The following is a 54,897-nucleotide window of genomic DNA, read 5'->3' on the forward strand; positions in this document are numbered from 1 at the left end:
GGCTTCCTGCCCGGCACCGCGCAGGAATATGGCGGCCTGATCAAGCACGGCGCAAAGCTGCTGTTCGCCTATTCGCAGTGCACGGTGCCGCTCGTCACCATCATCACTCGCAAGGCCTATGGCGGCGCCTTCGACGTCATGGCCTCGAAGGAGATCGGCGCCGACATGAACTACGCCTGGCCGACTGCGCAGATCGCGGTGATGGGCGCCAAGGGCGCCGTCGAGATCATCTTCCGCTCCGACATCGGCGACCCCGACAAGATCGCCGCGCGCACCAAGGAATACGAAGATCGCTTCCTCTCCCCGTTCATCGCCGCCGAGCGCGGCTACATCGACGACGTCATCATGCCGCATTCGACAAGGCGACGCATCGCGCGGGCGCTCGCGATGCTGAAGGACAAGAAGGTCGAGATCCCCGTGAAGAAGCACGACAATCTGCCGTTGTAGGGATGCCGTAGGGCATTCCAAAATCACGTGGCATCGATAGGCCGATTCGGCTATATTCCGACTATGATCGAAAATCTCAAAAAGCTTCTTGAAGCGGCCAAGACGGCCAATCCGACTCCCGCGCATCGGGAGGAGCAGCGGCGTAGCTTTGTTTACGGCAATACTCATTTTGAGAATGAGCTGATTACGCGCGAGATGGTTGATCGCGAAGCTGAGAAGTTGGCCAAGGACGAGAGATGACGGGTGAAGAGCGCGATCGGCGGGATAGTCGCGCGCTCGAGCCCGAACTAATCAGCGATCCCCTGGAAAAGGCGACTGCGGAAGCGAGAAATGGCTTCCGCCAGTATGACGCGGCGATTGCCGCAATACAGACTGCCCTCGAACGCGGGTCGTTCAGGCTGCGGCCTTCGCTCATTCTGGGTTTGCACCGTGAGGCGCTAACAGGAATTAGCTCCTATGCAGGCAACTATCGTCCCGGCGGAGTAGCAATAGAAGGCAGCAAGCACGAACCCGTCGGTGCACATCTGGTCCCCGAACTGGTCGAGGACATGTGCGATTATGTCAATGATCACTGGAACGAGAACTCGCCCATTCACTTGGCGTCCTATGTCATGTGGCGGCTGAATTGGATCCATCCCTTTGCGGACGGCAACGGGCGAACGTCGCGCATCGTGTCGTATGCCGTGCTTTCCGTTCGCGCCGGTTCGATCCTGCCTGGCACCCCCACGATTCCCGACCAGATTGTGGACAATCGTAAGCCGTATTTTGATGCCCTCGATGCGGCAGATGTGGCTTTTCGTGAGGGGAGGATCGACGTCTCTAAGATGGAAGATCTGCTAGCTGCGTTGCTCGCATACCAGCTAACCCAGTTTTATAAAGCGATGGGTGGAAAGCTTCCCGGCTAGCTCGCTCACAACGAACTGCAGGAGAGGATCACATGCCCACCGCCCTTTTCATCGTCCGTGCCACCGTCACCGACCCCGCGAAACGCGCCGCCTTCGACGCCTGGTATTCGCGCGCGCATTTGCCGGATGCGCTGAGATCGTTCCGTGCGCAGAAGGCGTGGCGGCACTGGAGCGCGACCGATCCGTCGCAACATCTGGCGACTTATCAGTTTGCGGACCAGGCCTCGCTCGAGCGTGCGGTTGGTGGCGAGGAGATGAAGCGGTTGATTGCCGACTTCAACCGCGATTGGCCTGACGTCACGCGGACGCGTGAGGTGCTGGTGTTGGCGGAGGAGATTGCGGCCTGATCGCCGCGTCGCGCCTACGCCGCCTTGCCCTGGTTCTTGAACATCTCCGCCGCGCGCTTCTTCAGTTCGTCGGGTGCGACGTCCTCGATGTGCGTGCCGAAGAACCAGCTATTGCCGGCGACATCCTTCACCCCGCCGGTGCGGTCACCGTAGAATTGGTCCGCCGGCTCCATGATCGAGGTCGCGCCGGCCTCGATGGCGCAGCGGTAGGCCGTGTCGACGTCGGGCACGTAGAGATAGAGCATGGCGGGCATGGCCTTGGCGTGCTCGGAGGCATCGGCAATCATCACCATGGAATCGCCGATCCTGAGTGTCGCATGCATGATCGTGCCGTCGGGCCGCAGCGTCGGCTCGTGATGTTTCCGCGCGCCCAGCGCCTGCTCCAGGAAGCTGATGATCTTCTCGGCACCCTCCACGATAAGATAAGGCGTCACGGTGTGAAACCCGTCTGGAGTCGGTCGTGCCTTTGCCGCCATGGCATTCTCCTTCGGAATTGGAGCTAACCCCGTTAACGCCGAGCGTCCATTTTGGTCGCATCGTGTCGGCAAAAAAACATCGTGGGCGAGTCCGCGGATGCAGAGGCGCGCGCGTTTGCCGCGGCGCTTTTTGTCGCGCCCAGCGCACGCGCAAAGTTCAGCGGGCATTCATCTCACGGCGGCAACACTGTTCGGGCATCACATGCTGAGCAAGAAAAGGACAATGTTCATGGAACGCCGCCACTTTTTGAAGATTGCATTGGGCGCTGCCGCAGGTGTGGCAACCTTTGCTGCAACCGCGCAAGCCGCGCCGATGATGCCACTAAGCGAAGACGCGCGGCGGCCTTCCAGCCCGGATGCCCATCCTGCGGTTTCCACCGGCGATGAAGTTGAAAAGCTCAAGCCCGAACAGGTGCAATGGCATGGCGGTCACGGGCATCGCGGTCATGGGCATGGAGGTCATGGACATCGTCGCCACTGGCATCCTCACCGGGGCTGGCGCCATCGCCATCGCCACTGGCACCGGCGGCACTGGCGTCGCTGGTGAGGCCAATCTAGTCTAGCAGGCTCACTGATCGAAAAAGGGCAGGGACCGCGTCCCTGCCCATTATTGTTTTGGCCACTAAAGTTTAGCGCGCTCTGCTCGGCCATCTGATTGGCCGAGCTTTGTTCGACTAGAGCTTCGGTTCTGATGGAATCAGATCCGAAGCTCTAGATTCTAGTTTTTGACGCGTTTTCTGCGCAGATAAGTCTACGCAATCTGCGTAAACTTGATTGCTATGCGAACCGGAGTCCACTTCGCTCGAAAACGCTCTACGCTTTAACGAAAAGTTTAGAAAGGCCGGCAGCGGCCATGGCGCCAAATGAAGCCGCGGGGGCAGACGCGAGGCGCCACCACCATTCTCGGTGCAGGCCGCACGTAGACGGCGCGGTTGGGTCGGCAACCGCCATACGGACCACGGTGAAAGCCGGGGCCGCAACCGCCCGCCGCGTTTGCGGAGCTGAAGCTCGCGACCATGCCAGCCGCAACGACAGCCGCCGCCAGAACATACTTCATTCTTGTTCTCCCATTGAGTTCTCGCCGCACGCGAATGCGACACAGTGATTCGCCGCGCTGGAGTGTCGCAGACGCCGCATCACTTGTCGCGGAGCATAGTTTCCAGGGCTGAACGCGATGTGAACGGAGCGGTTACTTCTTACCGTGGAGCAAAGAAACCTGCTACCAAGTTAGCGTTCTGCAACATTTGCCGGTGCAAATGACGAAGCAATGACGACGCCAGTTCTTCGCTGCGCTCGCGTGCTGCTATTCGCCAGTCCCGAATAGCGCAGCAAATCGCTTTTCGCCGTTCCGCGAAAAATTCACCACGCGGCTGCCCGGCGTCGTGTCGCGCGCCGCCCATTTCAACTCGGTGAAGCGCTCCATGATCGCAGCGCCCAGCGTGCCTGCCAGATGATGCCGCCGCTCGCTCCAGTCGAGGCACGCCTTGCACACGGGGCGGCGAGGATGGAGTAGCGCGTCGGCGTCGATCTGCAGCGCCTTCGCGATGAAGCGCTTGCCTTCGCCGGTCAGCTCCATCGCGTCCTTGCTCTGCCGGATCAGCCGCTGCTTCTTCATGCTGTCGAGCATCTGAACGCCGAGGTCGCCCGCGAGGTGATCGTAGCAGATCCGCGCGCGGCGGAGCGCGGGGTCCTTCGGCCCGGTGCGCACGCGCATGTGGCCGGCGCGCGCGGCAAGCCCCGCAAGCCCCTCCAGCACGCCTGCGACGTCGGTGCCGGTGAGGCGGTAATAGCGGTGGCGGCCCTGCTTTTCCGGCTCGATCAGCCCGCCGGTTTCGAGCTTTGAGAGATGCGAGCTCGCGGTCTGCGGCGTAATGCCAGCTTCCTGCGCAAGCTCGCTCGCGGTAAGTGCTCGGCCGCTCAACAGCGCGGTGAGCATGTTGGCGCGCGCGGGGTCGCCGACCAGCGACGCGACCATGGCGATGTCAGGACCAGCTTTCATACTTCGATCTTAGCCGAAGCATTAGCGTCGAGCAAGGCGTTATCATTCGCGCAACCTGATCGAAGTGTCGCACCGGTGCGAGGTGTCGCACCGGTGGCGACGAGGCGGTCCATCATTCCGCGTGCGCGGACGGATGCTTCCGCCGTCGCCCGCAACGACGCAAGCTGTGGGAGCAACCCATGACCATCACCGTGTTCATCCGCTACCAACTCGATCCCTTCAAACGCGCGCAGTTCGAGGAATATTCCAGGCGCTGGCTCACCATCATTCCCAAATGCGGGGGCGATCTGATCGGCTACTTCATGCCGCACGAGGGCACCAACAACATCGCCTTTGCGCTGATCTCGTTCGAAAGCCTTGCCGCCTACGAGGCCTATCGCGCACGGCTGCGCGCGGACGCCGAAGGCATGGCCAATTTCAACTTCGCCGAGGAAGAGAAATTCATCCTGGCCGAAGAGCGGACTTTTTTGCGCCCGGTTACGTTGTAGACTGTCGCCTTCCGGAACGAGGGAGGTGCCGATGATTGCCGTGATCTTCGAGGTCTGGCCGAAGCCCGAACTTCGGCAGCAATATTTCGATCTTGCCGCCGAGTTGCGGCCGATCCTGGAGAGCATTGACGGCTTCATTTCCGTGGAGCGCTTCGAGAGCCTGACCGAGAAGGGAAAGTTCCTGTCGATATCGTTCTTCCGCAATGAAGCCGCCGTCGAGGCCTGGCGCAATGTGGTGGAACATCGCAGGTCTCAGGCGAAGGGCCGCGCGGTCATATTTGAGGACTACCGGATCCGGATCGCCAGTGTGATCCGCGACTACGGCATGAACGATCGCGCGCAGGCGCCCAGGGACAGCCGTGCCGTTCATGAGCCGTACTAGCTCGCAATACCAATCATCGAAAGGAGAGCAAACATGCCGGTCACGATTGCCGAGAAGCGCGCTGCGTTCAGGAAGCTGCATGAGAGCGGCTGCTTCATCCTGCCCAACCCCTTTGACGTCGGCAGCGCCCGCGCACTGCAGCAACTCGGCTTCAAGGCGCTCGCCTCTACCAGCGCCGGCTTTGCCTGGACCATCGGCAAGGCCGACAACCGCGTCACGGTCGATGATGTCGTGGGCCATCTGACGGCGCTCTGCGCCGCCGTCGATCTGCCCGTCAACGCCGATTTCGAAGGCGGCTTTGCCGTCGAGCCGGATAGCGTTGCAACCAACGTTGCCCGCGGCGTCAGGACAGGGGTTGCGGGACTCTCGATCGAGGACTCGACCGGCGATGCGGCAAAGCCGCTGTACGATTCCAGCCTGGCGGTCGAACGCATCAAGGCCGCGCGCAAGGCGATCGACGCCGAGGATAGCGGCGTCCTGCTCACCGGCCGCTGCGAAGCCTTCCTGTGGGGACGGAACGATCTCAATCTCGTCATTGAGCGGCTGCAAGCCTATTCCGCCGGCGGCGCCGATTGTCTCTATGCGCCCGGCATCAAGACGCGGGAAGAGATCGCTGCAGTCGTAAAGGCGGTGCATCCCAAACCCGTCAATCTCCTGATCGGCGCCTCCGGCCTGTCGCTGCCGGAAGCCACCGATCTCGGCGTGCGCCGCATCAGCGTCGGCGGCTCGCTGGCACGCAACGCCTGGGCCGGCTTCATGAAAGCCGCACGCGAGATGGCGGAGCAGGGGACCTTCACCGAACTCGCCCACGGCTATCCCGGCGGCGAGCTCAACAAGATGTTCAAGTAGCGGTTCTCACAAGAAACACGGCGGGCAGATTGAGCCCGCCGTGCCTGCGAGAGTGTCGATACCTCTTACTTATTGCTGTCCGGCTTGGCCGAACGGTCGATCTCCTGGCCGGTCGGATTCGACTGCGGTGGTGTCGGGCGGTTGGTCGCCGCGCCCGTCGTCGTGCCGGGTTCGGTGTTGGCCTTCGGCGTGGTCGATGGAGATGCGGGGTTGGCCGGCTGGTTCTGCGCGCTCTGCGATGGCGGCGTCGTGCCGGCATTGTTAACGGACGTGTTGTTCAGGCCATAGAACACTGCGCCAAGCACCACCGCGATCGCAATCGCGAACATCGCGATCTTCGCACCACTGGCCGGGCCCTCGGCAAGCTCCGGATCAGGCTGCAACTCATTGTCCAGATTGTTGAGACGCGCCTGATGGCGGATCTCGTCCTCGGTCATATTGCTGCGGTCAGGGTCATTCGGTTGGTATGCCATTGGGGTTCCTCCGTTAGCCTAAGTTACAACTCGCGAGCGCTCCCTGACGTTCCCGGTCCCTGCGTGCTGCACGTCTTCGTCGAAGAAGAATGCACTGCACAAAAACACTCGAGCGAGAATCGCGCCTGCCGTTTGACGCCATGCCTGCATCCGCCCACCTGCTGCCGGCCTTCCGGGCACCTCACGGCGTTTCGCGCAACACCCCTCCGACGCACGAAGCGAAAACAAACCCGATCATTCCAGGCACGAAATTGCGAACTTCGAAAGCGAGGTGTCTCAGCACAGAATTGTGCTGCGCGGCCTTTGAAAACCGACATAGACTGGTTCTAAGGCGCTTGGATGACTAGCTAAAATCAGTTGCTGCGACCAAGGATTACGAGGGCTTAGATGGGAATCAACCAGGGTCCGATCAGTCTCGACCAGAAGTATACTCAGGGCACCGGCCATATCTTTCTGACCGGCATCCAGGCCCTGGTCCGTCTGCCGATGGCGCAGATCCGCCGCGACCGCGCAGCCGGCCTCAACACCGCGGGCTTCATCTCCGGCTATCGCGGCTCGCCGCTTGGCGGTTACGACCAGCAGCTCTTTGCGGCGAAGCACCATCTCGAGCAGTACAACATCAAGTTCCAACCGGGCGTGAACGAGGACTTGGCTGCCACGGCGGTCTGGGGCTCGCAGCAGCTCCACCTCTCGCCCGGCGCCAACTACGACGGCGTGGTTGGCATCTGGTACGGCAAGGGCCCCGGCGTCGACCGCTGCGGCGACGTGTTCCGCCACGGCAATGCGGCGGGCTCCGCCAAGCATGGCGGCGTGCTGTGTCTGGCCGGCGACGACCATGGCGCCAAATCCTCCACCGTGCCACATCAGTCCGACCATGCCTTCATCTCGGCGCTGATGCCCTATCTCTATCCGTCCAGCATCCACGAGATGATCGAGATGGGTCTGCTCGGCATCGCGATGTCGCGCTACTCCGGCTGCTGGGTCGGCATGAAGGTGATCACGGAGACAGTCGAGACCACGGCCGAGATCGACCTCAGCGACGAGATGACGCCGTTCGTGATCCCGACCGATTTCGAACTGCCGCCTGATGGCCTGAACATCCGCTGGCCCGACGACCGCTTCGAGCAGGACCGGCGCCTGCAGGACTACAAGGGCTATGCGGCGATCGCTTTTGCCCGCGCCAACAAGGTCAACCGCATCACCATGGATTCGCCGAACGCGCGCTACGGCATCATGGCCTCAGGCAAGAGCTATGAGGACATCCGTCAGGCGCTGCGCGAACTCGGCATCACGGAGGAGATCGCCGCCAAGATCGGCATCCGGCTCTACAAGATCGGCATGCCCTGGCCGCTGGAGCCGGAAGGCGTGCGCAACTTTGCCGTCGGCCTGGAGGAGATCTTCATCGTCGAGGAACGGCGCGAGATCGTCGAGAACCAGGTCAAGCAGGAACTCTTCAACTGGCGCGACGACGTCCGCCCGCGCATCGTCGGCAAGATGGACGAACACGAGAAGCGCTTCCTTACTTTCGCTGCCGAGCTCAGCGTCGCCTCGCTCGCGAGCTCGCTGACCGAGCGCCTGCTCCGACTCAATCTCAACCCTGAGATCGCCGAGATGCTGCGCGCCAAGGCCGATTGGTTCAACGGCCGCCAGGCGACGCAAATGCAGGCGACATCCCCGATCGCCCGCGTCCCGTATTTCTGCTCGGGCTGCCCGCACAACACCTCGACCAAAGTGCCGGAAGGCAGCCGCGCGATGGCCGGCATCGGCTGCCACTTCATGGCGCTGTGGATGAACCGCAACACCGAGACCTTCACCCATATGGGCGGGGAGGGCGTGCCGTGGGTCGGCATCGCGCCGTTCACCAACGAGAACCACATCTTCGCCAATCTCGGCGACGGCACCTATTTCCATTCCGGCATTCTGGCGATCCGGCAGGCGGTCGCTTCCAAGGCCAACATCACCTACAAGATCCTCTACAACGACGCGGTCGCGATGACCGGCGGCCAGCGTCACGACGGCGATCTGTCGCCGCAGCAGATCACCTTCCAGCTCCACGCCGAAGGCATCCGCGAGATCTACCTCGTCTCTGAAAATCCCGACGCCTATCCGGCCAGCACCATCGCGCCCGGCGTGAAGCTCGCCCATCGCGACGAGCTTGAGAACGTCATGAAGGCGTGCCGCGAGTTCAAGGGCACGTCCGCGATCGTGTTCGTGCAGACCTGCGCCGCCGAGAAGCGCCGCCGCCGCAAGCGCGGCCTGATGGAGGACCCGCAGCGCCGCGTGCTGATCAACCCCGCCGTCTGCGAGGGCTGCGGCGACTGCTCGGTGCAGTCGAACTGCATCTCGGTCGAGCCGCTGGAGACCGAGTTCGGCCGCAAGCGCACCATCAACCAGTCGACCTGCAACAAGGACTATTCGTGCGTGAAGGGCTTTTGCCCGTCCTTCGTCACCGTCGATGGCGGCAAGCTGCGCCGCCGCGCGCCGCCGGATCTCGGCGCCATCGGTGAGTTGCCGGAGCCGGCGACGCGGCCGTCGCTGGAGCGTCCCTACAACATCGCGGTTGGCGGTGTCGGAGGCACCGGCGTGCTGACGATCGGCGCGCTGCTCGGCATGGCCGCTCATATCGAAGGCAAGGCCAGCATGATCCTGGACATGTCGGGCCTTGCACAGAAGGGCGGGGCGGTGCTGAGCCACGTCCGCTTGTCCGATCACCCGGCCGACGTCACCTGTTCGCGCATCGTCACCGGCACCGCCGATCTCGTGCTGGCCGCGGACGAGGTGGTCGCGGCGTCCAAGGAGACGATCACGCTGTGCGAATCCGGCCGCACCGCCGGCATCATCAACAGCCATGTGATCCCGACCGCGGACTTCATCCTCAACCGCGACTTCAACTTCCAGGTTCGCAAGGTCAACTCGGTGCTGGAGAACGCACTGCGCCAGGACTCTGCGTTCTTCGATTTCACCAGGCCGGCCGAAGCCCTGCTTGGCGACAGCATCGCCACCAACATCATGATGATGGGCTACGCCTATCAGAAGGGCCTGTTGCCGCTGTCGGCGGCGTCGATCGAGCAGGCGATCGAGGTCAACGGCGTCTCGATCAAGATGAACAAGGAAGCCTTCCAGCTCGGCCGCCTTGCCGCCGCCGATCCGGCGCGGCTGGCCGCGATGATGAAGGACCAGGACGAGCCGGTCGCGCCGAAGACGCTGGATGCCATGACGCTGGACGAGATCATCGCCCACCGCAGCGCCCATCTCACGGCGTATCAGAGTAGCAGGTTGGCAAAACGCTATCGCAAGCTGGTCGACCAGGTGCGCGATGCCGCCACCAAGGGCGGCCACGGCGAAGCGCTGCCGCGCGCGGTTGCGATCAACTATGCCAAGCTGCTCGCCTACAAGGACGAGTACGAGGTGGCGCGGCTCTACACCGACGGCCGGTTCGAGCACCAGCTCCGCGAGCAGTTCGAAGGCGATTTCAAGTTCAACTTCAACCTCGCGCCGCCGATCCTGGCGCGCGGCGTTGACGCCCAGGGCCGCCCGAAGAAGCGCGCCTTCGGTCCGTGGATGCTGAATGCCTTCCGCGTGCTGGCCAGGCTGCGTTTCCTGCGCGGCACGCCGCTCGACCTCTTCGGCTATAGCGCCGATCGCAAGCTCGAGCGCGATTTGATCGCAGGCTACGAGAAGGACGTCGCGACCGTGCTCGGCCTGTTGTCGCCGGTCACGGTCGACACCGCTGTCGAGTTGCTCTCGCTGCCCGATCGCATCCGCGGCTACGGCCCGGTGAAGGAAAAGGCGGTGCAGGACGCAAAAACCCGCTACGCTCAGCTCGCCGCCGACCTGGCCAACCCGCCGCCGGCCCCGCGTCAGATGGCAGCTGAGTAGACGGTCGTCACCATCATCGTCGTCCCGGCCTTGGGGCGGGACCCATAACCACAGGCGTTTGTAGGCTGCTCCGCTACAACCGCTTGTCCCTGCCCACAACGCCATCCTGTGGTTATGGGTCCCCGCTTTCGCGGGGACGACGGAGAGATATCTGCCTCTCGCCGCACGGAATATTTCCGCGCTTGCCAAGGCCTGCCTGACGGTCCAGAAAAACGCTCGCACCAGAAACGCCAGCGGAGAACGAGTTGACCATCAAAGGCAAGGCTTACATTGCCGGCATCTATGAGCATCCCACCCGGCATGCTCCCGACAAATCCACCGCGCAGCTCCATGCCGAGGTTGCCAAGGGCGCGATCGAGGATGCGGGGCTCACCAAGGACGATATCGACGGCTATTTCCTCGCCGGCGATGCGCCCGGAGGGCTCTGGCCGATGGTCGATTATCTCGGCTTCAACACCAAGAAGTTGCGGCACGTCGATTCCACCGAGACCGGCGGCTGTTCCTACCTGATCCACCTGGGTCACGCAGCCGAAGCGATTGCTGCCGGCAAATGCTCGATCGCGCTGGTGACGCTCGCCGGCAAGCCGCGCACCGGCGTGATGCCGCCGCGCGCCGCCGGCGCCGAGGCCGATTTCGAATCCGCCTACGGGGCTACCACGCATAACGCCTACGGCATGTGTGCCATGCGCCATATGCACGATTACGGCACCACCAGCGAGCAGCTCGCCTGGATCAAGGTCGCCGCATCCCATCACGCGCAATACAACCCGCACGCGATGCTGAAGGAGGTCGTCACAGTCGAGGACGTCCTGAACTCACCGATGATTTCAGATCCGCTGCACCGCATGGATTGCTGCGTCGTCACCGACGGCGGTGGCGCGATGATCGTCACCACGAAGGAAATCGCGAAGAGCCTGAAGAAGCCGCTGGTGCGCCTGATCGGCCATGGCGAAGCGATGAAGGGCCCGCGTGGCGGCAAGGATCTCGATCTGACGTATTCCGCCGGCGTGTGGTCCGGCCCGCGCGCCTTCGAGGAAGCGGGCGTGACGCCGAAGGATATCAAATACGCCTCGATCTACGACAGCTTCACCATCACCGTGCTGATGCAGCTCGAAGACCTCGGCTTCTGCAAGAAAGGTGAGGGCGGCAAGTTCGTCGCCGACGGCAACCTGATTTCCGGCGTCGGCAAATTGCCGTTCAACACCGATGGCGGCGGGCTCTGCAGCAACCATCCCGTCAACCGCGGCGGCATGACCAAGATCCTCGAGGCCGTCCGGCAACTCCGCGGCGAAGCGCATCCGAAGGTGCAGGTGCCCAATTGCGATCTCGCGATCGCGCATGGCACCGGCGGCCTGCTCGGCGTCCGCCACGCCGCCTCGACCTGCATTCTGGAGCGCGTGTGATGACTGAAGCGAAGAAATACAATGCGCCGGTGACCAACCCGGAAACCGCGCCGTTCTGGGAAGCGGCCAAGCAGGGCAAGTTCCTGATCAAGCGCTGCACCGCCTGCGGCGAGCCGCATTACTTTCCGCGGTCGATCTGCCCGTTCTGCTTCTCCGACAAGACGGTGTGGGAAGAGAGCTCCGGCGAGGCCACCGTCCATACCTACAGCCTGATGCGGAAGTCGCCGACCGGCCCGTATGCGATCGCCTATGTCACGCTGAAGGAAGGCCCGTCACTGCAGACAAATATCGTCGACTGCGACCTGGACAAGATCAGGATCGGCCAGAAGGTGAAGGTGGTGTGGAAGCCGACCGATGGCGCGCCACTGCCGTTCTTCACGGCGGCCTAGCCTTAACCTTCTCCCCTTGTGGGAGAAGGTGGCGCGCATGCAATGCGCGCCGGATGAGGGGTTCTCTCCGCGAGTTCGGTGCTTGTGGAGGCGACCCCTCACCCGAACGAGTTTGAGGCCGGCCGCGGAGCTGCCCTCTCCCACAAGGGGAGAGGGCGCTGTAACGGGTGCCGGTGAAGAATCCGGGAGGAGTGAAAAAATGCCGATCAACTACGAGCAACTGATGGCCCTAAAAAATCTCGGCCAGAAGTACAGCTACAGCGATCGCGAGGTGATGCTCTACGCCTATGGCATCGGCATGGGCGCCGATCCCATGGACGAGCGCGAACTCGCTTTCGTCAATGAAGCGACGCTGACGCCGCGTCCGCTGAAGGTGGTGCCGACCTTCGCGTCCGTTGCGGCCTGGGGTGCCGGCCCCGGCGAAATGAACCTCAATCGCGTGCTGGTGGTCGATGGCGAGCGCGACATCAGCTTCCACAAGCCGCTCGCAACGGCCGCAAACATCACCGCCGATTCCAGCGTGCTCGACGTGTTCGACAAGGGCAAGGACAAGGGCGCGGTGATCCGCCACCAGACCATCCTGAGGGATGAGAAGGGCGAGAAGCTCGTCACGCTGGTCGCCTCGCGCTTCGCCCGCGGCGACGGCGGCTTTGGCGGACCGTCCGAGGGCCAGCCCGAGCCGCACAAGGTGCCCGAGCGCGCGCCCGACCGGACCGTCGACATCGCAACGCGCCCGGACCAGGCGCTGATCTACCGCCTCTGCGGCGACCGCAACCCGCTGCATTCCGATCCGGAGTTCGCGAAGAAAGCGGGCTTCCCGCGCCCGATCCTGCACGGCATGTGCACCTACGGCATCACCTGCCGCGGCGTGCTGCAAACCTACGCCGATTACGATCCGTCCGCCTTCAAGCAGCACGTCGCGCGCTTCTCTTCGCCGGTCTATCCCGGCGAGACCGTGACGATCGATCTCTGGAAGGACGGCAACGTGATCTCGTTCGAAGCCAAGGTGAAATCGCGCGGCGTCACCGTGATCCGCAACGGCAAGACGGTGCTGGGCTAGTCGGCCGTGGTTGAGGCGCTCTGAGTTTATTTCGTCATGCCTGGGCAAAAGCGCGAAGCGCGTCTTCGCGCTAGATGACCCGGGCATCCACGTTCTTTGTTGCAAATGGCGCCTAAGGCGTGGATGGCCGGGACGAGCCCGGCCATGACGGAGAGGAAGAAAAAACAAAACGGGAGAAGCAACCATGGGATTACTCGACGGCAAGGTGGCGCTGATCACCGGCGCGGGCGGCGGGCTCGGTGAGGCCTACGCAAGACTATTCGCACGCGAGGGGGCGGCGGTGGTGGTCAACGATCTCGGCGGCCCGCGCGATGGCTCGGGCGCCGACAAGTCGATGGCGCAGCAGGTGGTGGATGCGATCAAGGCCGAGGGCGGCCGCGCGGTCGCCAATGGGGCCGACATCTCGACGCTGGAAGGCGGCCAGTCGGTGTTCGACGATGCCATCAAGAATTTCGGCCGCGCCGACATCCTCGTCAACAATGCCGGTATCCTGCGCGACCAGACCTTCGCCAAATCGAGCGAGGCCGACTGGGACAGGGTGATCAAGGTGCATCTCAAAGGCACCTTCTGCTGCACGCTGCCGGTTTTCCGCTGGATGCGCGAGAACGGCGGCGGCGTCATCGTCAACACCTCCTCAACCTCGGGGCTGATCGGCAATTTCGGCCAGAGCAATTATGGCGCGGCCAAGGGCGGCATCTGGGGCTTCTCCAACGTGCTGGCGATCGAGGGCCGCAAATACAACATCCGGGTCTGGACGCTGGCGCCGGGCGCGCTGACCCGCATGACAGCAGACCTGCCCCGCTATAAAGAAAACCCCGGTGCCGCGCTCGGCCCGGACGGCATCGCGCCGGCCGTGCTATACATGGTCAGCGATTTGTCAGGCGACCAGACCGGCAAGGTGCTCGGCGTCTCCGGCCCGCGTGGGGTGCGGGAGATGCGGATGATGGAAATGGAAGGTTGGAAGCCGCCGTTCACGGGCTGGAAGGCCGAGGATATCGCCACCCACGCCAGCGAGATCTTCTTCTCCGAGGAGCAGATCAAGATGGGTGCGCGGCGGTTTTGATGGTTAACACGTCGTTCCGGGGCGCTCGAAGCACGAGCCCGGAATGACGAAAAGAGGATAGACGCACGAATGACAAAGCTCACCGCCCAGGCCGCCGGCACCTTTGCGATCGCGCCGACGCCGTTCCATGATGACGGCCGCATCGACGAGCGTTCGATCGACCGGCTCAGCGACTTCTACACCGAGGTCGGCTGCGACGGCGTCACCGTGCTCGGCATCCTGGGCGAAGCGCCAAAATTGGATGCAACCGAAGCGGAGCAGGTCGCACTTCGCTTCGTCAAGCGCGCCAAGGATCTGCAGGTGATCGTCGGCGTGTCCGCGCCGGGCTTCGCCTCGATGCGTTCGCTGGCCAAGGCATCGATGGATGCGGGGGCCGCCGGCGTCATGATCGCGCCGCCGCCGCATTTGCGCACCGACGACCAGATCACCTCCTATTTCAAGCAGGCGCAGGAAGCGATCGGTGACGATATTCCGTGGGTGCTGCAGGATTACCCGCTGACGCTCACGGTGGTGTTCACGCCGGCGGTGATCCGCAAGATCGTGATGGACAGTCCGTCCTGCGTGATGCTCAAGCACGAGGATTGGCCGGGCCTGGAGAAGATCACGACGCTGCGCAATTTCCAGAAGGACGGCTCGCTGCGGCCGCTGTCGATCCTGGTCGGCAATGGCGGCCTGTTCCTCGATTTCGAGATGGAGCGCGGCGCCGACGGCGCGATGACCGGCTACGCATTCCCCGAGCTCCTGATCGACGTGGTCAAGCTCTCAAAGGCCGGCAAACGCGACGCCGCGCATGATCTGTTCGACGCCCATCTGCCGCTGATCCGCTACGAGCAGCAGCCGGGCGTCGGGCTCACCGTGCGCAAATATGTGCTGCAGAAGCGCGGCATCATCGCCTCCAGCGCGCAGCGCAAGCCGGGCGCCGTCATCACGCCGCAGGCGAGGGCGGAGGTCGATTACCTGCTGTCGCGCGTGGCCCGCGTCGACCGCCGCGCCAACCTGCAGCCGCAGTCCAGCGCCGCAGGCTGAATTCTTACACCTCATGGTGAGGAGGCGCATAGCGCCGTCTCGAACCATGAGGCCCGGATGTTTCCGCATCATCCTTCGAGACGCGGCCGATGGCCGCTCCTCAGGATGAGGTCCTGAGGAGTGAGCCGCCATGGCCGAGATCGTCACGCCGCGCCCTGCCTCCACCATCCTACTGCTGCGGGATGCCGCCGCGCGGCGCGAAATCGAAATCTTCATGATGGTGCGCCATTACGAGATCGATTTCTCCTCCGGCGCGCTGGTGTTTCCCGGCGGCAGTGTCGACAAGGGCGACAAGGAGATCATCGCCAACCACGCGCTCTATTCCGCGGGCGAGGGGCTCGACGAGAGCGCGCTCAGCTTCCGCATCGGCGCGATCCGCGAGACGTTCGAGGAGAGCGGCATCCTGCTGGCGCGGCCGAAGGGATCGAGCGAGCTGGTGGATGCCGGACGGGCCCACGAGATCGAGCTCGCGCATCGGAGCCGGCTCTGCGAAGGCAAGACCAGCTTCCTGAACGTGCTGGCCGAGACCGGCATGGTGCTGGCGCTGGACGAACTCGTGCCTTACGCGCACTGGATCACGCCGGAAGGCATGTCCAAGCGGTTCGACACCTGGTTCTTCCTTGCCGCGGCGCCCCCGGAGCAGCTCGGCGCCCATGACGGCAGGGAATCCACAGATTCGATCTGGGTTTCCCCTCGGGAGGCGCTGGAGGGCGGGGAGAGTGGCCGCTTCAAGCTGCCGTTCCCGACCACCCGCAACCTGATCAGGCTCGGCAAGCAGGCCAGCGTCGGAGAGGCGCTGCAGGACAGCCGCGGCAAATCCATCGTCACGGTGATGCCTATCATGACCAAGACCGCCACCGGCCGCCAGCTCCGTATCCCGCTCGAGGCCGGCTATGACGGCGAGGTCTTCGAGGTCGGCTCCGCCGGCTAGAGCATGATCCGGAAAAGTGGAAACCGGTTTTCCGAAAAAGATCATGCTCAACAAAGAGATTAGATCATGATCCGATTTCGTCTAATCGGATCATGATCTAATCGCCAGCGGCGCGCCTGCTCAGCCCGGACGGACTATGTGGGCCTCTTAATGGAGAAGTCTCCGCAGACGTAATTCCAGTTCGTCAGCACCTTGTTGATCCATGCCCGGTCCGAAGAAACGATCAATCCAGTGATGTTTTTCGAGTCCGCGCCGAACATGGGCTTCATTGCGAGCACGTTTTCAAACGATACGGTGGTGTCATCATTCTTGGCCTTGAAGACAAGAAAAATAGATGACGCTCCGTCGATGAACAGTCCTGTCGTGTCTTTCGCTTCTTCGTAACAGCCGAAACGGATGTATCGTCGCTCGGGAGGAGGCTGAGTATTTTCGTCGGTGAGCTTATTGATAAAATCGAAACGTTTGTAAGAACCGTTGCTACCGGCGACCAGATCCGAGGTCTTGTCGACGACTGCAATATCTTCGGCAAGAAGAGTGGTGAGATGGTCGGTCGCTTGCTTTGGATGCGGATTGTTGCGTGCGTATTGGGCGAGAGAAGTGACGAGATCGTCGACCTTGGCAGCTATCACCCTGAATTTCGGTTGAGTGCTGCTTAGATCGACGGGTGGAATAATTCGGTCAACGTCCTCCTGGCTGAATTTTTGCTCGGCCTGGAAATCCTTCCAGATTAGACTGTCCTGATCTCTGCGGGCCGTAATCGCCATCGCGTAAGGGCGCAAAAGGCATTGCACTGTCTGGTCTTTGTCGAGGCCGGCTTTGCCGGCAAGCGACATCATCCCATAGGCAATATCGAGTGTGTTGCGGAAACCAAGGTCGAAGATCCCAAAACTGGCAACTCGGCAGCTTTGCTCGAGCTTGGTTGCGTCAATCTTGTCTGGCGCAGCCTTCACCTGAGCGCGAAGATCGTCGCGGAAGCTTGGATTTCTGTCCAGCACGATCGATTCGATTGATCGGATCGTCACGTTAATGGCAGCGTAGTCGGTGACGTAGCGGTAGGTCCCGGTCCGCAAGATATCGACCGGTCTCGTCTGGGTACTTCCCGATTTCAGCGCGCCGAGCAACTTGCTGAAAGGGTCGGCCGCGGACTGCAAGTTGGTGATCTTCGAGGCGACCGCAGTCGGCAACGCTTGCCCTGTGAAGAACGAGAACAGCGGCGATACGATGCCGAGCAGACCGGATACAAACTGTCCAATCGGGCCGCTGGCTGGATCGTCGCTTTCGTTCTTCACTGCGACCAAAGCGAGTTTCGAGCCTGGGACGAGGAAATCTTTCTTGCAGTCCCGATAATCGTACGACGTCCAGTCCTTGCTGCTCGCGCTATAGGCCTGAACAGCTCCGATCGCATCGCTCGGGAGCTTGTCCACGGCGGGAGTGCCTGTGCCGACAGATTTTGTAATCAACACGAGAAGGCTGCGTGTCTTGCCGGTCCATGCGTTCGTCACGCCCTCAAGCGATCCGCCGCGTGGAGTGCATCGGACCTCGACGGCGTAAAGGCCGAGACTTTGAACCTTCGAATTTCTCGATGGAGGCCTGGTCCAATCAACTTGATCTTTCCAAGCGGCACTGACAGGCGTGGCGACGGTAAGAAAACTCAAGAACGATAGCAACTTCGCAAAACGATGCCCCATAAAAGCCCCCACTATCAAAGATTGCACGACTAGCAGGCGCAATAGTTGGATGCAAGCTGCCGCCCTGACCAACGATCGTTTCGTCTGTTCTGTCGTTTGGTCTACGCGTGGTCTGTGCGGACGAGCAATGTAAGGTTGTGTCGTGCGCCGATGGAATCGCTGTGTTCGATTTCGCGGCGGCCCCGTCTCCTCGGCACACGGCCTTCGCCTTCCAGGCTGCGCCGTTGAAGGGCGGTATCCTGTGGCCAGCTTTCTCAACGTGCCTATCGATGGGCCCCCGCGCGGCACTGGAGGGGCACAAAGCCCGCTTTGGGGGTCGGGCCCGGTTTCCACGGAGCCGAATTACGTCGTATATTGGGGTCGATTTCAGCCTGGCCCCCCTTCGCATGACCTCCGAGTTGCCGCCGAATCCGCCCCAGAAGCGACCGTTCGCGCTGTCGATCGGTCAGCTTACTTTCGGCAGCTTCCTCCTGGTGCTGGCGGTGATCATCATCACCTCGACCGCCAGCGTGATCGCGATCCGTCACATCGACGCCACGTTCGGCGAGCTGCAGCGGCTGCAGAGCGTCGGCGACCTGGCGGAGGATATCGATCGCAGGATGAACGAGCTGCGGCTTGCGGCACGCGACTTCGTCACTGATCCCGGCACGCAGACGATCCAGGTCGGCGAGGCCGCCAGCGCGCTCGGCGAGGCGCTGAAGAAGACCAGGATCGAGCTTGCCCCCGAGCAGCAGGACATGATCGACGGCGTGACCGAGCGCCTCGCCACCTACCGCGGCGGTATCGAGCGCATCTCGGCGCTGATCAACCGCCGCGCCGAGCTGATCATCGGTCTGCCGCCATTGCGCGAGGCCTTCGAAAAGGCGGTAGCCGAAACGTCCGATTCCGCGACTGCGTCCACCCTGCTGCAGGCCCAGGGCCGCATCGCCACCGCGCTGCTTGCCCACAACCCGTCCGCGGCCGAGCAGGCGGCGCAGAGCATGCGGTCGATGACCATCACTGAGCCGGCGCTGCGCACGGCCGTGAACAATTACGCCGACGCGGTCGTCGCAATATCGATCCGGGAACGCCAGATCGCCGATATCGACCGTGAGGTGCTGGGCACCGAGGGACGGCTGATCCAGCGCGTGACCGAGCTGTTGCGCGAACTCAGCTCCCGCCGCGGTCACATCCTGTCGCGGGATTTCGCGCGCACGCTTACCGAGGCGAAATGGCAGAGCATCGTGCTTGGCTCGGCCGGCGTGCTGATCGGGATCTTCGCCGCGCTGCTCGTGGTCCGCCGCACCGTGCGGCCGCTCGCCTCAATCACCAAGTCGATCCGCGCGGTCGCAGCCGGCGAGAAGAGCGCGTCGATCCCGGCGACCGACGTCGACAACGAGATCGGCGAGATCGCCCGCGCCGCCGAGGTATTCCGGAAGACGCTGGTCGATGCGGATACCGCGCGCGAAGCAGCGGTGCGCGCGCTCGCCGAGCAGCGGCTTGCAGAAGAGAGCTATCGCAAGCTGTTCGAATCTTCCATCGACGGAATTTATGTGACGACGCCGGGCGGCGCGCTGCTCAATGCCAATCCGGCGCTGGCGTGGATGATGGGCTATGCCACGCCGCAGGACCTGATCAACGGCATCGACGACGTCGCCTCCAATGTCTATGTCGATCCGGCCGCGCGCACCGAATACCAGCGGCTGATGGACCGCGACGGCATGGTGCGCGACTACGAATATCAGGTCCGTTCCCGCAGCGGCGCGGTGCTGTGGCTGTCCGACAGCGCGAGCGCGGTGCGCGACGAGAAAGGCGAGGTGATCCGCTACGAAGGCACGGTGCGCGACATCACCGACCAGAAGCGGGCCGAAGACGCGATCGCCGAAGGCCGGCAGTTGCTGCAGATGGTGATCGACACCGTTCCGGCCGTGATCAACGTCAAGGATCGCAATCTGCGCTACGTCCTGATGAACCGCTACATGGCCGGCATTTTCGGCATCGAGGCGCACGAGGCGCTCGGCCATACCACCGGTGAGCTGATGGCACGCTATGGTGCTGCAAAGACCGACGAGAACGATAAACGGGTGTTGTCGGGGCGAACGGAGCTCGGCTTCTACGAGGAGGAGTACAAGGACGTCGCCGGCAACATGCGGCAATGGCTGGTCAACAAATTGCCGATCCTCGACGTCAACGGCGAGATCGAGAACATCGTTACGGTGGCGCTCGACATCGGCGAGCGCAAGCGCAGCGAGCATGAGATGCGGAAAGCGCGCGACGCTGCGGAAGCGGCGCTACGCAATTTGCGCGAGACGCAGAACTCGCTGATCGAGGCGGAAAAGCTCGCGGCCCTCGGGCGGCTGGTCGCGGGCGTCGCGCATGAGGTCAACAATCCCGTCGGTATCAGCCTCACCGTCGCCTCCGCGCTCGAGCGCAAGGCGGCGACCTTTGCCGCGCAGGTCGAGCGCGGCGAGTTGCGGCGTTCGAGCCTGAACGATTTCCTTGCCACGACGAGCGATGCGTCCTCGCAGCTCGTCGCCAATCTCAACCGTGCCGCGGAACTGATCCAGTCGTTCAAGCAGGTCGCCGCCGACCGCAATTATTCCGATCAGCGCAACTTCGACCTCGGCGACCTCACCGAGCAGGTGGTGATGAGTCTGAGGCCGGGTCTGCGCAAGCACAATCTGACGCTGAATGTCGATTGCCAGCCGAGCCTAATCATGAATTCCTATCCCGGCCCTTATGGCCAGGTGCTAACCAATCTCTTCCTCAATTCGGTCGCGCACGCCTTTCCCGACGGCAAGCCGGGTATCGTCGACATCCAGGTTCGCGCTTCCGGCAGGGACAATGTCGAGGTCATCTTCTCCGACAATGGCTGCGGCATGTCGCTCGACGTGCGCCGCCGCGCCTTCGATCCGTTCTTCACGACGCGCCGCGACCAGGGCGGCACCGGCCTCGGGCTTCACATCGTCTACAGCATCGTCACCACGCGCTTAGGGGGCCGTCTCGATCTCGACTCCGAGCCCGGCGGCGGCACCCGCATCCAGATCATCCTGCCGCGCGTCGCGCCCGTGGAGCAGGCCGCGGAGTAGTTATCGTTGCGGCCGGCGCTGGGTCCGCAAACTCGGATCGCCTCGCCCCGCTTGCGGGGAGAGGCCGGAATTCAAGCACAGCTTGAATTCCGGGTGAGGGGCTCTCTCCACGAACTCATCTCTTACTGTGCTCGTGGAGACAGCCCGTCACCCCAACCCTCTCCCCGTAAGAACGGGAAGAGGGCTAAGCTCTGCAGCTAATCGATATCCACGAGCTTGCGCAGCGTGGCGCCGAAGATCTGGCTGGCTTTGCCGACCAGCGCGGTTCCGCTCATCGTCGCCTGCGTGGCGGTGAAAGTTCCGGTGACGCCGATGCCGACCGGCGCAGGTCCGCCGAATAGCGGGTTGTCGCTGTCGCGCGGCGTGGTGTGTCGCTGCACCAGCACCTCGCCTTTGAAGGTGTTGCCTTTCACGGTGTAGGTGCCGGTGTAATAGAGATAGGCATCGCCGCCGACAATCTGGCCGTCGCGGAACACGATCACCCCGCTGCCCTTGCCGACGCGTCCGTCGAGCAGGGTGACGTGAATAGAATACAGGCCGTTTCTCATAGTGCCCCGCGGCCGGCCCCCTTCGCCCAAGGGCTGCCGGTTCAGAATTTATGCCAAAGCGGCATGGCCGGCGCAACGTGGCAGGTTGCCCATGCGTCGCTCGATGCCGTGCGAACCCGAAATGATTCCATTGGTGAACGACGTCTCGATGACGACGTTGTCGCTGACGCTTGGCGAATCAACTTGGCCCGCGAAATGCATAACATTTGTTGGCACCGGCCGGTGGGTGCAGGAGCGAGAGACAGGTGACGAACTGGATCGATTCCGGCCGCATTTTCGCGCGCCTACGCGCAGAGCCCACAGGTTCTATCCGTGAAATTACGGACCATCGTCGAAGGGTCCGCCTCAGAGTCCCACTCACATTGAGTCTTGTCGCGTTGTTGTCGGTCGCCGCCGCAAGTCTTGTGCATGCGCGCGATCCCGATGGCCGTTACGCCAATTCGCCGCTCAAGCAATGGTTCGACAGTTTGAGGAGCGGGAAGGGGCCGTGCTGCTCCGACGCTGACGGCACCGCGGTGAGCGACGTCGATTGGGAATCCAAGGACGGACATTATCGCGTGCGTATCGACGGCGAATGGATCGACGTGCCCGATGATGCCGTGATCACCGAGCCGAACCGCTACGGCCGCACGATGGTGTGGCCGATCCGCGGCTATCTCGGACTGCAGATCCGCTGCTTCATGCCCGGCAGCATGACCTGACCGTTAGAGCGTTTTCGAGCGAGGCATGCCCTCGGACTTGATCCGAGGGTGGACACCGGTTCGCGTGAAGAAAACGCGTCAAAACAAGAATCTGGAGCTTCGGTTCTGATTCAATCAGAACCGAAAATGCTCCACGCGCACGTCGCACGGTCAGGCATATTTCTTGTCACGCTCCAGGAGCTCGATCGAGATGCCCTGCGGGCCGCGGATGAAGCAGATGCGCACGCCGGGACGGATCGTGGTCGGCTCCGTCGTGAACTCGACGCCCTTTGCCTTGATCTCGGCGGCGACCGCGTCGATGTCCTTCACCGCCAGTCCGAAATGGTCGAGGCCCTGATAGGGCGTCACCGGTGGCGCATTGACGCCGTCGCCCGGTGTGACCGGCGCGATGAACACCTTGGCGCCGCCGAGCTGCACGTCGATGCGTCCGGGATTGCGGATGATCTCGCCGCCCAGCACGTCCCGGAGCCATGCCGCGGTTGCTTCGGGATCGGGGGTGCGCAGGTGGATATGGTCCCAGGTAACCTCTATCGGCATTTCATCTCCCATCTTGCTCGATGATTTGTTTGAGCATGATCTTCCCACGCAAATGCTGCGCGTTTGTCGCGAGGAAAACCGGTTTCCATATTCGGATCATGCTCTAACCGCGCGATCCGCTGGTGCGGCAATCTACCGGCTCGGAATCCACAAGGCCATCCTGTCGCAGGTACTGCCGCAATTTTGCCGGGAGAGCTTGGAACCGTAGTTTCGGCGGATGGTTAATTGACTGGCGGTGGTTTCCGTACAGCAGCGCGTCCCTTTCAAGCCGTGCGGTGATCCGCCGGAGCGGCTTTGCGTGCAGGCAGGAAGCGCTGTCACGCGGGTGAGGACATGGCCATGGGCATCGGCAGGTGGTCGTTTCGAGGCTTTGGCGCCAAACTGGTTCTGCTCGCCGTCCTCGCCATCGTCGGATCTGCCGGATGGCTGATGCTCCCCGATCCCAGCGATGCCAATAACAAATCAGTTGCCGTGGCGTCGCCGCCCTCGACTTCTCAGCAGGAGGTCGTTTGGCTCGATAAGGCGACTGCGCCGACCGAGCAGGCGGCTGCGCCAGTCGAGCAAGCGATCGCGCCGGCGGAGGATGTCGTCGACGATGAGGCGCCGGCTGCCAGCACCAACGAGCCCTTCACGGTCGAGCGGGCGCCGATCGATGGGCTGAAGATCTCCCGCCAGTTCTGGCGCCGCGGCGGCCTCGGCTCGAAAGCGCTGGTCTGGCTGACGCTGCGCAATGCCAACCACTATCCGGTCAAGGATATCGAGATCGCCTGCGCCTTTGCTCGCGCCGACGGCACGCATCTCACCGACCGCCGGCGCGTGATCAGCGACACCATCAACATGAAGAGCCGCAAGACCTACGCCGGCATTCTGGTCGGGTTCGTGAACGTCAATGCAAATAAGGCAAAGTGTTCCCTGGTCACGGCAAGCCGAGCCTAGAGCTTCGGTTCGGATTGGATCAGAACCGAAGCGCTAGATTCTCGTTTTGACGGGTTTTCTTGACGCGAACCGGTGTCCACCCTCGGATCAAGTCCGAGGGCATGCCTCGCTCGAAATCGCTCTAGCTCAAGCGTCCCGAAAAAGTGAACGTTTCGGTTGAACCCGTAGCGTGTGGCCAGGAACTAACTCCCTATATCGCCATTAGGCGATTAAACCGCGTCATCGCGCGGGGGAGCTGTTTGTGATGTTGGTGACGCGTTATTTCCTTTATGTCGGCGGAGCCTTGCTCGCGGCCTTATACGCAGTCGACGCTCTGGTGCCGCAGGACGCGGCCACGGCAAGCCACAGCGCGCCTGGCATCGACAAGTCCACCGTCCGCATCCAGTCTGCCCAGAAGCTGCCGGAACGGGTGGTTTTCGACACCAGCCTCCCGACCATCGTGCCGCCGGCTCCCGCCACCCAGATGGCTGCCGCGCCGCTTCCGCCAGCGCCCGGTGCCGAGTCCTCGGTTGCCCAGGCTCGCGAGCGCGAGACCTTCGCCCAATACGTCCCGGCCGACGCCAAGAAGCACGAGCCGCAGGCGCCGAAGAGGCATAAGGTCGCCAGGGCGCGGGCCTACCAGCCGATGTACGCGGGTCAGCCGATGTATATGGGTCAGCAGCCGATGTTCATGGGCCAGCGGCCGATGCGGGTGGCGCAGCAGTCGCGCTTCGGCTTCTTCGGCGGCTGGGGCACCTGGTAACCGGATTGCGGCCGGATTACTGCGGCAGCTTCGGGATCTTGTCGGCAAAGCCGTTGTAGCAGGTCAGGCGCTCGTCCTCTTCCTTCACGAACCGGCACTCGCTGACGGCCTTGGCCGCGGCCGGCTTCGGTTTGGGTTGCGGCGCGAAGACCTCGTCATAGCAGGTCAGCCGCTCCTTGGTGCCGTCATCGATCTCCTGGCATGCCTGGAGCTTCTGCGCGACGGATGGCTGCTTGCCCTTCTCGCCTTTCTTCGCCGCAGACTTCTTGGCGCCGACTTGCATCAGGGGCTTGTCGCCGACCATGGGCGGACTGGCGGGGGCGGCCGGCGGGGTCGTACCTTGGGCGAGCGCGGCGGCCGGATACAGAAGCGCCAGCGCCAGGATGATCTTTCTCATATCGAATTGTCCGAAATGGCGGGACCGGAGAGGGCGCCCGAACGGATCGAACCGGACCGCTGGAATCGCCCCAAAACCCAACGTTGTTTACTCGCGCTTGCGCGCCCGTCCAAGCGGGCGCAACGCCGCTCCGACAGGCCATGTTTCTTTACGGATTTTCCGGTTCCTGTCCAGCGGGACGGAGCCTCCGGCCGGCCCCCGGCCCCCCAGCCCCCCAAAAGGACGGCCTAGAGCAGTTTCGGTTCTGATGGAATCAGAACCGAAACTCTAGATTCTTGTTTTGACGCGTTTTCTTCACGCGAACCGGTGTCCACCCTCGGATCAAGTCCGAGGGCATGCCTCGCTCGAAAACGCTCTAAGCCGCCTTTCGGCGCTCCAGCACCTTGTCGAGGGTGATCGGCAGGTCACGCACCCGCACGCCGGTCGCGTGGTAGACGGCATTGGCGACGGCTGCCGCGACGCCGACGATGCCGATCTCGCCGAGCCCTTTGATCCCGAGCGGGTTGATCAGGCTGTCCGGCTCGTCGACGAAGATCACCTCGATGTCGTGGATATCGGCGTTAACGGGCACATGGTACTCGGCGATGTCATGGTTGACGATACGGCCGAGGCCGTGGTCGTAGACCGTCTCCTCATGCAGCGCCATGCCGATGCCGCCGACGACGGCGCCCATCACCTGGCTGCGTCCGGTCTTCAGGTTCAATATGCGGCCAGCCGCGACCGCGCTGACGACGCGGGTGACCCTGATGACGCCGAGCTGTTCATCGACCTTGACCTCGGCGAATACGGCCGAATGCGTGTTCCTGGCGTGCGCCTTGTCGTCGGCGACCCGGTTGGTCTTTTCCTTCTCGATCCGCTCCAGCGCGCCATGCCGCATGATGTCGGAGATCGAAACCCCGCGGTCGGTCTGCGTCCGGCTGACGAGCTTGCCGTCGGAAAGGGCGACGTCTTCCTCGACCGTGTCGGCGAGGGGCGAGCCCTTCATCAGCTTAGCCAGCCGCAACAGCTCGCTCCGAATCTCGCTCGCGGTCGCGATCACGGCGTGGCAGGCGGAGGCCGCTATCCATGACCCGCCCTCGACCGGTGCCTTGGGCAGCGTGGAATCGGCGAGCTTGACGCTGATATTTTCAATCGGAAGACCGAGGCTGTCGGCCGCGACCTGGGCCATGATCGTATAGGTGCCGGTACCGATATCGGAGGCCGCGCAGGAGACTTCAGCGTGGCCGTTGGCGGTCATTACGATACGCACCGCGGTCGGCATCTGCAGCGCCTCCCAAACGCCGGAGGCCATCCCCCAGCCCACGAGAGTCTTGCCATCGCGCATCGAGCGCGGTTCCGCCTTGCGCTTGTCCCAGCCAAAGGCCGCGGCGCCCTCGCGATAGCATTCGCGCAGGCGTTTGCTGGTGTAGGGCAGGTCCTCGTTCTGGTCGCGGTCCGAATAGCAGCGCAGCCGCAACTCCACGGGATCCATCTTCAGCGCGACCGCGAGTTCGTCCATCGCGCTCTCCAGCGCGTAGACACCGGTCGCAGCACCAGGGGCGCGCATGTCGCAGGACGTCGGCACGTCCAGCGGCGCCACGCGATGTTCATATCGCGCGTTCGGCGAGGTGTAGAGCAGGGCCGACCAGCCGGTGTCGTTGCGCGAGAATTCCTCGAACTGCGAGGTCGTGCCAACAGCCTCATGCGTGATCGTATCGAGCGTGCCATCGCGCCGCGCGCCGAGCGCAAGCCGCTCGATGGTGGCCGGACGATAGCCCAGCCCATACATCTGCTGGCGCGTCAGCACCAGCCGCACCGAGCGCTGAAGCTTCAGCGCCGCCATCACCGCCAGCACCACCTGATATTGCGGCCGCAAGCCCGAACCGAAGGCACCACCGACATAGGGCGAGACCACGCGGATCTCTTCCGGCTTCTTCTCGAACACGCTGCAGAGATACTGCTGCACGTTCTGCACGCCCTGGGTCTTGTCGTAGACCGTCAGCGGGCCGCCGGCTTCCCACATCGCCGTGGTCGCAAACAATTCCATCGGGTTGTGATGCTCGGTCGGGATGAAATAATCCGCTTCGTGGCGGACATCGGCCGCCGCAAATGCCTTCGCAGCGTCGCCGCGCGGCTTGTCGGGCTTCTCGACGACGATGGCATCGTCGCGCTTGCGATAGACGTCAGTGATGAACGCCTGCTTTTCATAGTCGACGCGGACGAGCGATGCCGCATACCGTGCGATTTCCCATTCTTCCGCCACGACCAGCGCGATCGGCTGCTGGTTGAACTTGATCGCGTCGTCATAGAGCGGGCGGAACGGCGAACCTTCCTCCGGGGCGACGTCGTCCTTCCAGGCTTTATCGCTGTCGGCGACCCGCGGCCTGTTCTCGTGGGTGATGACGTCGATCACACCGGGTACGCTCCGCGCCTCGCTGGCGTCGATCCGCGTGATCCGGCCCCTGGCGATGGTCGCCTCCACGACCGCGCCATAGGCTAGGCCGCCTTCGTTGAAATCGCCGGCATATTTGGCGGCGCCGGTGACCTTGGCGCGGCCGTCGACGCGCGAAGTGGCGGTGCCGGTATAGGTTTTCGCGGTGTTGTTGGCCATGCTCATTGGATTGTCTTGTTCGATTGCGATTGCGGCGTACCGTGCGCAGCCTGCGTCAGCGTGCGGATGATCGCCCGCCGGGCGAGATCGACCTTGAAGCCGTTATGCGCCTGCGGCCTGGCGTCACGAAGCAGCAGATCAGCGGCGCGGGCAAAGCTCGCTTCCTCAGCGGCTTGTCCGCGTAGCGCCGCCTCGGCCGCCGGATCGCGCCACGGCTTGTGGGCGACACCGCCAAGCGCGAGCCGCGCCTCCTGGATCGTGCCGTCCTTGAGCTCGAGCGCGGCCGCGACCGAGACCAGCGCGAAGGCGTAGGACATCCGGTCACGGATCTTCAGGTAGGAGTAGTTGGTCGCAAAGCCCTTTGCCGGCACCTCGACCGCGGTGATGATCTCGTCCGGCCCGAGATTGGTGTCGATATGCGGGGTATCGCCGGGCAAGCGGTGGAAGTCCGCGAACGGAATGGCGCGCGCGCCGTTGGGGCCCGTCACGTGCACGGTGGCATCGAGTGCGGCGAGCGCTACACACATGTCGGACGGATGCGTCGCGATGCAGGAGGTGCTCGCTCCGAGGATGGCGTGCCCGCGATTGATGCCATTGACGGCCGAGCAGCCCGAGCCCGGCTGCCGCTTGTTGCAGGCCGTGGCCGTGTCATAGAAATAGGCGCATCGCGTCCGCTGCACCAGGTTGCCGCCGGTGGAGGCCATGTTGCGCAATTGCTGCGAGGCGCCGGCAAGAATTGCGCTTGCCACCAGCGGATAGCGCTTTTCGATCAGCGGATGCCAGGCAAGGTCGGAGTTCGGCACCAGCGCGCCGATCCGCAAGCCTCCCGATGCTGTCTCTTCGACCGAGCTGAGCGGCAGGCGGGAGATGTCGATCAGCGTCGTCGGCCGCTCGACATTGTCTTTCATGAGATCGAGCAGATTGGTGCCGCCGGCGATGAACTTTGCGCCGCTAGTGGCCGCAATCAGCCGCACGGCGTCGGCGACGTTATTTGCTTTCGTATATTGGAATGGGATCATGGCCTGGTCCCCATCGCCTGCTGGATCGCGGCGACGATGTTGGGATAGGCGCCGCAGCGGCAGATGTTGCCGCTCATGAATTCCCTGATCTCGTCAGGGGTCTTGGCCCGTCCCTCGGCGATCAACCCGACGCCGGAGCAGATCTGCCCCGGCGTGCAATAGCCGCACTGGAAAGCGTCATGGTCGATGAAAGCCTGCTGCAACGGGTCCAGCGCGCCATTGGCTGCCAGTCCCTCGATGGTGGTGACGTGTGCGCCGTCCCGCATCACTGCAAGAGTCAGGCACGAATTGATCCGGCGACCGTCGACAAGCACGGTGCATGCGCCGCATTGGCCGTGGTCGCACCCCTTCTTGGTGCCGGTGAGATCGAGGTGATCCCTGAGCGCATCCAGAAGCGAGACCCATGGCAGGACCGAAAAGCGCCTCTCTGTTCCGTTGACGGTCAATGTCACCGACACTTTTTCCGGCAGCGGTTGAGGCTTGGCGTCCGATTGCACGGCTCGATCTTGCATCGTCGGCAACTCCGTCTTGCGGGTGACTGCCATCCGCCATTACAGCGGAGAATACTGGCCGTTTAGATTGGTTCCAAAGCGAGCGGCAGCATGTCGAAGCGGCTGTTCCGGTTCTTTCCAAATTGCACGCCGGATTCCATGAGTGCATTTGCCACGATGCCGCAGGACATCCCGCTGCAAATTCGTAAGCCTCGCGCTTGCTGTGAATGTATTCCGTGAAGTCGCGGGTCTTTGTCGTGACAGCCTGTTCGGGAGTGTTCCGGCTCACATTGAGGCAACGCTGGTCAATCGTTGCTTCTGTGCGACCCCATATCAGCGTCGAGCCCGGCAACAATCAGGACGCCAGCGCTGGCGGCCGCCGCCATTAGAATCAGGATGATGCTGAGTGCATAGATCATGATCGGTGACCGTGAGGACTGTTATTCGATATAATCAGCAAGAGCAGCCATCGTTCCGCGCCGCGACATCATGAGTTGGGGCAGGGTGAGCATGAATGCTCTCGGATTGGAAAATCTCTGACGGCTTTGCCCCAGAAGCGGGCAGCGTTGTTTCGTGCGGTCTGGGAAGGTGACCGGTCACGGTCCGGTGAAGCTTGGCGCTGGCGATACATTGCTGCTCCCGCACGGTGACGCTCATGTGGTCCGCTCGGTTTCGACCGTTGGCACCAACCGCAGCATCGTGACTGAACTCCGCAATGCCATTCGCACGAAGTCGACCCCTGGGGTCGCCTACGACACCGAGCTCGTGTGCGGCGTATTGCGGGGCGAAGCTGCATCCGAGCAAGCGCTTATGGCCGCGCTTCCGAACTTTGTCGTGCTAGCCGAGCGATTGCACATGCTCGCGATCTGCATCAGCGACGAACTGGATTCGAACGAGACCGGCTCCACGATCATCGCGACCAATCTGGCAACCGCGCTCTTCGTGATGATGCTGCGCGAACATCTCAAGGAGGCGCCGCCGGCTAGCGGTCTTCTCGCCGAGGCGCTGAAACGAAAGGGCCGCTGATTTCTCAGCGGCCCTTGCCGGTTAGTAAATCTGTTCGGAATGAAATTGGCCCCGGCGAAAGAACCTTAGCGGTATTGTGGTCTGATTTGGATTCCGTGAAATCACGGTGGCCCCACTGTGAACACCTTCCGTCAGGGTGCTCCCCGCCGTGAGCACCCCCGGAACTCGATCGAGCGCGACTGCGCAGGACTGGCCACCAGCTCGCATTGAGGATCGCAACACGTGCGGGTTTGCGCTCGCGAGCGGGAGGCTTAGGACGCTTCGGCAAAACGGCACGGAACATACTTTGGCCGGGTATTGAGTCGAAATGGACTATCGACCGGCTAAGCTACTCTCATTGCCGATGGGCACCGAGACGAGCCGCTTCGATTGAGGCGGCAACTCCATTGACTTCCGGCGCTCAGCGGCGCAGTGCGAAAACCATCTGACGCTCATTTCCTATGGAGTAGGCGGACACATGGCGAAGAGCATGGGGACGGTATCCACCACCGAGTCAGGGCAAACCATTACATTCTCGCTGGCGGTCGGGCCGGTCAGGCAAGCATGCCGACTTCGGACGACTTTTCGGACCCAGAACCAAGCTCTCAGCTACTTGCACAGGCATCGAACCGAGTTCGAGCATATCGCTCGCGCGAGACTTGCTCGCGGCGAGCTCGAAGATGGTGTGGTCCAGCTCGTGATGCTTTAGGCCGATTGCTCTCATTGATAAGCAGGACGACGGGCGCCTTCGTCGAAGGCTCGCTGCGTGAGGCGGTCGAAGGCTTCACTGGAATGGCCACAAGGGAACTTTGCTTCGCCGGGTTCCGACCGGTTCCGCACCGCAATCGACACATCTACGCCGTTCGGCGGTCTTGCGCGACGTCCCGGCCTGAAGCTGCCGCCCTTTTCTCGCCGCCATCATCATTCAGGAAATTCGTGAGGGGCGGGTCTTACGGAGGCGGCTTCTGAAGTCCCGCGTGATCGTCCGACATTTACTGCAAAACGAAGTCATGATGTCCCGCCGTGCTCTGCTGGGCGGGCTCGCATCCTCCGCGGGCGCACTCGCGCTCGGCGGCTGCGCCAGCCTGGGTGCGACCGGCGCGCGCTACGATGCATCGTCGCTGTCGGTGGACCCCACGCTGCTTGTCGCAACCACCCGCAAGCCCGTAAAAGGCGGGCGCGCGAAGCCTTGGTTCGGGCCGGATCGGGCCTCCGCGATGACCGTCGCACGGGCGAAGCTGGTGCCACCGGACGAGAGCCGTTTCTCTCTCGCGGCAGCAGGGCTCGGCGATTGGCGTATTGATCAGGTCGAGCCGGTTTCAGGCGACGTCAGCGATCTTCTCGGGCAGGCCGGCGGCGGCGGATCAGACGTCCTGATCTATGTGCATGGCTTCAAGCAGACGTTCGAGACGGCGGCGCTCGATGCGGCCCACCTTTCGGATGGCATCCGGTTCCGCGGACAGACGATGGTGTTCTCCTGGCCGTCAAAGGCGGGATTGTTCGACTATGCCTACGACCGCGACAGCGCAATGTGGTCCCGCGATGACTTCGAGCGCGTGCTTCAGTCCATCGTGACGCCCCCGGGCGTCGGCCGCGTCCATATCGTCGCGCACAGCATGGGAACGATGCTGGCGCTCGAAAGCCTGCGCCAGCTCCATGATAGATATGGTGACACCGTTGACGGCAGGATCGGGGCGGTGGTGTTCGCTTCGCCCGACATCGACATGGACGTGTTCTCCTCGGCGATCAACCGCATCGGGCCGCTCGCCCGCAAGATCACGGTGATCACCGCAACGAACGACCGCGCGCTCGCCCTCTCGGGGTCGCTCGCCGGCGGCATGACACGCGTCGGCGCCGCCGAGAAGGCCGTCATCGAGAAGCTCGGCGTGCGCGTGGTCGATGCGTCCGATTCGGGCTGGGGCATCATCAACCACGATCTGTTCCTGTCGAATGCAGAGGTGCGGCGAGTGATCCGCCGCCAGATCGACACCTCGGCGGCGTGAGCTCGGCTGTCACGTAGCTGCGGCGCCAGCCACGCTGCTATTTGGCGGCCACCCACGCCGCCACAGGTCGCGGTTCCGCCACAGGTCTCGCCATATTTTTGTACGAGCGAGCCCTGATGTTTCAGCCATTGCGCGCAGTGCTACGCCGCACAGCAGCAGCCCTCGAGCTAATCTGCTTGCGAGCGAGGGCAAGTGCTGGCGGTAGAGGCTCACCTTGCCGCGCAGGATGGCGACCCATCGCTGCGAGTCGCCTGCCGAACTCGCGCCGCCTCGGTGGACATAATGCGCAAAGCCAGTGAATAGCGTGGCGCTCGACAGTCTTTTCGACCGAATGCACAGGTCAACATCTTCGCCATAGAGGAAGTACTGCTCATCGAACCCGCCCAAGCGGTCCCACAATGCGCGGTTGATCAGGAGCGTCGCTCCGGTGAGCACGGGGACTGTTCGAATACCGGTGCGGCACCAGCCGCCGAGCGCATCCGGATCGAGCCACCCGCAACAGGGCCAGCGCCGCAGGCCCAATGCGAACGCGATCGATTGCCGGAGCGACGGTTCGGCAAGGCAGTTGGTCGGGTCGACGCTGCCGTCGTGCCGCATCATCCGTCCGCCGACAATCGCCTCCGTCTCGCTCGCCAGCGAGGCCGCGATCAACTGATCGATCGCGCCGTCTGCCAGTTCGACGTCCGGATTGACGAGCAGAAGATGGTCGACTTCCTCACCGAAATCGGCGGCTAGCCGGTTGACCGAAGCGGCGAAACCGCGATTGACGAGGTTCGCTGTGATCTTTGTGCGGCATCCGGTTCGTCGAACCAGATCGACCGTGCCGTCGACCGACGCGTTGTCCTCGATTCGAATCGAAAGATCGGACCAGCGGGATTTCAGCGAAGCGAGGCAGGCTTCGATCTCGTTAGCGTTGTTATGCGTGACGATGCATATGCCGATGTGCGGCCGGCGTGGTGCGATTGGTGCAATCGGCCGCGGCTTTGGCCCGATCCACGCGGCGGCACCATCGCTCTCGCCTCGTGTGAGCCGTGCCGAGAGCGCAAGCAGTACGAAGCAGGCGAGGCCAGGGCCTTCTCGCCAGAGCCGCCCGACATCGCCCAATCGGGACCGGAACGACCTCTTGGGCAGGTTACCTGGTTGAACATCGTGCAGTCCTGCAAGGGCGCGATTGCCGTGGTCCCATCGGCGCTTGGCGCGGAGCAGATCCGATCCTTGTGGGATGTTGAACAGGAAGCCGCCCGCCGCAAGCAGTTTTCGTTCGCCTCTCGCGAAGCGCGAGCGCACGAACAGATCGTCCGCCGCGATCAGGGGAAACTCGCGCCACCTGCGGCGGCCCGCCGCGTTGGTGGCATAGAGGCCGGCCCCGACGACGTCGTTTTCCATCCCGGAGAGACGCGGCCACACCGAGGCGAACCCGCGCTCCAGTCGGCCCTCCGGCCGAACCAGCACCATGGGGGGCGCGACGAGAAGCGGCTCATCGGTGGCCAGGCCCGCGACAATCGCGGCCAAGGTGCCAGGGAGAATGATGGTGTCAGCGTCAAGGTAAAGGACCGCCCCGCCGCGACGTTCGCGATCGCCCCGATTGAGCGCTGCGGTCTTGCCCGGACAGGTGTTCGCTACGACGATCAATGTTTGGCGTTCATTCTCGAACGCCGTCAGCAATGACCGGGCGGTCGCCTGGTTTTGGCTTAACGCAGGCCCGTTTGCCACCACGATCACCCGAAGGTCGATCTCATTGCCGTCGCACCGAAGTGCAACCAGGCATCGCAGAAGCAGCCCAGGATCGCCACCTGCGGGGATGACGACATCAAGGGCGCGGTTCACGATGGTCTCATCGTTCGCGCCCCGACGCTTTCCGCCAGCCAGGTCGCGCCATAGGCTGCCACGAAGACCGCGAAATCGAACCAGGCCGACGGTCGCAGAAGCGGCCTGAGGACGCCCCTGTAGCGCGGAATCGGATCTGGAGGAGCAAGGTGGGTCGCCCGCGCCAATTCGCGATTGCCACGCAGGTAGCGGCGCCGAGCCCGGATCAACTCGCGCCAGCCTTGCGGCGCCACCACATGGTAGCTCTCCGATGCGAGCAGCAGCCGTTCCTTCGGCGCGAACAGCATCCGGACAAACTTGTCGTCCGACGCGAGTTGCGGGAGCGCGCCCCAACGTCGCCGGCCCTCGGCTGACACCGCATAGGCGCCCATCGTGACGGGCGAAGCATCGCAATAGGGTAAAGTGCACCAGTAGCGGCAGAACGCGCGCACCACCAGGGAAGGGGAGGGATCGAACCGCGCGCGAGGCGCGGCGAATTGAATGCCTGTGCTCGTCGTGAGCGCTGCAAATATGGCGGAAAGCGCGTGCGGAGATAATCTGGCGTCCTGGTCCAGATAGAGGCGATGGCTGCCGGCAGCCGCCACCGCCTCGGCCGCGGCTATGGCGGCGCGGCGGGTCGGCGGGGTCCGTAGCAATCGCACGTGGAAGTTCCGTGCACGTAGGCTCGCGACATGCGCCTCCGCCGCCGCCTCGCTGTCTGGTCGGCCGTCGTTCAGTGCCAGCAGCACCTCGACATCGCTCGCTTGCAGTCCGTCATCATCATCGAATTGCTGATCGGCAAGTGCAGCCAGGCTCCGCCCCAGGGTGTCGGCTCCGTGATACACCGGAATGATCACGGAAAAGCGCGGCACCGCGCCCCGTGGGGTGCGCAGAGCAGAGCGTAAAGGCATGGGTTCGAATCCCGGAAGGAGGCGCCTCAGCCGGCTGTTCGACTGGGTGACGTTGCGCGGCCGGATCATGTTCGGGCTGAACGAGGCCCGCGAGACCCGCTGGATCTCAGACACCGAGTTCATCTCCTGGCGCATCATGCTGATGATCTCGTACGGCGTCATCGCGGATGAGCCTGAAATGTGCACGAGCCCGCGATGGCGCTGCGCTGCCAGCTCTATTGTTGCCAAAGCAGCGTCCGCCAGGCTGATTGCCGATCGCCATTCGTTGTCTATCGCGGCGACCGGTTCGTTGCGCTTCAGGCGTGCGGCGATCGTGGTCCATGATGTCTGGCGCTGATTGACCGGGAAACCGAACAGCAGCGAGTAGCGGGCGACCAATCCACAGCCGTGCTCTGCGACGACACGCTCGCCGGCAAGCTTGCTTCGGCCATAGACGTTCGCCGGAAGCGGCACATCGCCTTCATCGTGGAACCCGCCGTTTCCGTCCCACACGAAATCGGACGAGGCATACAGCATCCAGCCGTTCGTGGAGGCGGCGTAAGCCGCCATCCTCATCGCGGCGCCAACGTGGAGCGCATGGCAGGAGGCGGGATTGGACTCGGCGACCACCGGCGGCACTGCAGCAAGGTGCAGGACGCGCGTGGGCGCCGCGCGTTGCAGCAACTCCATCAAAGCCGCGCCGCTTCTGAGATCCACCCATTCGGTGACATGGGCACCCGGCAGCGGGGCACGGCCAAGCGCATGCACATAGTCGCCAGGACGACGATGCGAGAGCGCACGGAGGATATGACCGCCTAACTGCCCCGATGCGCCTGAAATCAGCCAGCGCTGCATCGCACTCTCGGAGATTGCAATATCTATCAACAGCAAACGTATCGACCAATAGTTGTAATTTTATCGGATGCGCTCTGAAGCTTCAAGGAGAATTCGGCAGATTGCGGCGCCGCTTGCAAATTGCCTCGGGAGGATTTCGCCACCGACGATGTCGGGAAGGCGGTTCGTCAGGCCGCCGGCACATATTGATATCCCGTGCCCTTCCGCTCGGCAAAGCCCAGGCCGGGATAGGGCCAGTGGAAGCCCAGCATCTTCATCCTGTCGGTTGCGGGGCGGTCGAGCAGCTTCTTCCGGTTGGCGACGGCCACCCCGTTGTCCATGTCGTAGGCGAACTGCCATTCCGGATGAGGAAAATAGACCGCGGGTTCCGTGATCGCGTTGGCGGGAGGAAGCGTGACTGCCGAAGCCTACGCAAGCCGGCCAGCCTGTTGTCGTTAGAATGACGGCAATACAACAGCGTGCAAGATCGAAAATCGTAGATGGCGTCTTGCAAGTGGTGTTGTCAGCGCTTGCGTCGCTCCTCCGTACATCCGCTAGGGAGAGCAAGCGTTTTGCGCATTAGCAGCCCGTCTGCTTTGAACCTTCAGTTGGCCATTCCGACAGACGGCTAGGGGGCATCCGTCTTCGATTGAAATTGCAAAATCGGAGGAAGCGCCATGAGATCTCGTTCCAAACTCGCAATGGTATTGCTAGCGGGCGTCGCAATTGGAGCTATCGCGGTCCAAGGCCTCCACGCTCAAGGAGCTAAGCCGAAAGCTTACTCTGTCGGCGAAATCGAAATCCTCGATGCTTCAGCCCAAGCCGCGTACTTGCCTGCCGCCCGGAAGGCGATAGAAGTAGCCCATGGTCACGCTTTACGCACCGCGGCCGGACGGATTGTTGAGATAGACGGCGGGCCAGCCCCCAAAGGGGTGGGAATCGTCGAATGGAATAGCTTGGATGACGCCGTAGCGTTCTACAAGTCGAAAGCCTGGGCGGACCTTGCACCGCAGCGTGACAAGGCGGTCAAAGTCGTACGGAGGTACGTCGTCGAAGTCGAAAAGTAGTCGCGGTCCATCCCAGGCCGCGCTGCTGCGGCAGGCGTGCGCAGATATTGGCTTACCCCGGTTGAGACTGGCGCGCTCGGAGAGATTCGAACTTCCGCCCCTCGGAATCGAAATCCGATGCTCTATCCTGCCTGGCTATGAGCGCGCACCGTCCTGGCGGCGGTCGTTTTCGGACCCGATCTTCCGGAGTGGCTCGCCACCTGCGGCGATGATCATTATAGCAATCGCATGCTCGACTTCGCCGCACAGTATGAAGCATTTCGGCGCCGCGATCCGGCGTGGGACGGGCTGGTGTTTGTGGCGGTGAAGACGACGGGGGTGTATTGCCGGCCCGTCTGCCCGGTGCGAACGCCGCTCTCGCGGAATGTGAGGTTTTATCGCAGCGCCGCTGCCGCAGAACACGCGGGTTTTCGACCTTGCCTCCGCTGCCGTCCGGAGGCCGCTCCATTCTGCCCGGCCTGGAAGGGGACCAGGACGACTGTCGAGCGTGCACTGGCCCTCATCGAAAACGGTGCGCTTGATCGGAGCAATATCGAAGCATTGGCCGATCGTCTCGGAGTAGGGGCCCGGCACCTCGCGCGCCTGTTTGCCGAGCACCTCGATGCATCGCCCCTGCAAGTCGCGCTTTCGCTTCGTGTTCAACGTGCAAAGCGTCTCCTCGATGAAAGCGATCTTCCAATTCCTCTCATCGCCAAGCGTGCCGGGTTTTCGAGCGCAAGGCGCATGAGCGCATCTTTCAGCCGGATCTATGGCCGGTCACCATCGGCGTTGCGCAAGAACACGTCGCCAAGAACGAAAACGAGCTGAGCGAGACGGAGCGATATGATGCTGACCAAGACGTTCGGGACGGTGGATGCCGAGACACAGAAAGCGATGAGTGGATTGGAGTTCGTGCAGGGCCTTGCGAGTGGCACGATTCCTCTCAACACCTTGGCGCAAACCTTGCGATACGATGTCACCGAAGCGACACGCGGTCGCGTTGTCGTGACGCTGATCCCAACTGGCGCCCACTTGAATCCAGCCGGCACGGTCCATGGTGGTCTCACGGCGACGCTGCTTGATAGCTGTATGGGGCTCGCCGTCCAATCGATGCTGGATATGGGCGTAGCCCAGACAACGCTCGAGTTCAAGATTTCTCTTGTGCGTCCCATCACGCCGGAAACAGGCCAGATCAGGGCCGAAGGAACGGTTTAGAATTGTGGACGCCGCATCGGCACGGCCGAAGGACGTGTCACTGACGTGAAGGGCCGATTGCTCGCTCATGGCACAACCACGTGCCTCATCTTGCCGAGTTGAACCCGACGATGGCGCGCTACGGCCGATAAAGATTGGCACTATTGCTTCGCCGCAGCCCTATGATCTCGCGGCCTGTTTGCTCCCTCCAGTCACCAGGACCGTGACTTGACGCTTCACCTTGATGCAAGAGACAATAGCGGGTTACTGGAGCGGAGCGACAGCGATGCTGTTTCGTCTCGCATTTGCTCTTGTGTCGATGACGGCGCTGCTGGTCGATCCCATCGACGCCGTGTCGCAGGACATGCTGCGCAGCGTCGACCTCAACAGTCCCGAAATGTCGACATCGGAGATGACGCGCGCCGAGGTCGAGGCGCTTCTCAAGATGGCGCCTGAGGACGCCGCGGGCCAACGCTCTGCGGATTTGCAAGGAAAGCGGCTGTCGCATCTCGATCTCTCAGGCCTCGACTTTTCCGGCGCCAATCTTCGCCTCGTCAAGCTCAACCGGACTCGCCTGAAACGCGCGCGCTTCGATCGGGCCACCCTGAACCAGGCCTGGCTCGTCGACGCGGATTTGACGGAAGCGTCTCTCGTAGGGGCATCGCTGCTCGGCACGCAGATGCAACGCGCCAAGCTTGGCGGCGCCGATCTGAACGGCGCTCGCATCACCGCAGATCTTTCCGGTGCCAACTTGATTGGGGCCACGCTTGCGGGCGCCGATTTGAGCGCTGACATGCGCAACCAATCGATGGGCCTGATGCGTGGCGTGCTCAAATCTGCCGATCTCAGGAATGCGGATCTGAGCGGTGCCAATCTCTCGCGCGCCGATCTGGGATTCGCGCAGCTGCAGAACGCCAATCTGGCGAATTGTAACCTCAACCACGCCGACCTTGCGGGAGCTGACTTGTCCGACGCCAATCTCGCCGGCGCCGATTTCACCGAAGCAGACCTCGCCTCGGCCCTTATGCCCAGTGCAGCCGCGCTGGAAAAGGCGCGCAATCTGGACAAGGCCCGGAACTTCAACCTGGCGCGGCGCCCACCTTAGCGATCGCACTGAGCCACAACCTGGCATTTCGGCCTGAAGCGATCCGCATATCGCCGCCAACACGATCGTGGAAGGTGCGACCTGCCGCGATTTCAGATTTCGCAAAACGCCTTGAGTGTCGCGAGCAGCAGCTCATCGTTGGAATTCGTGCCGTCGGAGGGCCAATGGTTCCGTTGCGATGCGCAACCCACACCGTCTCCGGCATAATATGGTCTAGCGCTCTCCGAGCATTATCACCCGTTCGAATGCCGCGTCGACCCCATCCATGAACGCCAACGCGCGGGGCAGTGATGGCGCCTCGTAGATAATGGCACCGCCAGGGCCGCCCCACATGATCTCGACGCGCCAGTGATCGTCGACCCGGGCGATCGACCCGGCCAATGTGTTCGGGGCGCGCTTGATGTTCACCCTGTCGTCGTCAACTTGATCGGTTCGGAACGTTGTCATGGTTCGGCCCTTCTTTGTCTCGGGCCTCCCGCCTGGACTACGGCCGTATGTAAACTCGCCCCAACCTTTGGTGTTCCAAGGCTGACCGCGTCTGATCGCCAGGGACAGTACCGGTGATGGAGACGCCAGTGGATATTCCACAACGTGCGTTGCCAGGCGCCGGGACGTTGCAGGGCGGGCCGGCCGCGCCGCAGCCGCAGGTGTGCTCATGCTCCTATCCGGCCCTGTCGTCGGTCAGGTGCTTCAGCATCGCCTCACACGCATTCTCGGCTTCAGCGAAGGTTTTGAACGGCGAACCGCCCACTCTGATCGCAGGCCTGTTCAGATCGATGGGACGCCAGGAGGCAACAAAGCCGGGCTCTCCGTGAAGGCCGGGGCCGGTTCGGCTCTCATTACTGATCACGAACGAGAACCCGCAGCTTATCGCGCTCCAAACTTGGAAGTCCTCCGTCGGACCGATGATGCGGCTGAATTGCATGATGCACCGAAAGCCCACATGAGAGGATATCGCTTCGCCGATCGGGAAAAATGCAGCGCTATTGACGTAACGACCGTTTTCCCCAAGCCGGGGGTGAACCGTCGGCTGGGCGGGGCGCGAGAAAAAATTCTTAATAATTAAACTATTTAAATTTTAAATAAGGAATTTATTACCATTATTTGGGCCTGGTCAAAATGCAGGAGAAATCGAGTGAAGATTTTATCTGGCATTTCCGCCGCGTTTTTTGTCCTCGCTCTGACGATGATTGTCCCGCCTGCAAATGCCTCAGGCGGTCGCCATAGAGGAGACCACCCCCACCACATCAACGGAGCCCCCGGGCCGATTGCTGGCGCTGGTCTTCCGGTGCTCGCCATCGGCTATGGCGTCTATTGGCTGATTAAGCGCCGCCGCAAGCACGACTGAGGTTCTGAAAGAACGCGGCATATATCGGCGAGGCGTACATGCGGCATGCACGCGACGTGGAGAGGATGCTGTCCCGGTATCGAACCCTTTAGGGACCTCGATAGTGGACAGTCGTGCAACAGCCGCCTGTCACGTCCGGAGAGGAACGGTCCCAGCTTGGCCCCGATGCTGGGACCTTTCTTTCCGCAGAGCTTCCTGCCAGATCAGCGATTTCAAATAAGCATCTCGGCAGCTTCAGGCGTGATCTTCACGCAGGTGCCGCTCTCGTGCATCCACAAGCCTGCGCTCGATCGCGAGCTTTAAACCCGGCGCCGTATCCGGGCGGCTTGGCCTTGTCCTGAAAAAGAAACGAGTAGTTGATTTTCTCGATGTGAATGCGGTCGGTCTGTTTCGCTCGACTACACGCACGCGCTTCACGAGCCGGCGAGCGGCTTTCTCCGGACCGGCATAGCGGGATCTAACGCTGGCTTGGAGAAGGCATCGTACTGCTCGTTGGAGCCCACATGCCCGGTTTGGCTTTTCACGACCTGCTCCAGCTCAAGTGCCTCGATGGCAAGCTCGTCCGCCAAACGCTTAAGCAACTCGCGTTTGTTCGGATCCGTCGCCGACATGGCCATGACGGCACAATTGTTGGCGTCCACCCGAAGCTGGTGCAATCTTCCGCTGAGGTCCTTCATGGCTCACGTCCTCGCTGGCCTGTACGCTACGCGGACGTGGGACTCTAGCCAATCGACGCTAAGTCTCTGTTCGGTTGAGCACAGTTCGCTACTATTTTTGCTCGGGGGAGCTGCAGAGGGGTGTGCGCCCGCCGACCCTGCGGCGCATTCGAATGCATCCAAGCTGCACCCTGGCCAGCACTTTGCGGGGAGCTGAGTTACGCGTTTCTCGCAGTCGATTGCACGGGGGTGCCAAAACGGGCAAAAACGAAAAAAACAAATAAATCAGTGCGTTACGTCGTGCGGAAGTGGTGTGCCGCCGCCGATGGAGATAGGCACTATTGCTTCGCAGTTCCTTTATGACGCCGTTGCCTGCCGCGCGCTACAACCGGCAGTGATCCGACACCGTGCGATTTCGTGCTGCGCTTTCTGGAGCGGCCGTCTTGGTCGCCGCCGTCGGGCACCTTCGAGCTGGATCGGTGCCATAGTTCCCTCATTCTCATCTTTCGGCGGCATCAGTTGGCGCGCGTGTACGAGTCAAATCCGAGATTGTGCGCCGGTGCCGCTCTCGACGCGTTTCGGCTTCCGACCAATCTGGCAGCATGGTAATCCTCATGCTCATCCGTGGTCATCCAGCGCAATGTCGTCGAGACCAGGGAGGAAACAATGTCCAGAGAGCAATCCTTGCGCAATGGCGCACACCTCATGGTGTTTGGGGCTCTGATATTTCTCTTGTACGCCGTCGTGTTCTTTTTTCGGGCCTTCGGGGGGAGCGGGTTCGAGATCGGTGTCGAGACGTTGAACGGCGTTACGCCGCAGCAACTCGATGGGCTCAATCCGGCGATCATGGCCTACATCGCGCACCTTCACGTGGCCATTGCGGGGTTCATCGCCGCCACGGCGATCGCTGTCGGTGGCTTGGCTTGGTACGGCGTCCGCAATGGCTTGTGGTGGGCGTGGATAACAGGCGTGGTTGTGCCGGTCGTGGCATTGGCCGTGGCGTTGCCAATGCACTACATGGGGCACTTCAACTACGACTGGGTAAGCCACCTCGGGCCGATTTACGTTGGGACGATCGTTTACGTTGCGGGGGCCGTGGTGGCGCTATTAGGGCTCATCCAAACGGCGCCAAGCGCAGCACGAGTCGCGCACTAGTAGCGGCGGGCGCTGCGGCGTCAGCGCCTTGCATGGAGTGCCGACAGTCTTGCACCGAAGTGGCGCGCCGCGGCCGATGAAAAATGGGCACTATTGTTTCGCTGTGGCGCTATGATGTTGCAGCCCGTGGGGCGCTCTGGCCGGATAACCTGCGATGGACTGCGATCTTGCGGTAGCTGTGAACTTTCAGAACGGACGCGAGGCGACGCGGAACAATCTCCTTGCCCAGCCGGCTATTGACTGCAGGGCGGGCATAGCTCGGATGAGCGACTCCGGAGTCCCGATGTCTCGAAGCATCTCAACTTGACCATCGGCGCGGCGCTCGATGAATTGAGCATCACGAAAATAGTCTGCGAAGTCGAGGTGTCGTCTGTGCCCTACAGGTCGAACGACCGAATATTGGAGTATGGCAAGGTCTACTTCCGAACCGATGCATGCGGACGCTGGTCACCGCGTACGAGGCGAAGAAGACCGGCCGATCCGCCACGATGGTGCGGAAGACGGTCAAGAAGGTCGGCAACAGCCGGAAGCGGGCGGAGAAGCGGCTGGGCCGCTAGGTGCTGACGCTATCGGCTCAGTGTGCCTGGTCCGTAAAACGCGCCCTGACCTCACGAGCCGAAGGGGCGCACGCCGTGAGATATCTTAAAAAATTAAAATAGTTAATGTTTAAATGGGTTGTTTAATTATATATGAACAAAGTTGGCGCGCAGGAGAAAGATCTGATGAAGATTGTATCTGGCATTTCCGCCGCCGTTTTTGCTCTTGCTCTGACGATTGTTGCCCTCCCCGCGAATGCCTGCAACGGCGGGGGGAATTGCGAGAACGCCCCTGGTCGAGACCCGCCGGGTCACCGTGTTAGCGGAGCCCCCGGGCCCGTTGCTGGCGCTGGGCTTCCGGTCCTGGCCATCGGCTATGGCGTCTATTGGCTGGCTAAGCGCCGCCGCAAGCACGACTGAGGCTCTGAAGAAGGCGCTATAATGTCGGCCGAATGTGCGTGCCGCGGCATTCACGCGACGCATGCCATATCGGTGTGGCTCGTCAGCGAGTTCGATATCGCATGCTGGTGTGACAGCCGTCTCACGTCCCGAGAGGAACGGTCCCAGCTTTGCCCCCATGCTGGGGCCGTTTCTTCGCGCATGGAGGCGCACCGCGGGCCTTGATTCTCTTCGAAAGGAGGGCGGTGGACATGGCCGATTCAAAACGCACTGCCAAAACAGTTCGCGAGCAACTGCTGTCAGATGACAAGGTGCTCGCGCTGATGATGTCGGACTTGCGTTCGCTTCGAAAGCTTGTTGCCGACGCTGAACTTGCCACGCTTTCGCATAGCGGCAGACCGATCGCATCGCTGATGGAGCCGACGGCGCTTGACTTCGGGCCGCAACGGCTCTTTGGGCGCCAGAGCCTACATCAGCCAAATGGCTGTCGCCAAGACTAAAAATCCGACCAGCGCGCAAGCGAGGAAACCACGCTCAACGGCATCCATGGCGTCATTTCCTTTCGTCATCGGCAAATACCTCCGGGGGCACATTATCTAACTTTAAAGCCGTGGTGAGCGGCATCGTTCCCCCGCAAGTTGCCGCGTTTTCCCGGTGGTCTGGCTGAGGAACGCACACGAGCGCCGGAGTTTTTCGCTGGTAAGACGATCTAGTCAATCTCGCCGGCTCGATTTGCGAGCATTCAAGCGGAGATCAGCGCAGGTAGGTTCATTCTGATCTGTCGGGAATCCGACTCGTCGGATTCGCTCAGATAGGCTGTCTATGTTCAAGAGCAGAATAAATCTCGCTTCGGCTTAACACAGGTAAGTGGACCGCCGCTCGGGTGAGGCGATGCTACTTTTTCCCGAGTGGAGGCGTAAATGGATTTTCCAATCGAAGGTGGTTCTAAAGAGGACTTTCAAATCGTGATTATCGTTATGGATAGGCTGGAACAGGAAAGGGCTCAGCTGCTTGCCCTTCGAAAGAAGGTGTCGGATGCGGCCGCTAGGCGAAAGCTCTGCAGTGCGCGTCGCACTCGACCGCCAAGAACGACGCCAAACCGAGGACATGCGCCATGAAGGACCTCACCGGGAAGTGGCACCAACTTCGAGCTGATGCGAAGCACTTTGCCGACCTCGGCACGTCGGCGACGGATCCACGTCAACGCGAGCTGTTTAAGCGTTTAGGTGATGAGCTTGCTATCGCGGCGCTTGAACTGGAACAGGTCGTGAAAAGGCAAAACCCGCATTTGGACTTCGACGAGCAGTGCGATGTTCTGTCCAAAGCCATCGCCGGGAAATGAATCATCGGCGCTTGGCTTGCCCGCTCGGTGTATTTCATGCGGCGAGCTTATCTTCCTTGTCGGGGCCGCGCATGACGATCTTCAGGACGTCATCGGGTAGCGGCCGCTGAAGTGCCTTCGCTTCGTCCCAGGGTGCGCGCCGCCAGACGTCGCGCTCCTCGTCCGTCATCAGGATGACTGGCATCGCTTTGGGATGGATCGGCGCGACGGCCGCGTTCGGCTTGGTGGTGAGGAAGCCATACACGAGATGAGGGCCGGGGACTGGTTTTGACTTGGTGCCGCGGCCGCCCTTGAACTCGGTTCAGATCCCGGCGAACGCGGCGAGTGGTCGCTCGTCATTGGATCCATTCCGGCCGGTCAGGCATCCTCGTCCCACGCGTTGGGATGCAGGGAATGTACTTCGGTTAAGCATGCACCGGAGATAGGCATCAGGGAGAGAGATTGCGAATGCCTCGCGGGATCAACCCTCACCGATATTGAAGCTTACGATCCGGATAGGGTTGCGGTACTGGCCCTTCATGAGGTGGCACCGACCGCCGCAACCAGAGTCCCTCATGTGCGTTGATAGCGATGCTCAATCGACGCCCGATAGTGCCGTTGAAGCACTTCTTTCGCACCTTCATTGCGAAGGGCGGCCCGTTGGAGCGCTTTCTGCTAGAACATGGCCCCGCCTACAACGATCGACGCCTAATAATAGTGCCATTGAAGCACTTCTTTCGCACCTGCGTTGCGAAGGGCGGCCAGTTGGAGCGCTTTCTGCTAGAACATGGCCCCGCCTACAACGATCGACGCCCAATAATAGTGCCGCTGGAGCACTTCCTCCAAACCGGCGCCGCGAACGGCGGCCGGTTCGAGCGCTTCCTGCTCGAACACGGCACCGCCTATAGAGGGCGTGCGCTGCCGAAGAAGTACAGTGCGGCGCGCGGTGCGCTCGGCTGGTGCTTCCGAAATGCGGCCGGCCTCGCGCTCATCGACGACAACCTGACCTACGTCGAGGGTTACGCGGTAGACCACGAGAGCGGCGGCAGCCCTATTCATCACGCGTGGTGCATCGATCGTCATGGCCGCGTGATCGAGACGACATGGCAAAACGTCACCAAAGCCGAATACTTTGGGGTGCCGATCGAGGCCGAGCTGCTGGCCGTCGAGCTGTCGAGGGTCAGCTATTGGGGCGTGCTGTTCGCGGACGGCCAACTCAACGAGCGGCTTATCAAACGACTGACCGGCTGACAGACTCGTCCGGACAGCTCCTTCGCAGCAGCCGGACGCGCTCAATGCGCCCGCACGGATCCCAGCGATATTGAAATGATGTCCTTGTGGTCGCCATCCGGGTGACTTCCCTCAGGCCGCATCGTTTTTTTGCGTATGATGGAGGAGATCAGGGTCAGCAGCGGGCTGCGATCGTCGTTCATCCCCCCTCGAACACACAACGCCTAGCACCGTTCCAGCACGATCTATCGCCAGAACGCAGCGAGTGCGACCATCAGGGCCGTCGCCAAACAGGCGAGCCCGACGATGTAAGGCATATCGCGCTTTTCGCGTGGCGTCATCGATCGTTCCGGAGCTGTTGGATTGCAAATGGTGGGCGGGAACGCTGCCCCGACGCGACCGGCGTAGGGGAGCACGCCGGGGCTGCGCTTCCTCTCGGCGAACCGTCGGGCCGAGGAGTCGACACGGATCCACCGGGAGGTTACGTGGCCAATCCAAGCCCCCTTGGGTAGGGAAGTCTGTGCACTTTTGCACCGAACAGCGGGGGCGCAGCCAAAAAAAGCCCCCGGCAGCGCAGTGCGGGGGCTAAAGGAGTCGTCACAATTAAGGCCGCTGAAGTAGAAACGCCGCGAAAGGCATCTTCATCAGTCCGCCACGGCAGTTGCGGTCTCATAGCCGGTCTTAACGCTTAGGCGAACAGTTCAGCCCCAGCCGGCGTGATCTTCACGGAGGTGCCGCTCTCGTGCATGCACCGCCGGCCGCGCACGATCGCGCGCTTGAAGAAGCGACCGCTTCAATCGTCGCCAGATGCCCGTTGGCCTACCTACGGCGGCGCCTGATCAGCCAATAGACGCCGTAGCCAACCGCAAGGATCGGAAGGCCTGCGCCAGCGATCGGCCCGGGCGCTCCGCCGACGTGTTTGTTCTGACCGGGAGCGTTCTCGTGGGCCTCCGTGCAATTTCCCCCGCCATTGCAGGCCTGCGCGGGCGGGGTGACCGTCGTCAGAGCGAAGACCAAAATCGCAGCTTGACGAACGCGTGCCATGCCTTGCGCGCGACTTCCGTCATCTTGGCTTGGTTGCGCCGATGGACGGCGCGATCATGCGTCCGGGCTGGACAGTGGAATTGGCGCGCTCGGAGAGATTCGAACTCCCGACCCTCGGAATCGAAATCCGATGCTCTATCCAGCTGAGCTACGAGCGCGTGCCGTTTGCGTCGATTATCAGAGTTGGGCCGGAACGGCCAGCGGGGGATGGCGGGAAGGGTGCGCCGCGCACGCGGTCCCGCCCGGTGACGCTTTTAGAAGCAGGGATGCCGGCGGCCGTCCTGGCCGATATAGGCGGAGGCGCTCTGGCGGCATTTTACCGTCGCCGGACCGTCGTAATAGGCGAACGTACCGGACGTCGGCCCTGGGCCGTAATTGTGGAGGTAGCTGATCTGATAGGGCAGGTGCCCGGCGTAGTGCCGGTGGTGGTGATGATGGCGGTAATGGCGGGCGTCGGCCACGCTTGGGGCGGCGGCCATGGCGGCGAGAACCGCTGCGGCGGCGAAAAACTTCAGTCTGGGCATTGTGCGTCTCCAGGGCCAGCCGGGGCGATTCTGGCCGATCCGGCCTTTCATTTAGCGCGGTTTGGAGGGAAAAACTGCGGGAAATCGGCCACATCACGTCAATTTTTGGCCCATTCTGGATGCTTAACGGTTTCCCAACACAGTCCGGCCAGAGTTTTGGGGTCTGGTCCGGGGCCCGCAGCCGGCTTTGTTTGAGGCGACCAAGGCGACTGTCACATTGTTCATGCGCATCACGCTTCTCGCCCTGTTGTTCCTTGCTCTCGCGATGGCGCCGGCGCGTGCCGTCCTGCACATCACGCGCGACCATGGCGGCTACGTCGACGAGTACAAGGCCAAGTACAAGCGCATCCGCGATCGCGGCGATCGCGTCATCATCGACGGTATCTGCAATTCCGCCTGCACGCTGGTGTTCGGCATCGTGCCGATGAACAAGATCTGCGTCACGCCCAGGGCGAGCGTCGGTTTCCACCAGGCCTATTACGACAAGGCCTTCACCTTCGGCATCAAGGTCACGAGCCTCGATGGCACCTCCGACCTGATGTCCTATTACCCGCAGACGGTGAAGGACTGGATCCGCCGCAACGGTGGGCTGACCACCGAAATGAAGAAGATCAAGAACGGCGTTGAGCTCTGGAAGATCGTCGATCCCTGCCCGGAAGAGTGGTAGGGGCGGGCCGGTTTCAGTCATTCGCCTCACCGCAATTTCCCTCGTCATTCCGGGGGCCAATTCCCACCCCCTCCGTTATTCCGGGGCGATGCGAAGCATCGAGCCCGGAATCCATCTGTCCGCTCGTGCATGTGGCGCAATGGATTCTCTGATGTGCAATTGCACATCATAGCTCGCGCCAAGAGGCGCGTCCCGGAATGACGGTGGAGAAAAATTCGCAAGCGATTTCAACCTGATTTGCGCCGTCCAGTCCTCACCGAAAAAACATTCCGCTTCCGTCGTCGGGCAAATCAGTGATTTAACTCCGCGCGTCTCACCCGAAAGAGGGGCGGCTCGCGATCGTCACGAACGTTGCGGTGAGATGCGGTGGACGTGAAGTGTGTGACTGACGAGCACGCGCATCACGGACGGCGAAGTCGTGTGGTCCTGGCGCCCCGACGCTGGCGCTAAGTCCTTAAGGGATGGAAACATCCCTAAGGGCGACGGTGGCAAGAAAGCCCGGTCACCGAGGAGAGCACGAAGGAAACCGTAACACCACCGCGCAGGGAAAGCCGGAATGCTTCGGTTGAACCTGTGGTCCTACCCCCGTGCTTTTTGTTGCACGGGACCCACGGGTGCAACCAGCACCCGGCTTTCCCTGCGCCCTCTGATGATTGAGAGGGTGAAACGAGACGCAAAGCTCGGGCACTTCATGCCGCGAGAGCGCGAACGCACATCCTCACGCTGTTTGAAATTTGAATCAGAACCTCGCCCCTCGTCGTCCCGGCGTTCGCCGGGCGAGGGCCGCGGCTTTGCTCAGCGCTTCGACTTCTTGGCCTTCTTTTTCTTGGAGGTTTTCTTGGTGGCTTTCTTGGACGTTTTCTTCGGCGCCTTTTTGGCTTTCTTTGCCGACTTCTTGGCGGCCTTCTTGCCGGCCTTCTTGGTCTTCGTCGGTCTCTTCTCCTTGGCTGCGGCTACCTTTTTCGCCACTTTCTTGGCAGCCCCTCGCACCTTCTTCGCGGCTGTCGTGGCGGCTTCGATGGTGGCCGTTGCGGCGGCGCCGAGCGTGTTGGTGACCTCTTCGATTACGGGCTTGTCGTCGTCCATGTCATCCCCCAACAGTTGAACGAGAGCACAACGATAGCCGGATTCTTGAAAGCGTCAAATCGATGTCGTCATTTGCGCACTGCGCAGTTCGGCGCAGTCGGCAAGCGCGATTGCTCTCAGGGACAGATGCCAGCGACCGGCGCTTCGATTGTCGTCCCGTCTTCGCTACTGCGCGGGCGTGGCGCGCTTGCGGTCGAGCGCTGCCAGTGCATCGCTCAGGATCGCCTTGATCCGGTCGATGCCCTGCGGATCGAGCACGGATGGATCAAGGTAGAAATCCAGCCCAGCCGTCCGCTCGACGATGACGTCGCCTTTGGCGGCGTCGTCCAGCACGTTGTCGATGGAATAGGGGATCACCTCGCGGCTGATGCCCTTCATGGTGATCGCGGGCAGCGGGTGGGCCTGGATGATGTCCCTCGCCAACGCGAAGGTCTCATAGCTGACCACGATGCCTCCGGGCTCGGCGATCGATTGCAGCCGCGCCGCCAGATTGGCTTCGGCGCCGATGATCGTATAGTCCATCCGGTCCACGCTGCCGAAATTGCCGACATTGCAGTAGCCGGAATTGATGCCCATGCGCGACTTGAAGGGCTGTTCGATGCCGGCGGCGCGCCACTTGGCGTTCAGCTCCAAAAGGCGGCGCTGCATCTTCCAGGCCATCTGGACGCAGGCCTCGGCGTCCGCCCGGTCGCCCTTGGTTTCGGGGTCGCCAAAGAAGATCAGCATGGCGTCGCCGATGAACTTGTCGATCGTGCCGCCATGCTGGTGGGCGATCTCGGACATCTCGGTGAAATACTCGTTGAGCAGTTGGGTGATCTGCTCCGGCTGCAGCCGCTCGGTGGTGGCGGTGAAATTCTGGATGTCCGAGAAGAAGATCGTCAGTTTCTTCCGTTCGGTGTGGATGGTGACGTCCTTCTGGCCGCTGAAGATGCTCTTGTAGATCTGCGGCGGGATGTAGCGGGATATTTTCAGCGACAGCGTGGCGAGGAAATCGTTGTTGGATTCGAGCTCGCGGTTCATGGCCCGGATCTGCCGGGCCTGGCGGCGCTGCATCGTCAGGAAGGAGAGGCCGCTGATGCTGGCGAGCGCCAGGTAGGCGAGCAGATATTTGAAGGAGAACAGGTTCGCCGCGATCGGCTGCGTGATCGCGACCTCCTGGATGCCGCGGACGTCGCCGACCTTCCAGTCGGTCTTGGGGCTTTCGGGATGCGAGTTGTGGCAACTGACGCAGGCCGGCCCCATGATGACCGGGGCGACCAGCCGGACGCGGTCGCTGAACAGCGATGTCGTCGTGTCGACGATCTTCTGGTCCGGGTTGGTGCGCAGGCTCTGCAGCGAAGCTCTCTCGAACTCGTCGAGCTGGTGCGGTGCCCGGTTCTTGAACGGGAAGTCCGAGACGAAGCGGTAGGTGATGTTCTGCTGCTGCTCGCTGATGACCTTGCCGAGCTCGAGCGACAGCGTCGCCGGGATCGGGATCGCGCCCGGGATGGTCTCGTAGTTGTGGACCACCTGGGTCTGGCCGGGATGGGACAATATCCGCCCGACGACGTTCGAGGCGTAATAGGAGCGGACGCTAGAGACGAGCGAATTGAGATCATTGGCCTGCCGCCGGAGCGCGACTTCCGCAAGATTGGTCAGATCGAGCCACACCGCGACCGGAAGGGCAGCGAGCAGCAGTGCAATCAGGAAGCCCGTCAGTGCCGCGGAGCGTATTTGTCTGGGATTGCTGTCCATCGCGATGATCCGATTCCTGCCCGTGCGCAGGCTAAACTTCCATCGCAACCACCGCCTGTAAAGCGCGGCAACGGAGCAGCTTTCTTCAAATTGATGCGTAACTGGAGCGACTTGCCGCGGCGGATGAGGGGCGGGGTGCCGGCAGTTGGTGGCGGCCCTGGCTTAGGCGGAGAGGGCAGTCCGGAGGGACAAAATGCAGTTCGGAACGGCTCCATCATGCCCGGCACAAGGCCGGGCATGATGGTCGGATATCGATGGCGCGAGGCGTTACTTCGGCTGCTCGACGATGCGGATATAAGGCTTCGGCGCCTTCCAGCCCTTCGGATAGATCGTCTTGGCTTCGTCGTCGCTGACGGAGCCGGCGATGATGACGTCCTCGCCCTGCTTCCAGTCGGCCGGCGTCGCGACGCGATGCTTGGCGGTGAGCTGCAGGGAGTCGATGACGCGCAGGATCTCCTGGAAGTTCCGGCCGGTGGTCATCGGATAGACCAGCACCAGCTTGATCTTCTTGTCGGGGCCGATGATGAACACGTTGCGGACGGTCTGGTTGTCCGCCGGCGTCCGGACGAGGGGATCGCCCGAGGTCGAGGCGGGCAGCATCTCGTAGAGCTTGGAGACGTTGAAGTCGGTGTCGGCGATCATCGGGTAGTTCGGCGCGGCACCCTGGGTCTCCTTGATGTCTTCAGACCATTTGGCATGGCGGTCGACCGGGTCGACGGAAAGGCCCATCAGCTTGACGCCGCGCTTGTCGAATTCCGGTTTCAGCCTGGCAAGCGCGCCGAGCTCGGTGGTGCAGACCGGGGTGAAGTCCTTGGGATGCGAGAACAAAAGCGCCCAGCTATTGCCGATCCAGTCATGGAATTTAATTTTGCCCTCGGTGGTTTCGGCTTCGAAATCGGGGGCGGTCGCGCCAATGGGAAGTGTCATGGTGTTGCCTCATGCTATTGAAGTGGCTAAAGAATTTTCTGTGCCGGTGTGCACGCGACTATAGGCGCTGCAAGGGCTTAAGTGAACCACTGTAGCTAAAAGGTGAAATCATTCTCTTTTGTGACGGAACTTCGAGCAACTTCTTTTGATCGGCCTGCCTGCGGCGAAAAAACCCATAATGCCCGCAAGAGCACGGATTGCCGTGGAATTGCCTTTTATGGTCCCCATCTGCGGGGTCCGATCTGCTAATGGGCTCGAACCGTGACCGCGGTCACAGCGACCAATTGGCAACTATGTACAAATGTCGAAACCCCGGTTTCGAATCGGTAACCAGTCGTTTACGCCGGCATGGAAATGCTGGACTGAAATGAGGAACTGAGAAGTCTCGCTATGTCTGCCCCTAGTATCGAGGCGACCGAAGTGGTCGCCCTGCAACCGTCCTGCCGTAAGACCGCCGCCCATGCGCTGACCATCGTACGCGATGGCGTGATCACCGGCGAAGGCCCCACCACCAAGGGCCGTATCCATTTTTCCCGAGCGCTCGATGCCGATGACGCCGCCTGGTGCGCGCGCATCCTCACCGCCTCCGCCGTGGCGCACCAGCCGGTGAGCCGGGAGGAGGTCGCGGCGCTGTTCGAGATCAACGAAGCCGCGGCCGAGCGCAGCGATGATGGTCGTTTCGACGACCTCTTGGCCAAGGCGGTCGCCCATCACGCCGCTTCGATGTCCGGCCTGCCGGTGCCGCCGCGCACGGTCGCGCTGTCGCCGGACACCGACATCGAGAGCTGGGCGCCCACGCACGCCGGCAATATCGACATCAAGGTGCTGGAGTGGATCGCGAGCCAGATGCGTGGCAAGCGCCGCACCAGCCACGCGCTCGCCGCGATGGTCGCCACGCTGGTCGGCGCCGCGGCGCTGCCGCTGGTGCAGCTCCCGAATGTGCTCGATATCGGGTTGATGTAAATCGCCCGACAGCGAGAAGAGGATCAACGGCGGGGCTATTTCCCCGCCGTTTTCTGTTTGCCGCTCTCGACCTCGAGGCCCAGCGTCCGCCCCGGAAAACCGGCGACGTCGAAATAGCGGGTCGACAGCACGCGCTGGAACTTGATGACGGTGCGTAGCCCGTTGGTGTCCGGCTTCGAGGTGACGGTGCCGTCGGCCATCTTCGGGACGATGCCGTTCGGGATCGCTTCCGACATCACCCGGCCCAGCAGCCCGCCATTGGCGCTGGCGCGGAGGTCTAGGAGCTTGGCGATGGTCATGCCGACGTCGGCGTTGCTGACGGGAAGGGGATCGACATAGCCGGATTTGAAGTCGGGTCCGATCGCCGCCATGAAGTTCAGCGTGTCGCCCCGGCTGAAGCTGCCGTGCATGCCCTGGCCCTGGCGCAGGACCGTGTCGGCGACCTGGACCGAGCAATTGGTCGGCTCTTCGCAGCCCGACGACCAGGAACGGAAATTGACTACGATCGACGGCGTCGGCGTCGCCGCCTTGCCACGCAGGTTGAGCTGGGAGATCGGCAACGTGCCGGGGAAGCGCCCGAGCCGGTCATCGACGAACAGGCCGCTGACATAGTCCTGCTCCAGCAGCGCCTTGATGATGCGCCCAGTGAGCTTCTTATCCCGGTTCGGCAGATAGATCAGGTCCGACCCGCCATTGGTGGCCACGACGACGTCGGGCTTGGCGGGGTCCTGGCCGAGCACGCCGTTGCCGGCCTTGGGATGGGCGTTGTCTGCGACGCGGGCGTTCTTGTCGTTAGGATCGAACAGCGGCAGGTCCAGCGCCTTGGCCAGATCGATCGCCAGGAACCCCATCGGCAGGAAATCCTTCGGTGTGTCGTCGTAGGAGATTTTGGCCGCGGGGCTGGTCTTGCTCTCCTTCGAGATCGTTGAGAAGCCATGGTCGGCGGAGACGATGATGTTGGTGGAGGCGGCGAGCCCGAGCTCGTCGAGCGCCTTGCGCAACTGCGCGAGGTTGTCGTCGGCGTTCTTGATCGCGGCCATCGAGGTCGGCCCGTTGATCCCGGGCGTGATCGTGTTGAGGCTGTCGCCGGTGTTGTGCTGGCTGCCATCCGGGTCGCGCGACCAGAACACCAGGACAAACGGCTTGTTGCGCGCCTTGAACATCGGCAGCACCACCTTGGTGGCGACGTCCGCGAAATAGGCCTGCTGGGCGACATTGGCGACCGTGGTGCCGGGTGTCTTGGCGTCGCCGGCCTTGCCATTGTCGCCGCGGCTTGGCGTCGTCAGGGGCAGGTTGGCTTTGGTGAGCGCATCCTTCACCTCCTCGGATACGGGAACGCCATTCTTGCCGCCGGTGGAATCGTCGAAGATGATGGTGTGCTTGCCGCGATCGGTGTGGTCGAACAGCAGCGTCGGGCCGACCTTGCCGATGGCGGCTGTGCTGAAACCCTTCTCGCGCGCCATCTTCAGGATGGTCTCTTCGTTCAGATAGTCGCCGTTGAAGTGATCGTCGATGTCGGCCAGCACCGCGTCATTCTCGATGAAGGGCACAACGGTGTCGCCTGCGGGGGCCGAAGAATAGCCGGTGTAGATGGTGTTGCTGAAGGTACCGGTGTCGCCGAGATAGTGGCCGGTCGACATCGCCGAGCTGTTGGCCATGGTGAAGGTCGGAAACAGCGAATGCGAGTTCTTGAAGTTGACGCCCTTGTCGCGGATATCGGCCATCGCCGGCGCCGTCTGCGGAGTGACGATGCGCGAGCGCAGGCCGTCGGGGATGAACAGGATCACGTTACGTGGCGTGCTGTTCTGGGCCGATGCGGCCCCGGCCGCGAGTGTGATCAAGCCTGCCGATAGCAATGTTATTGTGCGGCGCATCTTCATTTCCCCCATCAGAAGCGACGATCCTGCGATCGATCGTCGCACCCGTTTAGTTTTGCTATATGACAGAATTGTTACAGGCGGGCTCCTGTGCGTGCTCTGCGACAGGTTTGTCAACGCGCCGTCCGAACCGTGCGTAGAGCGCCGGGAGGACGGCCAGCGTCAGCAGTGTTGCGCTAATCAGGCCGCCGATGACGACGGTCGCCAGCGGCTTTTGCACCTCCGCGCCCGTGCCGGTGGCGAAGGCCATCGGCACGAAGCCAAGCGCCGCCACGAGTGCGGTCATCACGACCGGGCGAAGCCGGGTGAGGGCGCCATTCTCGATGGCCTGCCGCAGCGGCATGCCGTCCTCATGGAGCTTGCGGACCAGGCTCAGCATCACAAGGCCGTTCAGCACGGCGACGCCGGACAGCGCGATGAAGCCGACCGCCGCTGAGATCGAGAACGGCATGCCGCGAAGCCAGAGCGCGGCGATGCCGCCGGTGAGTGCGAGCGGCACGGCGCTGAACACCACCAGCGCATCGCGCGCCGATCCCGTGGCCGCCAGCAGCAAGAGGAAGATCAATGCAAAGCACGCCGGCACGACGATGCCGAGCCTCTGCCGGGCCGCGGCCAGATTCTCGAACTGTCCGCCCCAGCTCGTCCAGTAGCCTGGCGGCAGCTTGACCTGCTGGCCGACCTTGGCCTGGGCTTCCGCGACCACCGAGCCGAGG

Annotated in this window: 55 protein-coding genes, 2 tRNA genes and 3 pseudogenes (1 of these 60 only partly in view); 34 read left to right on the forward strand and 26 right to left on the reverse strand. The window is 62.4% G+C overall.

All coding sequences use genetic code 11. The features are described from left to right. The 4 genes from ACZXDY_RS15390 to ACZXDY_RS15405 form a co-directional block, all read left to right on the forward strand. Nucleotides 1–447: carboxyl transferase domain-containing protein (locus tag ACZXDY_RS15390; RefSeq protein ID WP_464346059.1), on the forward strand; the 447-nt coding region annotated here is incomplete at its 5' end. A 63-nt stretch (nt 448–510) separates the two neighbouring features. Further along, nucleotides 511–687 (forward strand): hypothetical protein, encoded by a 177-nt coding sequence (locus tag ACZXDY_RS15395; RefSeq protein ID WP_464346060.1) that lies wholly within the window; start codon nt 511–513, stop codon nt 685–687. Then, nucleotides 684–1,352: a Fic family protein gene (locus tag ACZXDY_RS15400; RefSeq protein WP_464346061.1), complete on the forward strand. Its 669-nt coding sequence runs from the start codon at nt 684–686 to the stop codon at nt 1,350–1,352. Before ACZXDY_RS15395 ends, ACZXDY_RS15400 begins: the two co-directional genes overlap by 4 nt. Before the next feature lie 32 nt (nt 1,353–1,384). Then, the gene (locus ACZXDY_RS15405) at nt 1,385–1,699 is read left to right on the forward strand and encodes a hypothetical protein (RefSeq protein WP_464346062.1); all 315 of its coding nucleotides are present in this window, start codon (nt 1,385–1,387) and stop codon (nt 1,697–1,699) included. A gap of 14 nt (nt 1,700–1,713) precedes the next feature. On the opposite strand, the gene ACZXDY_RS15410 is transcribed toward ACZXDY_RS15405, so the two are convergent. Continuing rightward, nucleotides 1,714–2,175, reverse strand: a complete 462-nt coding sequence (locus ACZXDY_RS15410; protein ID WP_028164065.1) for a VOC family protein — start codon at nt 2,173–2,175, stop codon at nt 1,714–1,716. 422 nt (nt 2,176–2,597) lie between these two features. Between ACZXDY_RS15410 and ACZXDY_RS15415 the strand changes: the two genes are divergently transcribed. Then, entirely contained in the window at nt 2,598–2,738 is a 141-nt protein-coding gene (locus tag ACZXDY_RS15415) for a hypothetical protein (protein ID WP_464346063.1), read from the forward strand. A 269-nt stretch (nt 2,739–3,007) separates the two neighbouring features. Here the strand turns inward: ACZXDY_RS15415 and ACZXDY_RS15420 are convergent, their stop codons facing one another. Together ACZXDY_RS15420 and ACZXDY_RS15425 are read right to left on the reverse strand one after the other, a co-directional pair. Beyond that, the gene (locus ACZXDY_RS15420; RefSeq protein WP_080663701.1) at nt 3,008–3,232 is read right to left on the reverse strand and encodes a GCG_CRPN prefix-to-repeats domain-containing protein; all 225 of its coding nucleotides are present in this window, start codon (nt 3,230–3,232) and stop codon (nt 3,008–3,010) included. A gap of 246 nt (nt 3,233–3,478) precedes the next feature. After that, nucleotides 3,479–4,174 (reverse strand): ArsR/SmtB family transcription factor, encoded by a 696-nt coding sequence (locus tag ACZXDY_RS15425; RefSeq protein ID WP_028164064.1) that lies wholly within the window; start codon nt 4,172–4,174, stop codon nt 3,479–3,481. Between the two features lie 179 nt (nt 4,175–4,353). Between ACZXDY_RS15425 and ACZXDY_RS15430 the strand changes: the two genes are divergently transcribed. From ACZXDY_RS15430 to ACZXDY_RS15440, 3 genes are read left to right on the forward strand one after another with little or no spacing between them, the layout of a single operon-like run. Further along, nucleotides 4,354–4,662, forward strand: a complete 309-nt coding sequence (locus ACZXDY_RS15430; protein ID WP_464346064.1) for an NIPSNAP family protein — start codon at nt 4,354–4,356, stop codon at nt 4,660–4,662. Between the two features lie 31 nt (nt 4,663–4,693). After that, the gene (locus ACZXDY_RS15435) at nt 4,694–5,044 is read left to right on the forward strand and encodes an antibiotic biosynthesis monooxygenase family protein (protein WP_028164062.1); all 351 of its coding nucleotides are present in this window, start codon (nt 4,694–4,696) and stop codon (nt 5,042–5,044) included. A gap of 33 nt (nt 5,045–5,077) precedes the next feature. Next, a complete protein-coding gene (locus ACZXDY_RS15440; RefSeq protein ID WP_464346065.1) occupies nt 5,078–5,893 on the forward strand; it encodes an isocitrate lyase/PEP mutase family protein in 816 nt (271 codons plus the stop codon). Nucleotides 5,894–5,958: 65 nt separating this feature from the next. On the opposite strand, the gene ACZXDY_RS15445 is transcribed toward ACZXDY_RS15440, so the two are convergent. Next, nucleotides 5,959–6,366 carry a hypothetical protein gene (locus ACZXDY_RS15445; protein ID WP_130230342.1) on the reverse strand — a complete coding sequence of 136 codons (408 nt, stop codon included), beginning with the start codon at nt 6,364–6,366 and terminating at the stop codon, nt 5,959–5,961. Nucleotides 6,367–6,753: 387 nt separating this feature from the next. Between ACZXDY_RS15445 and ACZXDY_RS15450 the strand changes: the two genes are divergently transcribed. The 7 genes from ACZXDY_RS15450 to ACZXDY_RS15480 all read left to right on the forward strand — a co-directional run bounded on the left by ACZXDY_RS15450 (nt 6,754) and on the right by ACZXDY_RS15480 (nt 16,117). Continuing rightward, nucleotides 6,754–10,245 (forward strand): indolepyruvate ferredoxin oxidoreductase family protein, encoded by a 3,492-nt coding sequence (locus ACZXDY_RS15450; protein WP_464346066.1) that lies wholly within the window; start codon nt 6,754–6,756, stop codon nt 10,243–10,245. A gap of 245 nt (nt 10,246–10,490) precedes the next feature. Beyond that, nucleotides 10,491–11,648 carry a thiolase domain-containing protein gene (locus ACZXDY_RS15455; RefSeq protein ID WP_464346067.1) on the forward strand — a complete coding sequence of 386 codons (1,158 nt, stop codon included), beginning with the start codon at nt 10,491–10,493 and terminating at the stop codon, nt 11,646–11,648. Beyond that, the gene (locus tag ACZXDY_RS15460; RefSeq protein WP_464346068.1) at nt 11,648–12,037 is read left to right on the forward strand and encodes a Zn-ribbon domain-containing OB-fold protein; all 390 of its coding nucleotides are present in this window, start codon (nt 11,648–11,650) and stop codon (nt 12,035–12,037) included. Before ACZXDY_RS15455 ends, ACZXDY_RS15460 begins: the two co-directional genes overlap by 1 nt. A gap of 199 nt (nt 12,038–12,236) precedes the next feature. Continuing rightward, nucleotides 12,237–13,097 carry a MaoC family dehydratase gene (locus ACZXDY_RS15465; RefSeq protein ID WP_464346069.1) on the forward strand — a complete coding sequence of 287 codons (861 nt, stop codon included), beginning with the start codon at nt 12,237–12,239 and terminating at the stop codon, nt 13,095–13,097. A 184-nt stretch (nt 13,098–13,281) separates the two neighbouring features. Further along, nucleotides 13,282–14,160 (forward strand): SDR family oxidoreductase, encoded by an 879-nt coding sequence (locus ACZXDY_RS15470; protein WP_464346070.1) that lies wholly within the window; start codon nt 13,282–13,284, stop codon nt 14,158–14,160. Between the two features lie 69 nt (nt 14,161–14,229). After that, the gene (locus tag ACZXDY_RS15475; RefSeq protein WP_464346071.1) at nt 14,230–15,186 is read left to right on the forward strand and encodes a dihydrodipicolinate synthase family protein; all 957 of its coding nucleotides are present in this window, start codon (nt 14,230–14,232) and stop codon (nt 15,184–15,186) included. Nucleotides 15,187–15,316: 130 nt separating this feature from the next. Next, nucleotides 15,317–16,117, forward strand: coding sequence for an NUDIX hydrolase (locus ACZXDY_RS15480; protein WP_130228662.1), 801 nt, complete (start codon nt 15,317–15,319; stop codon nt 16,115–16,117). A gap of 134 nt (nt 16,118–16,251) precedes the next feature. Here ACZXDY_RS15480 and ACZXDY_RS15485 read toward each other — a convergent pair whose 3' ends face one another. Beyond that, the gene (locus ACZXDY_RS15485; RefSeq protein ID WP_464346072.1) at nt 16,252–17,877 is read right to left on the reverse strand and encodes a hypothetical protein; all 1,626 of its coding nucleotides are present in this window, start codon (nt 17,875–17,877) and stop codon (nt 16,252–16,254) included. 314 nt (nt 17,878–18,191) lie between these two features. Here ACZXDY_RS15485 and ACZXDY_RS15490 point away from each other — a divergent pair, with 314 nt between their 5' ends. Next, a complete protein-coding gene (locus tag ACZXDY_RS15490; RefSeq protein WP_464346073.1) occupies nt 18,192–20,873 on the forward strand; it encodes a PAS domain S-box protein in 2,682 nt (893 codons plus the stop codon). Nucleotides 20,874–21,070: 197 nt separating this feature from the next. Here ACZXDY_RS15490 and ACZXDY_RS15495 read toward each other — a convergent pair whose 3' ends face one another. Further along, nucleotides 21,071–21,421, reverse strand: coding sequence for a GrlR family regulatory protein (locus tag ACZXDY_RS15495; protein ID WP_028164051.1), 351 nt, complete (start codon nt 21,419–21,421; stop codon nt 21,071–21,073). Between the two features lie 245 nt (nt 21,422–21,666). Here ACZXDY_RS15495 and ACZXDY_RS15500 point away from each other — a divergent pair, with 245 nt between their 5' ends. Continuing rightward, the gene (locus tag ACZXDY_RS15500) at nt 21,667–22,122 is read left to right on the forward strand and encodes a hypothetical protein (RefSeq protein WP_464346074.1); all 456 of its coding nucleotides are present in this window, start codon (nt 21,667–21,669) and stop codon (nt 22,120–22,122) included. 150 nt (nt 22,123–22,272) lie between these two features. Here the strand turns inward: ACZXDY_RS15500 and ACZXDY_RS15505 are convergent, their stop codons facing one another. Continuing rightward, on the reverse strand, nt 22,273–22,659 hold the full coding sequence (locus ACZXDY_RS15505) for a VOC family protein (protein WP_028164049.1): 387 nt from the start codon (nt 22,657–22,659) through the stop codon (nt 22,273–22,275). A gap of 339 nt (nt 22,660–22,998) precedes the next feature. Here ACZXDY_RS15505 and ACZXDY_RS15510 point away from each other — a divergent pair, with 339 nt between their 5' ends. Then, nucleotides 22,999–23,595: a hypothetical protein gene (locus ACZXDY_RS15510; protein WP_464346075.1), complete on the forward strand. Its 597-nt coding sequence runs from the start codon at nt 22,999–23,001 to the stop codon at nt 23,593–23,595. Nucleotides 23,596–23,839: 244 nt separating this feature from the next. Beyond that, nucleotides 23,840–24,337 (forward strand): hypothetical protein, encoded by a 498-nt coding sequence (locus ACZXDY_RS15515; protein WP_028164048.1) that lies wholly within the window; start codon nt 23,840–23,842, stop codon nt 24,335–24,337. A gap of 16 nt (nt 24,338–24,353) precedes the next feature. Here ACZXDY_RS15515 and ACZXDY_RS15520 read toward each other — a convergent pair whose 3' ends face one another. From ACZXDY_RS15520 to ACZXDY_RS15535, 4 genes are all read right to left on the reverse strand, one after another. After that, entirely contained in the window at nt 24,354–24,734 is a 381-nt protein-coding gene (locus tag ACZXDY_RS15520) for a hypothetical protein (RefSeq protein ID WP_464346076.1), read from the reverse strand. Nucleotides 24,735–25,089: 355 nt separating this feature from the next. Beyond that, on the reverse strand, nt 25,090–27,330 hold the full coding sequence (locus ACZXDY_RS15525; RefSeq protein WP_464346077.1) for a xanthine dehydrogenase family protein molybdopterin-binding subunit: 2,241 nt from the start codon (nt 27,328–27,330) through the stop codon (nt 25,090–25,092). Continuing rightward, the gene (locus tag ACZXDY_RS15530; protein WP_464346078.1) at nt 27,327–28,343 is read right to left on the reverse strand and encodes an FAD binding domain-containing protein; all 1,017 of its coding nucleotides are present in this window, start codon (nt 28,341–28,343) and stop codon (nt 27,327–27,329) included. The genes ACZXDY_RS15525 and ACZXDY_RS15530 overlap by 4 nt, the downstream gene beginning before the upstream one ends. Beyond that, entirely contained in the window at nt 28,340–28,855 is a 516-nt protein-coding gene (locus ACZXDY_RS15535) for a (2Fe-2S)-binding protein (RefSeq protein WP_464346079.1), read from the reverse strand. The genes ACZXDY_RS15530 and ACZXDY_RS15535 overlap by 4 nt, the downstream gene beginning before the upstream one ends. A gap of 552 nt (nt 28,856–29,407) precedes the next feature. On the opposite strand from ACZXDY_RS15535, the gene ACZXDY_RS15540 reads away from it, so the two are divergent. Both ACZXDY_RS15540 and ACZXDY_RS15545 read left to right on the forward strand, forming a co-directional pair. Next, nucleotides 29,408–29,860, forward strand: a complete 453-nt coding sequence (locus ACZXDY_RS15540) for a cupin domain-containing protein (protein WP_464346080.1) — start codon at nt 29,408–29,410, stop codon at nt 29,858–29,860. 992 nt (nt 29,861–30,852) lie between these two features. Then, entirely contained in the window at nt 30,853–31,842 is a 990-nt protein-coding gene (locus ACZXDY_RS15545) for an alpha/beta hydrolase (protein WP_464346081.1), read from the forward strand. Nucleotides 31,843–31,851: 9 nt separating this feature from the next. Here the strand turns inward: ACZXDY_RS15545 and ACZXDY_RS15550 are convergent, their stop codons facing one another. The 3 genes from ACZXDY_RS15550 to ACZXDY_RS15560 form a co-directional block, all read right to left on the reverse strand. After that, nucleotides 31,852–33,669: a glycosyltransferase family 2 protein gene (locus tag ACZXDY_RS15550; RefSeq protein WP_464346082.1), complete on the reverse strand. Its 1,818-nt coding sequence runs from the start codon at nt 33,667–33,669 to the stop codon at nt 31,852–31,854. After that, complete coding sequence (locus ACZXDY_RS15555) at nt 33,666–35,393, reverse strand: sugar nucleotide-binding protein (RefSeq protein WP_464346083.1); 1,728 nt, start codon at nt 35,391–35,393, stop codon at nt 33,666–33,668. Before ACZXDY_RS15555 ends, ACZXDY_RS15550 begins: the two co-directional genes overlap by 4 nt. Nucleotides 35,394–35,560: 167 nt before the next feature. Continuing rightward, a complete protein-coding gene (locus ACZXDY_RS15560) occupies nt 35,561–35,701 on the reverse strand; it encodes a hypothetical protein (protein WP_155255185.1) in 141 nt (46 codons plus the stop codon). Between the two features lie 348 nt (nt 35,702–36,049). Between ACZXDY_RS15560 and ACZXDY_RS15565 the strand changes: the two genes are divergently transcribed. Continuing rightward, on the forward strand, nt 36,050–36,439 hold the full coding sequence (locus ACZXDY_RS15565; protein WP_464346084.1) for a DUF1330 domain-containing protein: 390 nt from the start codon (nt 36,050–36,052) through the stop codon (nt 36,437–36,439). Nucleotides 36,440–36,507: 68 nt separating this feature from the next. On the opposite strand, the gene ACZXDY_RS15570 is transcribed toward ACZXDY_RS15565, so the two are convergent. Then, nucleotides 36,508–36,584, reverse strand: a tRNA-Arg gene (locus ACZXDY_RS15570). 83 nt (nt 36,585–36,667) lie between these two features. Between ACZXDY_RS15570 and ACZXDY_RS15575 the strand changes: the two genes are divergently transcribed. The 3 genes and pseudogenes from ACZXDY_RS15575 to ACZXDY_RS15585 all read left to right on the forward strand — a co-directional run bounded on the left by ACZXDY_RS15575 (nt 36,668) and on the right by ACZXDY_RS15585 (nt 38,717). Then, nucleotides 36,668–37,246: a bifunctional transcriptional activator/DNA repair enzyme AdaA gene (locus tag ACZXDY_RS15575; protein WP_464346085.1), complete on the forward strand. Its 579-nt coding sequence runs from the start codon at nt 36,668–36,670 to the stop codon at nt 37,244–37,246. 18 nt (nt 37,247–37,264) lie between these two features. Continuing rightward, nucleotides 37,265–37,735: pseudogene (locus ACZXDY_RS15580) on the forward strand (PaaI family thioesterase). A 163-nt stretch (nt 37,736–37,898) separates the two neighbouring features. Further along, nucleotides 37,899–38,717: a pentapeptide repeat-containing protein gene (locus ACZXDY_RS15585; protein ID WP_464346086.1), complete on the forward strand. Its 819-nt coding sequence runs from the start codon at nt 37,899–37,901 to the stop codon at nt 38,715–38,717. 213 nt (nt 38,718–38,930) lie between these two features. Here ACZXDY_RS15585 and ACZXDY_RS15590 read toward each other — a convergent pair whose 3' ends face one another. Further along, nucleotides 38,931–39,164, reverse strand: a complete 234-nt coding sequence (locus ACZXDY_RS15590; protein WP_028164036.1) for a hypothetical protein — start codon at nt 39,162–39,164, stop codon at nt 38,931–38,933. Nucleotides 39,165–39,372: 208 nt separating this feature from the next. Between ACZXDY_RS15590 and ACZXDY_RS15595 the strand changes: the two genes are divergently transcribed. Both ACZXDY_RS15595 and ACZXDY_RS15600 read left to right on the forward strand, forming a co-directional pair. Further along, entirely contained in the window at nt 39,373–39,783 is a 411-nt protein-coding gene (locus ACZXDY_RS15595; protein ID WP_464346087.1) for a hypothetical protein, read from the forward strand. Nucleotides 39,784–39,852: 69 nt separating this feature from the next. Next, nucleotides 39,853–40,065: a hypothetical protein gene (locus tag ACZXDY_RS15600; RefSeq protein ID WP_155255183.1), complete on the forward strand. Its 213-nt coding sequence runs from the start codon at nt 39,853–39,855 to the stop codon at nt 40,063–40,065. Between the two features lie 413 nt (nt 40,066–40,478). Here the strand turns inward: ACZXDY_RS15600 and ACZXDY_RS15605 are convergent, their stop codons facing one another. Then, the gene (locus tag ACZXDY_RS15605) at nt 40,479–40,742 is read right to left on the reverse strand and encodes a hypothetical protein (RefSeq protein ID WP_028164034.1); all 264 of its coding nucleotides are present in this window, start codon (nt 40,740–40,742) and stop codon (nt 40,479–40,481) included. 645 nt (nt 40,743–41,387) lie between these two features. Here ACZXDY_RS15605 and ACZXDY_RS15610 point away from each other — a divergent pair. From ACZXDY_RS15610 to ACZXDY_RS15625, 4 genes and pseudogenes are all read left to right on the forward strand, one after another. Beyond that, nucleotides 41,388–41,876 carry a hypothetical protein gene (locus tag ACZXDY_RS15610; RefSeq protein ID WP_464346088.1) on the forward strand — a complete coding sequence of 163 codons (489 nt, stop codon included), beginning with the start codon at nt 41,388–41,390 and terminating at the stop codon, nt 41,874–41,876. 455 nt (nt 41,877–42,331) lie between these two features. After that, nucleotides 42,332–42,433 (forward strand): annotated as a pseudogene (locus ACZXDY_RS15615) (DUF3606 domain-containing protein); the annotation flags it as partial. A gap of 629 nt (nt 42,434–43,062) precedes the next feature. After that, nucleotides 43,063–43,311: a hypothetical protein gene (locus ACZXDY_RS15620; RefSeq protein ID WP_028164032.1), complete on the forward strand. Its 249-nt coding sequence runs from the start codon at nt 43,063–43,065 to the stop codon at nt 43,309–43,311. 614 nt (nt 43,312–43,925) lie between these two features. Further along, entirely contained in the window at nt 43,926–44,153 is a 228-nt protein-coding gene (locus ACZXDY_RS15625) for a hypothetical protein (RefSeq protein ID WP_028164031.1), read from the forward strand. A 34-nt stretch (nt 44,154–44,187) separates the two neighbouring features. Here the strand turns inward: ACZXDY_RS15625 and ACZXDY_RS15630 are convergent. Next, nucleotides 44,188–44,493, reverse strand: a pseudogene (locus ACZXDY_RS15630) (SOS response-associated peptidase); the annotation flags it as partial. Nucleotides 44,494–44,744: 251 nt separating this feature from the next. Between ACZXDY_RS15630 and ACZXDY_RS15635 the strand changes: the two are divergent. Further along, nucleotides 44,745–45,383, forward strand: coding sequence for a hypothetical protein (locus tag ACZXDY_RS15635; RefSeq protein WP_464346089.1), 639 nt, complete (start codon nt 44,745–44,747; stop codon nt 45,381–45,383). A gap of 41 nt (nt 45,384–45,424) precedes the next feature. Here the strand turns inward: ACZXDY_RS15635 and ACZXDY_RS15640 are convergent, their stop codons facing one another. The 3 genes from ACZXDY_RS15640 to ACZXDY_RS15650 form a co-directional block, all read right to left on the reverse strand. Further along, nucleotides 45,425–45,565 (reverse strand): hypothetical protein, encoded by a 141-nt coding sequence (locus ACZXDY_RS15640; protein WP_464346090.1) that lies wholly within the window; start codon nt 45,563–45,565, stop codon nt 45,425–45,427. 922 nt (nt 45,566–46,487) lie between these two features. Beyond that, nucleotides 46,488–46,564 (reverse strand) — tRNA-Arg (locus ACZXDY_RS15645). 96 nt (nt 46,565–46,660) lie between these two features. After that, nucleotides 46,661–46,930, reverse strand: a complete 270-nt coding sequence (locus tag ACZXDY_RS15650; protein WP_464346091.1) for a hypothetical protein — start codon at nt 46,928–46,930, stop codon at nt 46,661–46,663. 223 nt (nt 46,931–47,153) lie between these two features. Here ACZXDY_RS15650 and ACZXDY_RS15655 point away from each other — a divergent pair, with 223 nt between their 5' ends. After that, nucleotides 47,154–47,597, forward strand: coding sequence for a hypothetical protein (locus ACZXDY_RS15655; protein ID WP_028164026.1), 444 nt, complete (start codon nt 47,154–47,156; stop codon nt 47,595–47,597). A gap of 795 nt (nt 47,598–48,392) precedes the next feature. Here the strand turns inward: ACZXDY_RS15655 and ACZXDY_RS15660 are convergent. The 3 genes from ACZXDY_RS15660 to ACZXDY_RS15670 form a co-directional block, all read right to left on the reverse strand. After that, nucleotides 48,393–48,683: a histone gene (locus ACZXDY_RS15660; RefSeq protein ID WP_464346092.1), complete on the reverse strand. Its 291-nt coding sequence runs from the start codon at nt 48,681–48,683 to the stop codon at nt 48,393–48,395. Nucleotides 48,684–48,848: 165 nt separating this feature from the next. Next, complete coding sequence (locus ACZXDY_RS15665; protein WP_464346093.1) at nt 48,849–50,417, reverse strand: adenylate/guanylate cyclase domain-containing protein; 1,569 nt, start codon at nt 50,415–50,417, stop codon at nt 48,849–48,851. Nucleotides 50,418–50,684: 267 nt separating this feature from the next. Beyond that, nucleotides 50,685–51,344, reverse strand: a complete 660-nt coding sequence (locus ACZXDY_RS15670) for a peroxiredoxin (protein WP_130228757.1) — start codon at nt 51,342–51,344, stop codon at nt 50,685–50,687. A 390-nt stretch (nt 51,345–51,734) separates the two neighbouring features. On the opposite strand from ACZXDY_RS15670, the gene ACZXDY_RS15675 reads away from it, so the two are divergent. After that, entirely contained in the window at nt 51,735–52,307 is a 573-nt protein-coding gene (locus ACZXDY_RS15675; RefSeq protein ID WP_464346094.1) for a hypothetical protein, read from the forward strand. Between the two features lie 35 nt (nt 52,308–52,342). On the opposite strand, the gene ACZXDY_RS15680 is transcribed toward ACZXDY_RS15675, so the two are convergent. Together ACZXDY_RS15680 and ACZXDY_RS15685 are read right to left on the reverse strand one after the other, a co-directional pair. After that, nucleotides 52,343–54,181, reverse strand: coding sequence for an alkaline phosphatase family protein (locus tag ACZXDY_RS15680; protein ID WP_464346095.1), 1,839 nt, complete (start codon nt 54,179–54,181; stop codon nt 52,343–52,345). A gap of 61 nt (nt 54,182–54,242) precedes the next feature. Further along, a protein-coding gene (locus tag ACZXDY_RS15685) for an efflux RND transporter permease subunit (protein WP_464346096.1) crosses the window boundary here: on the reverse strand, nt 54,243–54,897 show its end. It continues 2,582 nt past the right edge of the window; 655 of the gene's 3,237 nt are visible here — the last part of the coding sequence; its start codon lies beyond the right edge, outside the window — the gene reads right to left on this strand; it ends in the stop codon at nt 54,243–54,245.

The organism is Bradyrhizobium sp. LeoB3 (genome assembly GCF_055456055.1).

Excerpts from the sequence above, each read along its gene's own strand:
- ACZXDY_RS15395 (WP_464346060.1), top strand. The coding sequence starts at position 511 with ATGATCGAAAATCTCAAAAAGCTTCTTGAAGCGGCCAAGACGGCCAAT.
- ACZXDY_RS15400 (WP_464346061.1), top strand. The coding sequence starts at position 684 with ATGACGGGTGAAGAGCGCGATCGGCGGGATAGTCGCGCGCTCGAGCCC.
- ACZXDY_RS15405 (WP_464346062.1), top strand. The coding sequence starts at position 1,385 with ATGCCCACCGCCCTTTTCATCGTCCGTGCCACCGTCACCGACCCCGCG.
- ACZXDY_RS15410 (WP_028164065.1), bottom strand. The coding sequence starts at position 2,175 with ATGGCGGCAAAGGCACGACCGACTCCAGACGGGTTTCACACCGTGACG.
- ACZXDY_RS15415 (WP_464346063.1), top strand. The coding sequence starts at position 2,598 with ATGGCGGTCACGGGCATCGCGGTCATGGGCATGGAGGTCATGGACATC.
- ACZXDY_RS15420 (WP_080663701.1), bottom strand. The coding sequence starts at position 3,232 with ATGAAGTATGTTCTGGCGGCGGCTGTCGTTGCGGCTGGCATGGTCGCG.
- ACZXDY_RS15425 (WP_028164064.1), bottom strand. The coding sequence starts at position 4,174 with ATGAAAGCTGGTCCTGACATCGCCATGGTCGCGTCGCTGGTCGGCGAC.
- ACZXDY_RS15430 (WP_464346064.1), top strand. The coding sequence starts at position 4,354 with ATGACCATCACCGTGTTCATCCGCTACCAACTCGATCCCTTCAAACGC.
- ACZXDY_RS15435 (WP_028164062.1), top strand. The coding sequence starts at position 4,694 with ATGATTGCCGTGATCTTCGAGGTCTGGCCGAAGCCCGAACTTCGGCAG.
- ACZXDY_RS15440 (WP_464346065.1), top strand. The coding sequence starts at position 5,078 with ATGCCGGTCACGATTGCCGAGAAGCGCGCTGCGTTCAGGAAGCTGCAT.
- ACZXDY_RS15445 (WP_130230342.1), bottom strand. The coding sequence starts at position 6,366 with ATGGCATACCAACCGAATGACCCTGACCGCAGCAATATGACCGAGGAC.
- ACZXDY_RS15450 (WP_464346066.1), top strand. The coding sequence starts at position 6,754 with ATGGGAATCAACCAGGGTCCGATCAGTCTCGACCAGAAGTATACTCAG.
- ACZXDY_RS15460 (WP_464346068.1), top strand. The coding sequence starts at position 11,648 with ATGACTGAAGCGAAGAAATACAATGCGCCGGTGACCAACCCGGAAACC.
- ACZXDY_RS15465 (WP_464346069.1), top strand. The coding sequence starts at position 12,237 with ATGCCGATCAACTACGAGCAACTGATGGCCCTAAAAAATCTCGGCCAG.
- ACZXDY_RS15470 (WP_464346070.1), top strand. The coding sequence starts at position 13,282 with ATGGGATTACTCGACGGCAAGGTGGCGCTGATCACCGGCGCGGGCGGC.
- ACZXDY_RS15475 (WP_464346071.1), top strand. The coding sequence starts at position 14,230 with ATGACAAAGCTCACCGCCCAGGCCGCCGGCACCTTTGCGATCGCGCCG.
- ACZXDY_RS15480 (WP_130228662.1), top strand. The coding sequence starts at position 15,317 with ATGGCCGAGATCGTCACGCCGCGCCCTGCCTCCACCATCCTACTGCTG.
- ACZXDY_RS15490 (WP_464346073.1), top strand. The coding sequence starts at position 18,192 with ATGACCTCCGAGTTGCCGCCGAATCCGCCCCAGAAGCGACCGTTCGCG.
- ACZXDY_RS15495 (WP_028164051.1), bottom strand. The coding sequence starts at position 21,421 with ATGAGAAACGGCCTGTATTCTATTCACGTCACCCTGCTCGACGGACGC.
- ACZXDY_RS15505 (WP_028164049.1), bottom strand. The coding sequence starts at position 22,659 with ATGCCGATAGAGGTTACCTGGGACCATATCCACCTGCGCACCCCCGAT.
- ACZXDY_RS15510 (WP_464346075.1), top strand. The coding sequence starts at position 22,999 with ATGGGCATCGGCAGGTGGTCGTTTCGAGGCTTTGGCGCCAAACTGGTT.
- ACZXDY_RS15515 (WP_028164048.1), top strand. The coding sequence starts at position 23,840 with ATGTTGGTGACGCGTTATTTCCTTTATGTCGGCGGAGCCTTGCTCGCG.
- ACZXDY_RS15520 (WP_464346076.1), bottom strand. The coding sequence starts at position 24,734 with ATGAGAAAGATCATCCTGGCGCTGGCGCTTCTGTATCCGGCCGCCGCG.
- ACZXDY_RS15525 (WP_464346077.1), bottom strand. The coding sequence starts at position 27,330 with ATGAGCATGGCCAACAACACCGCGAAAACCTATACCGGCACCGCCACT.
- ACZXDY_RS15530 (WP_464346078.1), bottom strand. The coding sequence starts at position 28,343 with ATGATCCCATTCCAATATACGAAAGCAAATAACGTCGCCGACGCCGTG.
- ACZXDY_RS15535 (WP_464346079.1), bottom strand. The coding sequence starts at position 28,855 with ATGCAAGATCGAGCCGTGCAATCGGACGCCAAGCCTCAACCGCTGCCG.
- ACZXDY_RS15545 (WP_464346081.1), top strand. The coding sequence starts at position 30,853 with ATGTCCCGCCGTGCTCTGCTGGGCGGGCTCGCATCCTCCGCGGGCGCA.
- ACZXDY_RS15555 (WP_464346083.1), bottom strand. The coding sequence starts at position 35,393 with ATGCAGCGCTGGCTGATTTCAGGCGCATCGGGGCAGTTAGGCGGTCAT.
- ACZXDY_RS15565 (WP_464346084.1), top strand. The coding sequence starts at position 36,050 with ATGAGATCTCGTTCCAAACTCGCAATGGTATTGCTAGCGGGCGTCGCA.
- ACZXDY_RS15575 (WP_464346085.1), top strand. The coding sequence starts at position 36,668 with ATGCTCGACTTCGCCGCACAGTATGAAGCATTTCGGCGCCGCGATCCG.
- ACZXDY_RS15585 (WP_464346086.1), top strand. The coding sequence starts at position 37,899 with ATGCTGTTTCGTCTCGCATTTGCTCTTGTGTCGATGACGGCGCTGCTG.
- ACZXDY_RS15590 (WP_028164036.1), bottom strand. The coding sequence starts at position 39,164 with ATGACAACGTTCCGAACCGATCAAGTTGACGACGACAGGGTGAACATC.
- ACZXDY_RS15595 (WP_464346087.1), top strand. The coding sequence starts at position 39,373 with ATGCTCCTATCCGGCCCTGTCGTCGGTCAGGTGCTTCAGCATCGCCTC.
- ACZXDY_RS15605 (WP_028164034.1), bottom strand. The coding sequence starts at position 40,742 with ATGAAGGACCTCAGCGGAAGATTGCACCAGCTTCGGGTGGACGCCAAC.
- ACZXDY_RS15610 (WP_464346088.1), top strand. The coding sequence starts at position 41,388 with ATGTCCAGAGAGCAATCCTTGCGCAATGGCGCACACCTCATGGTGTTT.
- ACZXDY_RS15620 (WP_028164032.1), top strand. The coding sequence starts at position 43,063 with ATGGCCGATTCAAAACGCACTGCCAAAACAGTTCGCGAGCAACTGCTG.
- ACZXDY_RS15625 (WP_028164031.1), top strand. The coding sequence starts at position 43,926 with ATGAAGGACCTCACCGGGAAGTGGCACCAACTTCGAGCTGATGCGAAG.
- ACZXDY_RS15640 (WP_464346090.1), bottom strand. The coding sequence starts at position 45,565 with ATGAACGACGATCGCAGCCCGCTGCTGACCCTGATCTCCTCCATCATA.
- ACZXDY_RS15650 (WP_464346091.1), bottom strand. The coding sequence starts at position 46,930 with ATGCCCAGACTGAAGTTTTTCGCCGCCGCAGCGGTTCTCGCCGCCATG.
- ACZXDY_RS15655 (WP_028164026.1), top strand. The coding sequence starts at position 47,154 with ATGCGCATCACGCTTCTCGCCCTGTTGTTCCTTGCTCTCGCGATGGCG.
- ACZXDY_RS15660 (WP_464346092.1), bottom strand. The coding sequence starts at position 48,683 with ATGGACGACGACAAGCCCGTAATCGAAGAGGTCACCAACACGCTCGGC.
- ACZXDY_RS15665 (WP_464346093.1), bottom strand. The coding sequence starts at position 50,417 with ATGGACAGCAATCCCAGACAAATACGCTCCGCGGCACTGACGGGCTTC.
- ACZXDY_RS15670 (WP_130228757.1), bottom strand. The coding sequence starts at position 51,344 with ATGACACTTCCCATTGGCGCGACCGCCCCCGATTTCGAAGCCGAAACC.
- ACZXDY_RS15675 (WP_464346094.1), top strand. The coding sequence starts at position 51,735 with ATGTCTGCCCCTAGTATCGAGGCGACCGAAGTGGTCGCCCTGCAACCG.
- ACZXDY_RS15680 (WP_464346095.1), bottom strand. The coding sequence starts at position 54,181 with ATGCGCCGCACAATAACATTGCTATCGGCAGGCTTGATCACACTCGCG.